Consider the following 57,671-nt stretch of genomic DNA (forward strand, 5'->3'; position numbering starts at 1 on the left):
TTCCAGCAGTTGATCGCAGCCCTTATATTGCAGTCGGGATTAATAGATCATTAGATTGTCCTTAACACTTGGTTTGAAAACTTGCCTTTCCTTCCAAAACGGCATTCAAGAACTTCTTCGATTTTTTCAATCTCTTCTGGATCTCTTCAATTTCTTTGATTTTTTGTTCAATCATTGCCGTCTTAGCCTCGTATGATAAGTTAAGTTCTTGATCTACCAACAAACTTAATTCTTCTATAGAAAAGTCTACGGATAAAAGTGCCTTCACATCATCTAGAAACTCCACAATCTCTTCAGAATAAACACGGTAATTATTTGCATCTCTTTTAACATAGCTGTCCGGAATCAGATTCTTACGTTCATAGAATCTTAATGTTGATATGGGCAGACCCGTTAATTTTGAAACATCGTTTATTTTCATAATAGGACCTCTTTTATTTCTTGCTATGAACCTAGGTTCATAGTTCATAATACGAAATATGATAACGAATGACATCTACAAAGTCAAAAAATCTATGTTATCAAAAGGAGAGGTTCTATGTTTAACCATATTCAAAACAACGATTTCGCCAATATCGTTATGGGCCGACGTTCTGTCCGTAATTATGATGAGAGCATTAAAATATCGAAAGAAGAGATAAGCGATATGATTTCGGAAGCCAGTTTGGCTCCATCCTCTGCAAATATGCAGCCTTGGCGTGTAATTGTGGTCGATACTCCAGAAGGAAAAGAAAAGCTACGACCTCTTGTGAGGTTCAATACGTTACAGAATGATACTTCATCAGCCATGTTATTAATTTTTGGCGATACCCAAAGCTATTTATATACTGAAGAAATTTACAATACAGCTGTGGAACAAGGAAAAATGCCAGCTGAAGTACGTGATCGTCAACTCGAAACCATTCTATCCTACTTTCCGACTCTATCCAAAGAAATGAAAGTTGAAATTGCAAAAGTCGATAGCAGCCTCTTTGCCATGCAGTTCATGTTAGTAGCTCGTGCACATGGGTATGATACGAATCCAATGGCAGGCTTTGAAGCTGATCAGTTAGCAAAAGCATTCGATTTAGATGAAGAACGCTATGCTCCAGTCATGATCATCTCTTTAGGAAAAGCCAAAGAAAACGGGCATGAGTCCGTTCGATTAAGCTCTGACAAGATTACATTTTGGAGGTAACCATTATCCGTAATCGATTCACCATCAATCAATAAGAAAAAAGCAGCCGATCATTGTGATCGGCTGCTTTGGCTTCACATAACTAATATTTCATTCCATGAATTATATTTTATTTGTATAAATAACTTTGTCCACATCGTGTCTAACGGTTTTATGACCTTGTTTAATTCCTTTCCCAATGGCTATAAGCATCACATCTTCATACCTGTCAGAAATCTGTAAGGCCGACTTTAATTGTTCGGAATCATACCCGGACATGGTAATCGTATGAAGACCCGCCTCGTTCGCCAGTAAGACTAACGACATGGACGCCAGGCTTGCGTCTCTTACTAATTCGAGCTTTAAATCTTCTTTTGATTAATTTAAATAATATTGGATAGCCGCGTTGGCTAAATAGTCTCTTAATGATGCGTCAAAATAACCCTTTTGGAATCCATCTTCATGGATATTTATAATGTTTTCTTTTTCAAATGCTTGATAATCGCCCAGTACAACGATTAGTACGGATGCTTCTACTACCTGTTGCTGATGAAAGGCAATGGGGAGTAACAAGTTTTTTAACTTCGGGTCGTCTATAACCAGGTACCGTGTCGCTTGAATATTGTTTCCGTTGGGCGATTGGCTGGCTCCTTCAATCAAAGCAGCCAACGTTTCCGATTCCACTGTATAATGGGGATCATAATGTCTGACAGAACGTCTTTGTTCCAATATCTCTCTCACACTCATTGTGCTCACTCACTCCAAATGTTTTATTTGCTTCACATTCCGATTATAATGGACCGTACAGTGGCAGAAAATAACGCACAATAAAGTGGGTTAGCCACCTTTATGTGCCTATTTAGGGGGAATCCATCATGAACGGTCTCAATACGGGAATCAATATTTTTATGAATACGGTAGGAGGAAAGTGGAAATGTTTAATTCTCTTTTTTCTGAGTCAAAAACCAAGGAGAACCAAGGATTTCTATCTGCTCATGCCAACTATAACGCAGAAAGTTTTAACCGAGCAATTAAAGCAGCTGGAACGAGATGAGCTTGTCCGAAGAGAAGTATTTAAAGAAGTGCCGCCTAAGGTAGAATACAGTTTAACTGAGCTGGGCCAATCCTTCGTGCCCGTATTAAATACAATGTGTGAATGGGGCAACACCTATGCAACCGTACAAAACCTCGAAACAGAAGAACAAATCTGCTGCCAGCATAAATAGGCGGTCGTGCATATAAAGAGGCGTCGAAAAAAACGAGCAGACGAATGATCGTCTGCTCGTTTTCTATATTAAACTCCTTCATCCGTCTCATTCTCCGGCGTCTGCTCGGGCTCTTCCGAAAGCGCGCTTTCGTCGGACAGCTCATACGAGACGCCATCCACAACAACCTTTTCGACTAGGGACACGTCAAGCGGCTTATCCAGCTTCACGGTAACCTGACTTGAGTAAGTCTGGTTTTCCTGAGCGTCACCAACGCTTTCCGATGACTGCACAGCTTCACCTTCAGCAGGATCAGACGAGTCTTTCCCTTCTGCTGTCCCAGTATTCGGGTCCGTTTGATTTTCCGTTGATTCAATCTCTGTTCCTGATGGATCGGCTTTTGCTTCGCCTGTAGTTTCATCCGCGCATACCCGCGTTAATTCAGGGCTGGCAGCTTCAAACAACATGCTTGCATCCTTGCCTACAATCTGTAGCTCGTCCACATTGAAATCCCGGCAAGCTGCCGGCTGTTTAAAATGGAAACTCAGCTCGGTCTTGCCCTCCTGCTCGCCTTCCTCCACCACCGTCGCCGTCAATAACGGCTTTTCAGGGACGGTATCGGAAGAAGTCGGAGGTGCGGTAACCGGAGGGGTAGTGAGCGGATTCGGATCGGCACTGCCATCCGCAGGTCCCTTGCCGTTTTGGATCATCATGAAGACAGCGCCAGCAATAACGATCACCGCAAGCAAAGACGACGTGATTTTTACGAACCGCGAATGCTGTCGAATCCATCGCACCAACGGCGAAGCTAATTCAGCCCTAACCTTCGTATACACCGGTTTAAGGATTGGAGCGGGAGAATTGAAATACGTTTTCGCATATTCCTTATTCTTGAAGGCTTCACGGTCATAGGTTTTGAAATAATCGACGATGGCGGTGGCATAAGCCGGAACAAGTCCCCGCGGTCTAACGAATACAGGTTGCTCGGCAGACCACATAATATACTGGTATACCACTTCTGCACTGTTGCCGTATCTGTGCAAATAATCAAGCAGGCCCCGATAGTCTACGGCACTGGAACGAATCTCCGTGCAAAAGGCTAGGGTAATGCTATCAAATCGGGATGGCACCACATGGTTCTGCAGCCATTTCCGCATGATTTGCTGGGTTCGTTCCCGCTCCTCGGCTGACAGATCCTCCAGCACCTCCACTCTTGCTTCTTCTCGGCTGGACCATTGGTGAAGGGCCAGCATGACCGCGGCTTTGGACCGAATCCGGGAATCAAACCGCTCTACCCAGCCCTTGAACTCCTTCGGCATTTGCAGAAAGCCGATATCCAGCAGCTGTTTCTGGCTTAATTGCTCGGGCTCCACCTCACGCAAGAGGAAAAGGTTTGCCGCATATATCAACCGGTCTGCAAATGATGTTCCGCCTTGGTAACGACCGATTCCCTTCTGAGGATGGTGCTCCAGCGAATCCAATTGGTCCAGTACGGCGTTGACCGCTCTCACCGGATCCGAATCCTGCTTAAGCTTATCGACAAGCTGGGCTTCGGCTAACCTGATGTAATTCTCCTGTTCCAGCAGGAGTGGGTGGTTCCGAACCCACAAGCCGATCAGGTCTACCAAGTCTGTAGGCGACGCCGCTTGCTGCATGCGTTTTTTCATGTACGGATCAAACATCAACGCCGGCAGTCCCGGACTGGTCAGCACCCTGGCGTAGAAGGCTCGGCTTAAGGCCGGGCTGCCCTCCAGCAGGTCGTAAATCGCCTCGGTCACATCCTGACGCCGCTTCGATAAGGCGTTATTTAATGAGCGGATAAAATATTCCACAATCAGATCATGATGCTGCCGGGGATTGATGCCGTGATAATCCCTAACAAAACCGGCAATGGCTGCATCCGGAACATGTCCGCCTTTGACAAGTTCGAATTCCTGGGCAAACAGGGTGTGGAACAGCTGATCCAGCCGTCCCTTAGAAGCAAGGGCACCTGCCGGCTTCAAATAAAGCAGCATTGCACGCAGAACGGCATGTTTATGCTCATGGTACAAGCCCTCTTGGCCTTCTTCAATCTGGAACAGCACACATAAATCATCGTAGCTGTCCAGCAAGATCCCCAGACCCGGCTCCATATCGGCAAGCATCTGCTCGGCGAAGGCAAAAAAGCGCTCGGAGCGATCCGGGTCCAATAGCGTTTCCCATGCAAAATCAAGATAAGGCTGCTCGGACCATTTCAGATCGGCATTGATGACCCTGCCGGCAGCGAGCTCAAACAAATAATCCTTCTCGATGCTGCGGTCGCTTAGACGCAGGCTGCCCTTCTCCACGAACATAAGGTGAAGTCCCTTCTTGCTCTGCGGCTCCTTCGCATAGGTTACGAATCCAAGCACCTGGCGCAGCGCATAGGGCAATCGGCCAAACAACACAAAGAGCAGCTGCTCCGCCTTCGCGGACAACTGTTCCACCGGCACATCCAGAACGATATATACCTTTTTCTTCCCGGCAGCCGCGGATATGCATGCATAGAGCAGCTGCTTGAATACCTTCTCGTCGATCCCAAGCTCCTGCAATAAGGCTGGCGCCCTCTTATAGGAAATGGCGGCTTGAGATTCGGCCTGAACCGGAATGGCGGGAAGCTGCGGCAGATCAACGCCTTCTTCAATATCGTAGTGATCGGCAAAGGAAGCCTGTAGCCAGGACTGGTAAGCCGAATGCTCATCTTCAAGGAAACCGTCAGGAATGACATAGTGATGCGTAAAAAAGGCACTGCGAAGTCCCGTAAAATCCGCAGGCTGAAACACGCTTCGCCCCAGCACCGTTTCTCCTGTTTCCGTATGGAACAGATGAAGGGCGGCCGGATAAGCCGCCGCTTCCCTCTCGCTTCGTGCCGTCAGCTCGGCAGGAGCCTCGTATTGGCAAAAGGGATGCAGCACCTTTTTGATAAAGGAGGCCTCCAAGCCGGACGAACGGGCCACCGTATCAAAGCCTTCGGCTGAACGGAATATGCCCCGCCGCTCCCGCGTGTACATTTGCTGCTGTATGGTTCGGGATGGGAAATCCGACACTAGTCTTCCCTCCCCTGAATATACTTCAGCTTGTACAGAAGCCAGATGAACGGTTCATCCACCCGAATCGGGCTAACGACGCTTTGCAGCTTCTGGTCGACAGGGTTGCTGCCGAGAGCCGACACGGCAAAGTATGCAGTATTCGAAAAGTATACATCCATCGTTCCCTTGAACGGACGGTCAACCTTCTCGATAAAACGGCGGATCTCGCCGTCAATATTTTCAAACTCGGTCAAATTCAAAAACTTGCGGTGTACCACATTGTTAAAAATGTTGCTGTTCAGCTTCACATATTCGCCATCCTCATCTTTAAGGGCATGAAGCATATCGCTCTTGGTCAAGACAACCGCTGTCGGAATATCCGTCTTGCCCTTGTCCTCATAAGCGATGAAATCGCCGAACATCGTCAGTACGACGTCACGCGGCTCATCATACTGGGATACCCATTCACCGGGCTGGTCACCGAATTTCAGACGGATTTTCTCTCGAATGGAGCGGATTTGGAGCGGATCCACCATAAACAGAATACCCGCGGAATTCTTGATATGCTGTCCGTGAAGGCCCAAATAATCCTCGTCCACCATGCCCTCGCCCGCCACGTCAAAAAATACGAGCGTTAACGGCGGCTTGGACTCGTCCTTGAACACGAATTGGAAAATGAAAGGCTCCTGCATCTTCTCCTTCTGCGTAGACGCCAGCAAATCTCCCCGTTCAAATAACGGCTCCTCATAGCCGGTACGGAACTTGCGGCTGATCTCGGCATTCAGCGGCATGCAGGCCGCATCGAAATGATCCGCCGTCGTATGCTGCAGCGTATGAATGAGCGAAGTCATATAGACCGACTTGCCCACTTGCGAAGCACCGATGATCGAGATAATGTTGCTTGGCACCTTCCCGGCGGTTACCGGAAGCTCATTGTGGCATTTCGGGCACAACCGTCTGCGCGTGACGACGCCGTAACGGTCATTCAATCCAACCAGTACGTGATCCGAATAAATGTGCTGCTCCTCCGGTATGTCGCTCGGACGGATAATCGCTTCGATATCATACACCGAATCCAGCCCAAAGCGTTCACGGTACCGATTCAGCTCATCATCTTCCCCAAGCGCATAGTCCTCGTCATCCTCTCGGTCGTGGGCAGCCCGGAAGACAACCTCCTTCGGAGCAAACTTACTGAAACAGTAAGGGCACACAATATCATAGAACAGCGGCCTAGGCTCCGGCTCCGGTTTTTTCTTGAATATATCAAAAATGCCCATCTTTCGTACCTCCCTCTGAACCCTATGAATTACACACTGACGCGTTCAACGTGGTTGCTGTGTGTTCGATTTCTCTATCTATAAACGAGCTCATACCGTTGTCCATACTTCTTGCCATCCGTAAAAAACAAGCGAATATAATCGTTCTTGCCCACCTCGATCGCAGGCAATTCGTTGCGCCCTGCCGCAAAATCCGTAACGAAAGGGTACAAGATGCCGTCTTCCTTGTTAACCGGATAAGCCCCCTGCTTCTTTACGTAACATAAAACGTCCTTGGGTACCGGCACTTCCGCCGTCACCTGAATTTCAATCGTCTTATAGGGCTGCAGCCAGCGGCTCTTTTCGCGGATGGAGTATGTCAGCATGGCTTTGCCGGTGCTGAACTGAATGCTGTTCGCTTCATCCGGCTGCCTGATTAAGGCCATCTCTCCGTCTTCGGAAGACATGGCATACACCGTGTACATAATCTGACCAATTCCGTCCACCCGATCCCGATACCCATTGTTCGCCTTGTACTCGTCTCGGGTATACAGACGCAGGCTGCCAGGCTCCAAAGCTCCAGCGGGCGGACCAAATCCATCATCCATCTCGCGGTGAATGTATACCGCCTGAAGATCTGGCGGCCAGTTCCAGCGGAGCGTACAGAAACCATCTTCCAACTGATAGCTTAATCCCTGAATGACCCATTCTCCGGGCTCCGCATTTTTAAAACGCATATCGAACGCCCCCTGCTTTAAAATCCTCGGCTTGTTGAATCATTCGGCCGTTGTCCTCGTCCCGTTCGGCCCGGCCGCTGCTCATTGCGAATGATCCTGCTGTTCTCCTTAACCGGGATCACCAACGTAAACAAGGCGATGACTCCTGCGAGAATGAAGCAGGCCAGCATACGAATGGAGGCATCCCCCACTTCTACCCCGGATAGGCCATATTCCAGAACAACGCCTGCGAGCACGCCGGATACCGCTCCGCCGATGCTGAAGCTGAGCGCGAGATGGCGGTTATCAAACACAATGCCGAGGGCAAGGCCCATGGCAGCGCCAATAAGCAGCATCGCAGCGATTCTTACAATCTGATAATAAACGCTATCTTCCATAACGCCCGTACGTTTCGTCAACAGGGAACGATCCCCGACATCGTCATAGATTTTCTGGAAAACAAAAGACAAATCTGCCGCGTTCTGCACGTCGTAATATTGCCCGCCCGTTTCGGCGGCAATCGTCTGAAGCAGTTGGGCACCGTCCGGGTTAACAAGGCTGAGGCCAATCGTATTCACCGCGATTTGCTGCTGCTTGTAGTCCGCAAGCACACGCGCATGATCCGTTTCGCTAAAGCCGTCCGACAGCATAATGACCATGGCGCTTCGAGCGGCATCATGGCTCTCTTGGATATGCGTCATGGTATCCTCCAGCGCGAGACTGATGTCCGTGCCACCGTCGGTCGTTGTCAAACCGTCGATTTCCGCGATGATCTCATCCTTGGCTTCTTGGTTCTTCACACGCGTAAACGGCTGCAGTAACGTTGTCGCATGATCAAACACCATCACGGATACACGGTTATCCTCGTCCATGCGGTTGATCAGATTTTTGGCCGCCGTATATCGGTCCTGATTCGGGTCCGTATCTTTCATGCTGCCTGAATTATCAATGATCAGCACGATGTCCTTCACGGGCTTGGCGCTGCCCGGGTTCAACTGATACACCCACTCAAACAGCATACCTAGCAGGAACAGCGCCACCAAAGTGGATGGAATCAGCAGCTTCCATGATGTGCCTGTATATCGCTGTCTCCATGAGCTCCCATTCAAACGAGGGGAGATCAGTTCTGCGATTAAGCAGGCCAATCCGATGCACAAGGCCAAAATTCCGAAATAGATCCCTGTAACCACGATGACGGGAAGCCCTGTCCCCCACTGGCGAAGCAAAAATTCCCCAATGGCAAATCCGATTCCCCCACCGACTAGACTAAACAGCAGCAGGAGAGGGTTTATTTTTCGTTGCACAATACACGCCTACTCTCTGTATCAGAATCTAAGAACGCTAGCGCAGCTCTGGAAGTTGCGCCGGTTCCATTCCATGAAATTCATAACCGTTTGCCGTATAGGTCTCGTAGTAGGTTCTGCCATTCCGGTAGTACATCAGATCCTCCAAGTGGAAACCTCCCATCAGGTTCAGCTTCTCAACCCCGCTTGAGCGCTTCTCATGCACGATGCCAAGCTTGTACACCCGTAAAGCTTCATCGGCGTGAATCGCGTAACGGACGAATTCGCTGTCGGCATCGCCGAAGAAATATTTCTCCTCGTATCGATGCTCCTGCGTATAGTCAAGCAGTCTGACCAACGTAACGGAGTTCTCCTCCAGCATCCGGTATAGCACCTTAAACAGATCTTCCTTGGCAAGCACCTGCTTGTTATTGTAGTCGATGGTTACGTTCGCCCGCCGCAGCAGTTCTTCCTCGAAGGTCTGCACGAACGGCTCTGCCGTCAATAGATCCCTCAAACAGACCCGGATCATGTTCGACAGGATCGGTTCGATCCCTTCATGCGTAACGATGGAGAGATTGCCGACATACCGTTCCTCGAAGAATACGCCCTGGCCGCGCTTGCTCTCCAATTCCAGCATCAGCTCTTCCGTGACCAGGCCATAATACTCCATCAGGTTCTGGCCGATATAATCATCTGCGGTACGGATGCTCGACTTGGCCGCTTCCAGCAACTCCGCTTCGAGCTGGTCCAGCATGTTCGCCTGCTGCTTGTACTGACGGTGAATCCGTTCGAGCTCCGTCTCATACAATCTGTAAAGCTCTAGCTCCGTTTCCAGCTGCAAAAGCTCATATTTGCGTCGATAAACCTCGCCCACGAAATATCGAATGAAATGGCGCACATTCTGTTTATCCCGAAAAGGAAGCTTCTTGAATGGCTGACTTTCCACGCTTTCCTCATAATAGCGGTTGAGTCCGTCCTGCTCGCTCTTCAGGAGGCTGCCGAGATCCCGGATTCGGGAACGAACCGCTTCAAGCAGTATCCCCTCTCCCGCCTTGTCGCTCGTCCACTTCACGATTTGATAACAACCGATTTGCGGGTGATCCGCCAAGGTTCGACGAAGCGCACGATGAAGCTCCTCAGAAGTACTCATATCTCTAAGTCTCTTTTGGACCTCCAGCTCATAATTGCTGTGAAAAAATTGCCGGCAGCCATCCCCGAACAATGCCTCTTCTGCTTCACGAATGTTCATCCGCTTCAGCCCGGCATAACTGACGGGGTGTGACATCATACCCTTTAGCCCGTCCAGATGCTCCGGGTTTGGCAGCATCCGGTCCGCTCTTGCCGATACGGCCTCCGGATTTAGACCAAAGTAGGTCAGGCATTCATGAACCTCCGGTTCGGGCCCGCCCTTCATGCGAAGGAGAAGTCCGCGGCACAGATGATAGAGCACCGTTAGCGCAATCGGCTCGTTCGGCCTCTTTACTCGGGCAAAACCTGCGGAGACAAAGCCTTGGCGGCCGGATTCGGTCATGATATTGCTTTTGAACGACGTATTGTTGTATATGCCCCGGACTCCGTCATAGGTTTCATCCTTCTGCTTCCGGTTCTTAAGCAAACCCAGATGGCAGATGATATCGTAGATATCCTGCATCCCGGCGTAACCCGATATGCCGCGTTCATTCTTGTCGGATAGTACATAAACGAGATCAAACAACGGCGAGGCCGGGTGGGCGACCGGAATGGTCAGCCCATCCTCCGTGACCTGCAGCGGCGCGGAGAAGCTGTATTCCCGGCTCTGCATCAGCTCCAGCTCCCGCAGGAAGGCAACACCCACAGAGCTCGCATAACCATAGGAATCAATCTGATCCCTTTCATTAATGAGCGCATACATATCCATTTGCACCGACTTGAATGACTGCTGGAAGATGGATGCGGCCAGTAATGAAATTTCCGGTATAAACACATTGAACGGGTCATCGACCCGTGTAATGACAGACAGATGAATCCGGTCAAAGGATGAATAGCTGCGTCCATAATCTGAAATATGGTGGCTCAGCTTCCGAATCGCTTTATTCAACCCGGCCAGGTGATGCGGGTCCCGATAGAAGTCTTGGCACAGCTCCTTGCGTGCGGACTTGGATGAGCCGTCTGACGCTGGCAATTGCAGATGATACCGATGAAGGCGACCGGAGGATTCGGAGCCTTTCGGCTCCCGATTCCCGCTCCGGTCCGTTCCCACATGAAAATAAACGACGCTTGCGCTGTTATCCCATTTGCGGTCATGGATTTCCATGATCGGTTTGATGGCGGACGCTGTCTTGTCGCCAATGAACAAGTATACCTCCGGGTAGTGGATGCTGCTCTGATCATCCTCCATCAAGGTAAGCTGCTCTTCCGACTTGGCATAGCCGGCAGCATACTGGCGAAGAATCTCCCTCATCGTCTATTTCAACCTTCTTCGGATGTCGTTTAATTTCGAAGATACCTGTCTGTAGAACTGGTATCGCTCCTCACCGTCCGCAAGCTCCACCTTCTCGTATTCGAGCCGGTCGCGCGTTTCCAGGAACCGCTCGGCCAATTCCTCCAGCTTCGTGAGCAGCGGCGTAATGTCCTCGGAAGCGGTCAGCTCCTGATCGCGGCGGGAGGATTTGCGAAGCAGCGTGCTTCGGCTTTTCTCATCCAGCTGACGGAAGTGCTTGTAAACTTCATACTCCACGTCGTTCACGCTTTTCAGCAGGTTGGCAAACGGCTCCCAGGAATCTTCCTCCGGATCGCGATCATAAACGAAGAGCGCCCCCTTCTTGGTGATCGTCCCGGTGTACAACGCCTCGATGAATTGATCAAGCCATTTCTCTTCATTCTGATTGTCGCTGATCAAGAGCTCGAATTCCGTGATTTTGGCCGCGATGGCAGCATATTTCTTCAGCTCTTCCCGCATGATGCGGATCATTTCCGGCGAACGGATCAGATTCTCCTTGGCCATATCCTCGTTGATGCTGTTGAAAATATCCTTAGAGCCAACCCGTTCCAGCCCCTCGTTCAAGAGCCGCTTCAGCTCGGTCCATGCCCGCTTCACTTCCCCAAGATTAGGCTTGGGACTATCCAACTGCAAATCATAAGCGCGAAGCAGCTCGTTCAGATCAAATGGCTTCGTAAACACGACCGCATAGCGGCTGCTCGTATTCTGGTCAACGTCCTTCTGGATGATGACTTTAAACTCAAGCGCCTGGTTAAATTCAGCGCGTACCCGGGCGTTATAATCCTGAACCCGCGGGTTGACGTAGGTATCCCCCCAGGATTTCTCGGGAATCGGTGATGGCAGGTATGTCCAATTGTTGCGGTCCGTCTGAACCAAGTGACGCCCGACGCCTTCCTTGTCCATGATCGTGCGTTCGTAGCTTTCCTCATAAACCTTTAGCGGCGTATAGACGAACAGCGGCACGCCGTTCTTCGTATTCAACCAGAAAATCCGGTTCTTCACTTCGCTCTCCTTCACGGTGAAGTGAGACTTCCCGACCGAATTGTTCTGATAATTGCGAATCCCCTTCAGAATGCTTGGTGCCTGTACCGGCACGGACACGAAGCCCCAGGAAGGGAAGTACAGATTGCCTGCGCTGTTGCTCAGATGGAAGACCGGCACGGCTTCGTCATCCAGCTTGCTGGCGATGTTGCGCTCGACGAATTTTTCGATGGAATCCTCCTGCCCGAATTTCATGACGAGGAAATCCTCCATCGAGCGGGTGATGAGATCGCCGAATTTATCGGTAAGAAACTCCGAAATGGATCTGACGATATCGATCTCCTGCTCCCGCGTCCAACGATTGGCATGGCTCAGCAGCTCCTGCGCGAAATCGCGGATGAGATCGTCCACATCCTTCTGATCCATGATTTTGTTGATCACGTCGGAAATGTCGGGCACGCTGACCAGGTTCCAGTAATACGTTTTATTCCCTTTATGGTCCTGCTGCTCTTCCCCGTTGACGAGAATGTCGCCGTTCTTGGCGAAAATCGAATTCAATGCATTCAGAATTTCCGTATACACGCTGTAAATCCGGTTATTCTCCTGATTCAGCAGATCGTATAAATCCTCATAGAATTCAATCATCTGCTCGGTGCGTTCCACATCGGCTTCCAGCCAATATTCGTTGATTTTGGCTTCAATATAGATATTCTTCTTCTTATCCTTGGAGACAAAAGCGCTCTTCGCATCGCCCAGGCGTTCGATGGCCTGTTCCCTGGCCGACTCGATGTCACGGGGAATGCGGGTCAGATTCTCGCGCAGCGCCTCGATGTAGGACAGCAGCATCTTCAGCAGGCTGAAGCCCTTCTCCGTATAGATCAACCGGGACACATAGAACGGTCCTTGCTGCGGATGCAGGAACATGCGGCGGATTTGATCGCTGAACTGAGCCACGATCTCGCCCGGCAGCTGCCTCTTCGCTTTGATATACTCCTCGCGGGCTCTCGCCAGGAAATTCTGCTCCAGCTCCGTGTCCATATTGATGACCTGGTTCTTCACCACGTTCGCGTAGCTGAGCCGTTCGCTATTCTGGTACCCGGGGAGCGGCTCCGGCACGCGGGACTCGAAGTTCTTCGTCATCGAGTCCAGGTCGATGCCCAGCTTGCTTGCGAATTTCTCGACGTCCTCCTGGCTTGGCGCCTTCTCGAACATGGTTTGCATTTTGCCGAAAACGCGGTACGCGAGATAAGTGGTCATCTCTTCTATCGGTAGAACAGCCGAAGATGCGCCGATAATGTTGTAGTCGTAATTGGCAGGGTACGCCTTGTTCATCTGCGCGATATTGGTGCGGATGTTGCTAATATAGTCATGGATCGCAAACTCTTCGCCGGACTGTTTTTCCTCGCTGGCCATGAAGTTCGTGATGTTCTCAGCGGTAACGTTCATGCAATAATCATAGGCGTTCTCCAGCAGCTTGCCTTCCGTATTCGTAGCGGAAATCAGATGGCACAGATTAAACGGAGGCAGTGGAGAGTTCACGTTCAGAATATTGCCATACTGCTGCTTGAAACGCTCGCCTCTGGCATCCACGTTCATCCAGTAATCGAGCTCTTTGAGTGCGGCGTAACCGTTCTTCTTGATGTATTCGCGCGTATGCTCGCTCAAGCTTTTGTTCGCCAGATTAATATCCGGCGTAAACAGATAGCCAAGGGTGTTCACGCGGTCAATGCCGGCAGAGCCGTGGTCGCGTTCGATAATGCCGCGGACGATATAGGCGATGTCCAAGAAGCAGCCGCTGCCCGTACCGCCGGACAGCCCCGTCAGCAGGAAAACCATCAGCTTTTTGTTCGTGCCAACCGACAGCGTCTTGATCTTCTTGTCGATCGCCTGCACCACTTGCGTAATCTTCGTGAACAGGAGCAAACGGCCCGCTTGGCGTACGCCTGCTGCCCCGTTCATGCCATCGGTAATGCTCAGTTCTGGCGACAGCCAATCTGTAATGTACGGCTCCAGGATGCTGCGGTTTTGGAGGAGGCCTCCAATCTCGGCATTGGAGAGAAGAACAAATTCATTGATCGGATCAAGCCCGATGCCTTTATAACGTTTATTCTTATCCTGCTCGTTGGTCTCAAAAGCCAGAAACTCCACATTATCCGGCTTGTCCATTCTCTTCTTGGACAACGGATCCTCCGGCAGCTTGAACCGGCGGTTAATCTGATATTTCAAGCGCAGCAGCGCATCGATCCCCGTCCCTCCAAGTCCAATGATAAGGATCGGATTGTCGATGGTATCGACCCGTATTTTCTCGCTGACAATCCCGCCTCCAAGTGAAACGTCAAGCTGTTGTATATGTTCTCTTACTACCGGTTTCATAACTTCCCCTCCTGATAGGTCATGGCTTTAAGAGGTTGTTCAAAAACAACACGCACTTTAAGCCAAATATTCAAATAGTATCGTTTTGTCCGCCTGCTGCAGGGAAACTCTCAGCCGATCTCCGTTCTTAAGCTCCGTGCCATTCGATGCATCCAGCGCGCGGCCGGATTTCTCAACCACGGCTGAAGAATTGTTCTTAAGTATAATGCGGTCGTTCTTGCCCGGTATGAATAGGATCTTCTCGGTTTCCTTCAGCTCCGGTGCTAGCTGCAGAAGCTGATGCAGATTGAACTTCCCTTTGAACGAAGTCAGCTTCTTGTATTGCGGAAACGTCTTCTCGCCCGTGTTCTCGTCTCTGATCTCGATCACGATCTGGCCGACAAAGCCTTTGTTCGCTTTCTTAATCGCGCCGAGTATGAAATATGCAGCCGCTCCAACCATGAGCAGCGCCGCGATGCCAATGATTACGGGCCATAATGGAAAAGGTTTCGCATCCTCGCCCGCAGTCATCTCCTTCCCGCCGCTTCCGGAGCCCGCGGCTGCCGCTTTTGCGGTAATCTTCACAGGCACGCTTTCGCGGTAGAAGCTCTGCTCCTCCGCCCGTACCTTCAGCTCGTAGTCGTGCTTTTGCGGAATCTTGTAACTCCCTTCAAAGCTGCCGCCTTTATTCTCAAGCTCGACCTCTGACTCGTCCCCGGTGTCCAGATCCTTAACCAACAGCTTGGCCGTCATATTGCCATACTGCTCCTGATCCTGCAGCTTCTGTCCATTGCTGACGAGATATGCCTTAATATCGATCGTATCTCCTGCCTTTACCTTTGAAGGTGGCGGAGGATCCATGGTCAGCTCCAGGTCGTAGTTGAATACGAGGTTAATGTCGATTTTGTCTTTCGATACGCCTTTCACCTGCAGCTTCCAATCGCCTTGCTGCGGCTTCAGCAGCTTGAGCAGCGAGTAGGAATTGGAAGTAGATCGCAGGACATTGCCCGAAGGAATAGTCTGCTCAGCGCCGGCAGGATCGACCAGCTTCACGTCAACCGGGCTTGAGGACATAATGGAAATGTTCGCCTCCAGCACGTTCGCATTCGGCACACGAACCGTAACTTCCTGATAGCTTCCGTTGCCGGTAATGGATTGTACCGGAACGATTTTAAGCTGCTGGTGGCTGGCAAAAATCTCGCTTAATATTTGCGGAAGGTCATCCGCCGAACTGGTAGTAAAGGACTTGCCCCCCGTTTGGTTTGCCAATTCATCCAACGTTTCTTTATTCAGCTTCCCGTCGGCATTCAGCCCGATCGTATAAATCGGGATGCCGCTCCCCTTGGCCTCCTTGACGGCTTGCTCTAACTGATCTGACGCTTCTTGGCTCGTCTTGCCTGTGTTTGGATCCAGATCATTGTTACCGTCGGCCAAAACAACGATCATCGGCGCATGCGCCGGGTCCATTCCCTGCTTCAGCACTTTCACGGCTTCATCAAGGCCTACGGACATATCCGTGTACGGACCGCGATCCAGCTGATCGATAAACTCCTTCAGCGCGGTCTTGTCCGCCTCCGACTGAATTTCAAGCAGCGCTTTCTCCCGCTGAATTCGGTCAGTATAGGATACGACGCCGACCTTGTCGCCGGTGGTGGCCAGCATGTCGATAAACATCTTCATCGCTTCGCTGCTGATCCTCTCCGGATCACTGTTTTTCATGGAGTTGCTGGCATCCATCACCAGTACGGCATCAATCTTGGAGCCTTGCGAAGCAGCCATTGCCTGAGGCATGGTTCCTCCGCTCCAGGTCAGGGTCAGCAGCACCGCTGCCATCAAAGAGAGAAGCCATTTATTTTTACGTAACATCGAATTACTCCTTCATCCATTTAGTCTAGCATCAGGTGGATGCCTCGGTTCGTTTGTCAGACCGTTAGTCTAACTGTAGGCAATAAGTCTTAAAATTACATGAAAGAAAGCTTAAAAACATACTGGGAACATCCATTTCTCTGGTGTATTTATATAGAAAATACCATGCTAATCACTAAAATATACCAGCACTATGTCCATATGATATAATTATACCTGCCAAAGTTCAACATAATCAGTCGTACCACCCGGACTTAGGACACAAGCCTCACCCGCCATTTTCGAACAAATACGATGCCGAAAGGAATAGATATATGATTACATACGGATGTCTCGGGATTTTGTTTCTTTTTGTCATCATCAAGATCACGGCCTACTTCAAGCGTAAGAAGAACGCCCCGACACCGGAGCAGCTGCATCAGACTCTGCTTGAAGTTGCCAACTCACAGAGGGAACAGCATGGATAAGAAAAAACCCGTACAACTTCGCCCCTATAGTAAAACGAGATATGTCTACCAAAAGTTAAGGGTTTGCAAACATTGCCACCATTTCACGATTCTTTGGGAAGACAGCTGCGCTCACTGTAAACGCAACGCCCTTGTTCCCGTTATGGAACTTGCAGAGAAAATGGCCAAGCGTTCCATGCAGAGTGACCGACTTCTCTTCTATATAATAGGGCTCTCTGCCGTGCTTCTTAGTCAGACCTTTTTGCAGATCGTGATCTCCTTTGCTTGTATGGTGGTCCTGCTTGTATGGTTATGGCTGATCCAGCGGCGAGTGCTGCATTCCGAGACCCTGCACGCTCTGGACAAGCTTATAAGAAGTCAGCGAAAACAGATTCTTGAAGGCCTTGACCTGAACAAAGCGACGGCTTCTGCCGCCATCAAGGAAGATGCCCAGCTAGGGTATGAAATCGTCAGGGAAATTGCCTTTTTGGTCCGAAATGACCGCATCCGTCTGCAGCAGATCGTTCTCCTTCAAAGCTTCAGCCTGCGCAAGGATATGGAGCTTGAGCTTGAGCCGCTGCTGCTGGATGAGTTTGATCCGGACTTAGCCGCCTATATTGGTGAAATCGCCAAAATTAAACGCGAGTTGATTAACAGCAAAGCCATCCAATACCTGCTCGACCATGAATCCAACATTTTGCGGATGGAGCAAGGCAGGCAGATTATGATCGACGCCGCCGGGGCAGCGGTACGGAAGAAAAAATACATCGATACCTTCCCTGATTTCATTAGCCGCTATGCGGATGGATTGCCGAGATATCGCTTCCTCCGCTTGTATCAGATCGTACGCCGCAATCCCGGCTTGTCGTGGAACGGCCTGCGGGACCGGGTGTCGGCCATTTATAATGAACACTACCGCTCGGACCCTGATTTTCAAAAATGGGATTAGAGGGGCTATACCGTTATGACGATGAAAAACACGCTAACCCTGCGTAATTTGTATCTTTTTTTATGTATAGTCCTTCTGCTGCTGATCGGATATAAGGGAATTCATATCTATCAGAAAATCGAATCGATGGCGCAAGCAGAGCTATTGTATGCTCAGAAGAAGCTCGTTCAGGCAGAAGAATGGTATCAAAAAGCGCGAAATAACCGCTCCCTTCTATATAAAGAAGAGCTGCTTGCCTCAAGACTGCAAGAGCTTGAACCCATTACTTCCATGAAGCAGAGCCTTTCCTCGCTTGATCATCGATTGAGCCGGGTCGGGGAAGCAGGCGATTTTTCCGGCTTTATGAACGTGTATGCCGAATTGCTTGACGCGGAGCTGAAACTTGCCGGGCAACAAGGGGCTTATGCTTCCTACTACGATGAAATTGCTGCGTTCTACGGAATCCCCGACGATGTGAAACGGATATTCCTGCAGTTCATTGGTTTGTTTACCCGTCAGGCCGATGAACTGGTTGAAGAGCAAAAGTATGACGACAACAGCTTCAAATGGAATTTGCTCCGTATTCCCGATTCATTCTACGGCGGGGAGAAGCAGAAGAATGACAAGCTGCTCCGTCTGTTCCAGCGTTATGACGAAATGGTTCTAACCCGTCTAGCAGGAGCCGGACAGTATACCGACATGCTAAGTTGGTCGCAATCCATGGGTTCCGAATATGCCAACCGGACGATATCGGCTGCCTGGTTGAATAGCAAGACCGATGAACTTGTGTATACCATGCTGCAAAAGGATGTCCAGCGAGAGCGGCCCTCCGATTTTGCTTTGCACGCCATGGGGTACAGTGATTACCTGGAACGAAACGAGCGGAAGAACGCGGAAATCATGGCGTATATTCAGAATCAGATGAATCGGTGGATTGCAGCTGCCGATGGGATGGTACAAGATCAGAACTACGAGGAAGCGATAGCTCTTTATGATGCGTTGTCGGGATACCAGGATATGAGCGGTAAACAACAAGCTGCCGAATTGGCCTGGACGATCCACGATCCGATTCGTTTGTTTCAAGCGGCGGGTCTCAAAGGAAGCTTCAGCTACGTAAGCGGAGGCGGGAATCGCTTTGGAGGATTGGCCTATGCCATTGGAGTCGATGAGGGGAATATCATCTATTTAGCTGTCTTGAATGCCGATGGAACGGTGCAATTATTCCAAAACCATGATTACCCGTCCGATATCGCCATCCAACAGGTTTCAGTTGAGGAATCGCTTAGCACCGCTAAGAATCCGGTCATCCTTGTGGAGGGCGATGTAGGAACCGGACTGGTATTGTATTCAGGGTATGAAGCCAGAGATGCCAATCTGACGCTGCTGTTCCAGTTCACGGCCGAAGGCTACCAGGCCCAGCCGGATAAGTCTTTGCTGGTCACCAATCTGGAAGGAGCAAGCCCCGACGAGATCGCCATCTTCGAGCGTCAGGGAGACCAATACGGATTCACAGGATATCAAGTTCATTATACCGACATCGATATCGCTAATATCGAGAAGTATCCGAATGAGAAGGTTCGCTTCTCTGTCCATATCCTGGAGAGTGGCTATGGTGAAGTCGTTGCAGAACGCGATGGATACCATATCGTCTTAAGGGGAGACTTGGAATTTCCTGCCGGGAGCGCGACGCTAATCGGTACGTTCAATGGCGAGTATCAGCAGCTGGAGATCCCGGGAAGCCAGAGTTCCACTATTCCGGACCCTGCTGATCAGGAGACCGAGCAGGTTGATGGACACAATGGAGACGTTATAGATGAAACCGAGAATCCAAGTGACGCCGTCACTACAGAGGAAATCAATCCAGATGATGTTCAACAAGAACATAACGGAAGTAGTGACAGCACCGTATCCGGTCAGATCACGCAGGTACCTGTCATTCAGGTGGAATCGATTGAGTAAGTATAGCAAAGAGGCTGTGTCCCTTAATCTTCAGGGGCGCAGCCTCTTTGCTATACTTATAGATATCAATCGTTATAGGATAATCCTTCCTTAAATTTTGAATGAATCCAAATGCGAGAAACCCTGTGCCTTTGAACAAGTACAGGGTTTCTGATTATCGGACGGCGTAACTCTATAGTTCAATTTTAATTACATACATGTTACTCAGGTCTCGTGTCTGTCAGTAGTTCTGCCCATTCAAGAAGTTGATCCAGCTTATTTTGGGTACCCTGTTGCGCAGCCATCAGGGTGTATCTCAGACCTTCCTCATCCCAGCTGATGACTTCGATTTCTTTTAAATAGTCCCCCTTGTGACCTCTGACCATCACCGGTTCTCCAAACTCTTCTTCCTGATCCTCGTTCTCGGGAGATTTGAACACGGACAGACTTAAAGCCGTCTTCCCTTCCTCCAGGTAATTTATCATCACTTCGGTTCGATCCAACTCTCCGCTACCTTCAAACATTTCCACAGATATTTGATTGAAACTTTCGGCAGGGAACTGCAAGAACGAGTGGCCTAGAGCTGCCTCTGCCTCTTCAAGCGTCACGGATTTCGGACCGAAGTCCTCCATTGAGATCATTTCAACATTCTCCGGGAGCTCCAGTTTAAATGTATCAGTAGTAATTTCCGGAGATTCATCCAACAGCTTATATGCGAACTCAGATGTGATATCTCCTGTTGTGACTTTGGATTTAACAACCATCCAGTTTTTGGCATTGACCCAGTACTCCTGAGAACCAATCAACGTGCTTTTACCCTCTTCAAGCGGAGTCGCCTTGATATGATATACGTCATTCCCAAGCCATTTCTCTTTCGCCACTGTTTCAATGGAATGGGTACTCCGCATGCGTTCAAGCTGGCTCAGCATTTTCTCTTTTGGAGAGCTTTTAAGGGGTCCAACCACCTCGGCATCCATAATATAAGCTGTATTTCTGGCTTTCTCATAGACAATGATCTGTTTACCATCATTCACGGACACGCTTTGATCGTTTCCCTGTGTAGCGATCTCGTTACGCATATTGCCGTTCTCTGCGTTATACCATTCTTTAATCGACATAGATTCCGTTCTCTTATCTCCTTCGATAAGGTTCATCTCAGCTTCGGCATAGTAAGAGAAGGGCTTGTTATTCTCTTCAATGGCTTTTTCCACCATTTCTTCACCCGTATAAGCCAATGCTTCTCCTGTCTGACAGCCTGTCATCAGTGCACCTGACAGTAGAGATGTCCCTAGAAGGAAAATCAATTGTTTTCTTTTTAATATGTTTCTAACCCTTTTCTTTGTCTGTATCATATCTCAACTCTCCTTATCTGAAATAGGCAATCCGCATATGACGAGCGTTCCGTACGGCGCCTCTGATAAAAGCATAATCGTTCCTTGGTGTTGTTCAATCGCCATTTTAGCAATGGTTAAACCAAGCCCGAAGCTGCCTGAACCCGCTTGATTTCTAGAAGTTTCCCCTTGATAGAAAGGTTCGTACAGCATCGCCTGAATTTCCATGGGGATGTGCTCTCCATCGTTCTGAATCAACAACAGAATTTTCGCTTTTTCTTGATTGAAGTGCTGATGCACAACAGATTTAAACGGTGGGAATACCCACTCCGGAATCTCAAAACAAGTGGATACTGCGCCAAGGTAAAGCTTTCCTCCCTCTGGCGTATACCGGATAGCATTGGAGATCAGGTTATCCATCATCCGCATCATCAGTTGAGGATTTAATTCCAATTCGCCGCTAACTGTAAGAGTTGATTCCAAATGTATGTTTTTAACCGATGCGAGAGGTTCATACCCCTCCAGCAGCATTTCCATGAATTCCGCACTGTCCACCTTAACGTGCATTTCCTTTGTTATTTTGGATTCCAAGGAAGCATATAAATTCAAATCATCCAGCATATGCCTCATCCTGTCGGCCTGTCCGATCATGAGTGCAAGGTATTCCTGACTTTCCTCTCTTGTTAACTTTAAATTACCGAGCTCTTCAGCATAGGCCCGAATGGAAGTGAGCGGTGTTTTTAAATCATGGGACAGAGCAGCTGTCATGAAAGCTTTCTCTTCCTGCTGCTTTGATAGCTTTTCACGCGAAGCTTCGATTGTCTTTCTCATTTCCACAAAGTGATTCATAAGCTCTTCCATCTCACCACCGCCTCGGTATACAGACTCAGGCACCGGTTCCCCTAAGGCAAAAGCTCCCATTTGTTTTGTCAGCATACGCATCGGTAAGATCAACTTACGCCGGGTGAGCAACAGAACGATGATAAACAAAGCCGTTATAAACAGGCACAGTAAACCAGCTACCCATAGACTCCGATGTCTTACTCCTTCTTTCCACTCATTCCTGGCCAGCGTGATCCGGTATATTCCTGCGATTTCACCATCTACGAACACGGGTTTTTTCATCACATAACTTCGCGGATTGATTTGCGTCTGGTACAATTTTGCGTACAGACTCTCAGTGGTTTGAACAAATTCCGTATACTGACTGTCAATCATCGATGAGTAAATAAGCACGCCGTTTGGGCTAAATAATTCAATCTTTAAAGCATCACTCGTCAATGCGTTCAATTCGCGCTCGTCCCGGGTAGAATTGAAATGATAGAGTTCAGGTTTTTGCAAATATGTCTCTGCTGCAGATATCTCCTTCGAGGCTGACATATAATCGGCGAACGAGCGTTGCTCATCCAGTTTCCCAATAAGCTGGTACAGCATGATTCCGGCTGCGAGAGGGAGCAGCATGAGCACTAGAAAAGCAATAAGCAACCATGTCCTAAGCTTCATTATAAGAACTCACCGATAAAACGATAACCGCTGCCCCACACCGTTTGAATATATCGGGGTGTTCGAATATTTTCTTTAAGCTTCGCCCGCAGGCTCTTAATATGCACAGTGACCGTATTCCCGCCGTCCACCACTTTTTGCTGCCAAACATGTTCATATAGCTCGCTTTTACTAAAATGACGCCCTGGATGGGTGGAAAGCAACAGCAGCAGTGACCACTCCTTACTTGTAAGTGCCAGCAATTCATTTCCATACATAGCCTGTTTCAAAACCGGATCAACGGTAAGTCCACCCCGATAGCATAACAGGTGAGATTTCCCTTCCTCGCTCCCTTGGTATTTCCGGAATTTCTTCAGGTGGGCCTCCACCCTTAAAGTAAGCTCAGTCAGGCTAAAGGGCTTGGTGATATAATCATCCGCTCCGAGTCCAAATGCTTGGATTTTGCTCTCGTCTTCACTCCTCGCACTCATGATCAGCAAGGGAACTTCGCTTTTCAACCGAATGTTTTTGCTCAGTGTAAAGCCGTCCATTTCCGGCAGCATCAGATCTACCAAGACGAGATCATATTCTCCATTGCAGAAATCCCCCCAGCATTCCAGCCCTGTTGTTGCCCACGTTACCGCATAATTCTCACGGCGCAAATGATCTCTCACGACCCTACCAATTCCGGAATCATCCTCAACGATTAACAGATTGCCCTTATGTTCTTGATATTCATGGCTGTTCTTCTGCTCCATGCTTTATCCTCCCCTTGCTATCCATTCTAGTTCGATTTACTGATGGGTTTGAAAAGTTAATAAATTCTTTATAAATCGAATCATTGATTTATAAATAACTTGATCAAATCAAAAAACCGCCTTTTCGCGGCTTTGGAAGACAGTATTGTTATTTAAGTATACTGGGCCAACCTGCAGTTTCGCCAGCGAAGCTGCAGGTTGGAGTTAGAAAGGAACAAAATCTACTATACATCCTTGATATCACTATATTCGTATCGGATGGCCCATTTTGTAGGAATTTCAACGAATACATAGATTTACAAGGCAATGTTTTCCGGTATCTTCCCTTCTCCATTTTGGTTTCCATAAGACGCCTATAGCGAGCCGTCCGGTAAATCCCTAAAAACGACTAATGGCTTCGCTCTCTAAAATAAAGGGCGAAGCCATTAGTTATTAATGTTTTGATGTAATTCTAGGTGATCCTAATTTCATTTTAAAACAAAGTAGCCGTTTGACATTTATATCTTCTGATACCAGGACAGAGGATCCGTAATTTAGATGGAATCGGCCCATTATGGAGTTCACGCGGACACAGGATCTGCTATTGGACCATAATCACGGGTTAATCCACCAAATAACTCGTAATAGCGGATCTCTTGTCCGCATGTTGCTGCGAAATGGTAAGAACAAGGAAATATAGCGGAACCAGTGTCCTCAAATATCTTATCTCGATAGACAATAACAATGCCGGGGCGATATCAAACTTAGGGATTCTGTACACTCCCCCTCTATAAGAAAAGCCGAGCAAATGTCAGGAAATAACCTGCATCTGCTCGACTCTGATATGACTTTCCATTGCTCAATACAACTTTAATTTGCTATAACTTTATTTGCATTCTACAAGGGTCGTCGTTGTTATTTGGTATTAAAGTTGTGTTCTGAAGTTATTGATTTTTCTGAGTTTATCATAATTCAGTTATAATACTGATATATAGTTGTGTGCTAGAATTCTGAGGATTCTGACTTAGACTACTGGTAGTTTTAAGCTTATCTCATATTTTTTCAACTGAATACTCTTTAAGTTCTATCGATTTCTTACTATCAAAAAAAACACTGATGGAAACTGAGTATTTATGATTAGGGTCTCCCCCAATGATGAATAATATTGGTTCTGGGCAATTCATCGATTGATTAGCGGATATTGCATTCATCTGTTTCGAATCAATTGAACTCCTTTGGCTTGTAGCAAAAGGATGAAAGTGCCATTCTCCTAAATAAAAAGCCTTCTCTTTTTTCCAAAGTTTATTTAACCATTCCTTAAGGCCTTTTACACCTCTGTAGAATCTAGTTCTACTATGTTTTGAGTCAGTAGGAGCAGCACTGCTTCCCAGAATAACGGCCTTCTTATATGTGTCGTCATAATAACCTGCTAAAATGCCGCCTGTTTCCAAATTACCATAAGAAGTACATTGTGCTAACATAAACGCTAAAATATCTTCGCTAAATTCAACTTCCAAGCCACTTTCATGATCTCTGTATCTATAAACAAGCATTATTGAAACACCTCTCGTTGTTTCAGTATTACCCCTGCTGATACCCCGTTTAATTGCTGTTGTTCATATACAGCAAATATATTAGATCCCAACGGGTCTAGCCACCATGTTTCCATTTCTTTTATTGCTAATCCTGCCATTATCCAAATATCATCAAGTCTAGCCGGAAATAACGGATGATAACAGCCAATTCCATCTCTTGGAAGGACTGTTTTCTTATTTTCTTCTCGTTCTAATTCGATCCATGGTTTAAGAAAATCATAAAATACCTGACGGGGAAAGGGATGCTTGTTTGATTGTAAGATAAACATTCTTTTGGCTCCGAAGCCAAGCGATATAGACACAAATCTTTTAGGAAGTGTCCAGTCGAAAGAATATAAATGGTCAATGACTGCATCGCTACCCGTAGTATCAATAATGACGTCATGTTCTTCTAAAATCTCGACCTCATCTTCACTCAGATTTGGGAAAGATTTATTTATATGTGATGACCAAATGTGTAAATTGTTCTGATTTATTCGTCTAGATAAAGATTCTGCTTTTTCTCTGGATATTTTATCCACACCGAGAATATGTCGTGAAAGATTCCCTATTTTTAAAATATCATCGTCACAAACAGTGATTTTTGATATGCCTGTGCGTGATAGTAATTCACCGATAGCTGAACCAAGCGTTCCAGCACCTATCAAAAATGCACTATCCTGATGGATTTTTTTATCTAAACTCCCGCGGCTAAGAATCGCTTCCTTGCTCCAGTTCTCAGTACGGATATAATTTAATTCTTTTTCTGGTTTTAGCTCATTCAATCGATCTCGATGAAAATAATAGTCACGTGCTTTTCTAAATCCTTTAATCCTTTTGACTTTCCTAGTCAACTTCGCAATTTCAATACTGATCCAATGAACCACCTGATCTTCTTCCCCAACGATTTGAGGAATTTGAAAGCCAATCATAATAAAATTACGATTATACTCACGGAATGTATGCATTAAATCATATATCTCATTCCAGATATCAAAATGGTGTTCTTTACACACCATTTCTAAATCGCTGACTGTCTTGGGGTATGACCAAGGTTGTTGTATAGGTTTAAAGGGTAGCAATACCCATACTCCATATTGTATCTTAGTTTGGGTATTAAGCTCTACAACTTTTCCCCAATCATAGGTTTGCAATACTTCTGACTCTCTATCAAAGAAGCGTGATATATAAATAGTATCCGAATTCTCCTTAACCTCCCTTAGAGATACCAAACCAGACCGAGTATAGATTTCACTCCACTTTATAAGATCCTTTCGCTCTTCCGCAAAAACAATGGATAACTCTGATTTGAAATGTGTATGAGGTAATTCGAAATAATCTCCAGGTACAGCCAAAGAATCGTTAGAGGCAGCGATCAGCCATAATTTCAATCTCTGTACATGCCAAGAGATTCGCTTGTCAGAATCTAAAAGTTCATCACTGTCCGATAACAATTCCAGTTGACCGCTATCCCAATCGGTACAAATCTTTCCTAATCTCCAAGGAACATAGTCAACATTTATATTTTCAGTCATGTGTTGATACGTAAGAGTGATACTTCTAATTTTATCGGGAAATATGCTAATAGATCCTCTTGGATAAAGAGGATCTATTAGCATATACCACTGGGTAGTTTGAGGTACAGAAGAGAGTTGGTTTAATTCAGGCACATTTAAACTAAAATGCAGGACCCAACTATCTAACTTTTCAAACCAATAAAGCTCTTCTAATTGTTCGTATCCCTTAACAATATCAAGTTGAATACAACCAGAGTATATATTTTCAGATACTGCGATATTTATCATCCAAAACGTCCACCCATAACATTTTGAGTTGTTGGATTTTCTCTCTTTGAAAATCCAACAGAGCTGTTCTCACTCTTGCTGGTTGCCTCAGAGGTTGGGAACTTAGAACCAAAAAGCTTATTCCATTCCTCTGCGCTTTCTTTTACAGTAGTAGCATCTGTAGCCCTTCTAGCAATTACAGCTGCTTCTTTAATTAGCTGGTAAAACTCTTCATATTCTTCATTTGTCACTCTGCCCATTACATCGTGATCTGGTACACCATGATCCGGCATAACTGGCTTCGTAGGATGGTTATTTACAATCTCTTCCAAAACTTCGGTCACCCCTTGACCAACACTTTGGATATCATCCGGGCAGCATAAGCCTATCAAGTGCTCAAAAGGATAGCCCTTTGGATATTTAGGCACATCATTTGATCTTCTCCACCATTTCAGAGCCTTAACGACGTTAACATAGTGGCGATTACAAGATTTATTTTTTTCTTGAGTCCATTTAATTTGAGCTAGAGGATCAGTTTGTTTCCATTCTTTTGCCTCTCTATCGGGAATCCACAGGGGAACCGATTTCCACTCAGGTTCATTCGCATTAGAATACGTTCTTAAAACAGAGCTCGTATCCAATGTTTCTTCAAGAACTTCCCAAGACTTCTTCAATGACCATGTTTCAATATCCTCCAAAGCCCGCATGTCGGTTACACTATTAGATTCCAAAATTCCCTCTTCACTTTCCGAGGGGGCGGCCGTGATAACAACATCTAAATCTACATAGCTTAATGAAATTCCGATTGAACGTCCCTGAATCTCGTATTTACCTGCATAGTGTTTATCCATGAATGGAACAAATACTTGAAGTGCATCTTCTGGATTGCTATATTCCTCCATACTCAATTTAGTCACTACAATTACATCGACATCCGATCGACTGTCTCCTTTTGGACGAACAGCGGTAGACCTTCGATAACTCCCCTGAAGAAATGTACTTACAATAATTTTAGATAGATCCTCGTCTTCTTCTAATCTATTTCTCAAAGTAGTATGTCCTTTGATAAGATCATTCACTTGATTCTCTGTTAGACGAATTTCTTTAAGGAATCTTGCAAAATAGGTGGGAATATTCATAATGAGACCTCCAAATTATTAAAGTGGGAGTATAAATGAAGGAGAATATGATCCATCTCCAGAGAAATTATGCTCATATAGTATAATTTCTGGTATATTTGATGCTTGTTGACCAAGAAAGAAAACAAAGCCACCAGGCGCTGCAATAAAAAGGTGAACTTTTCCTTTTCTTTGACTTGGATTGCGTCTATCTAGTGCCTTAATGATTTGCTCAGCTAGTAGCCAAGCATGCGTGCCATCTTTTATTGCCTTAAATCCCTCTGACGGCAGGCAAAAATGATAGAAAGCTTGTACTTTTAGCTTGTTATTTTCTATGTGCCATTCTACGTGAGGTTTAACATTTCGAGTTACACTAATAGCAACTACTGTATCACCTTGATCTAATTGGTCAGATGAAAACTCTTCTATGAATGTCGTGTAATTCTGGTCTTCTTCAAAATGTACATCAGGAATCCAAGCCATCAATCCATCTCCTCGCTGTACAGGAAATGCTTTTACTCCTGATTTTGGATTCAGTATCATTCCTGAAACAAATGTTATAGAAAGGTGTGTATTAAATTGGATCAAGTAGGCATTGCCTAGAGAAAAGACATCCTGTATAAATCCCTTTAATTTTGGTGCAACGTCACCGTTCCAACTTTGATCTGTTTTAATTAGGCGTTGATCAAAGTGGTCACTAAGACACAGAAGATGGTTAGTCTCTTCTTCTAATGTTTCAGTATAGGGAAGAAAGCTCCGGATTCCTACAGGGATTTCATCCTTTAGAATTAAAGGTTGACCCGAGTATAGTCGCTCTTTTCGACATAACTTCAGAAGATTAACTTTATTAAAGCTTTTACTTCCTTTACTTGCACAATTCACAATTAGATCATTATAAGGGTTGACGAGAACCTTTGAATCAATCGGTTTAAGCCCAGCAAGCATTAGTTTTGGATTAAGCTGTTCTTTAATCAAAAGTGAAATACCTGGCTTGCTATGATGAATCCGAATACTTCTTAGGATTTGCCGTAGTTCAGCCTCATAATGTAGTTCAAGTTGTTTCATCATCGATTTTCGAGCGAGTGCGATTTTTGTTCTCTGTCTTCCGTCAAAAAAAGAATCTAAGTTCAACTTGTTGTGATGATTATCCAATAAATTTTCTAAAAGGTCGCCTTTTTGAATATTCCATGGAGTTATCAAATGGAATCGGGCATTTGTATATCCTTGCTTTATGGCATCCCTTACTCGGTGTAAAAAAGAGTGCGTTGAAGCATTAATAAATGAAGGATCAATGAGGTCTAGCAATTCAATCTGATGCGTATTTTTAACATGATATTTAACCTGGTAGAAATCCATAGTGATTTCATCATCAATACCATAGTCCCCTGTAACAGGTTCTATATATTCAACAACAACATCATCCAAAGATTTAACTCGATCATCTTCGTAAGATACCTCTTTGATATTCGAATCTTTATGTAGCAATTCAGAAGCAAACAACCAAAAGTATAAATTCTGATAAGTCAAACCAGCGTTTATTGCATCAATCGCTTTGCCCATTTACCACAGTCCTATTATCAAATTAAAGAACTTACGTTCCCCTATTGTATTATCCCACACACATTCTTCTTATTCAATTATGAATGATATAACTCTTAAATATTATTTGAATCATATTCTCCCTCCCTCAATGAAACCCTTCCTTTCCTTTTTTATGTGCTGATTAAATGTTTCCACTATTATCAGTACACACGTTTCTACTATATTATCACTCTCCCTTCCATTTTATATAACGATTTTGAACGAATCACGACCGTACCAGCCGAAGCAAAAAAACATCTGTACTCAGTAATCAGAGGGAATGAAAAGGCCCATTTTGACAAGCTTTCTGATACTCATTTGTTGTCCTGATCTCTACCATGCCTCCAATATTTTGACAATATTCCCCAAACGTCTTATTCTGGGAAGTGAGAAGCCATATGATTGGGGAGTTATTGTTGGAAAAGTCGAATAAATTAGCAAGCACTATCTCTGCTGCAGTCATAATATTATTTGTATCAGCATTAGCAAGCATTATCGCTGCAGTAGTCATACTCTTATTTGTATGATACACCATTTCTATAAGTTTGGTTCCTTCGCTAAGGATCCCATCGTAGTCCTGACGTAGACGATCCAACGCGTCTAAATATACAGACCCTCTTCACGGATCATCATACCATGCCTGATAGCGCAGTCGATCAAAATCCTTGCCGCTTTGCTTAGTATTGAAATCTCAAAAGATGTCGGTTGATTAAGCTGCCCCTCCGGATATTAATGGACCGCTTAGAGATCCATACCAAAATAGTTAATATACTTCAATCGTTGGTCCGTAACCATGACAAAAACATTGATAACTCTTTAAAAAAGGAGAACTTTATGTATATCGAACAGATAAAGATTAAGGGGTTTAAGAAATTCAAAAATTTTGATATTGAATTCAAAGAAGGGATTAATGTACTGATCGGTGAGAATGAGGCTGGTAAAAGCACCATTTTAGAAGCTATCGATGTTGCACTGAATCAAAAAATATTCAATACTACCAATAACTTCGAAAAGTATTTTAATAATGATGTTGTGAATCAATATAAAAATTCCCCTTCCATCGATGCTCTTCCTAAAATTGAAATTGAGTTATTTATTAGTGGTGAAAATGCTTTGAATTCTGAGTACTTTAATGGACTCCATTCTTCATCGTCTCCTATACCCAAGAGCGGCATTAATTTCATGTACAAATTTGATGAAAATTATCGCGAACTTTTAGAGACAATGTACGATGGGAGTTATGATGGAAAATTCATACCAACAGATTACTACATAGCGGAATGGATCACTTTTGCCGGAAGAAAATATATTTATAGTAAGTCACCAATTAAAAACGTATTAATTGATAATTCTATTCGAAAAAACAATCTCTTTGATTCCTACTCAAAAAGAATTTTTAATAATAACTTTGAAATATCGGATAGGCAAAATCTTTCTTATCAATTAAGGAAAAACATCCAGAACTTTGCTGACGAGAATACCGAACGTTTAACTATAAAAGAATATAATTTGGGAATTGACGAAAATAAAACAATTTTAGAGAATTTACTGGATTTAAAAAGTAACGGGATCTCCATTCAAAATAAAGGAAAAGGAAAAGAAAATTTAATTAAAACGGAAATTGCCTTAGAGGTCGAGAGTGATCTAATTCTATTAGAAGAACCAGAAAATCATTTGAGTTATGTCAGTACTCGAAAACTAATAAAAGATATCCAAAATATGTGTGATGGTGCTCAGTTGATAATTACTACACATAATCCACTCATAGTCAGTAGATTGAATTTGCAAAATACAATATGGATTAGCAATGAAAACTACCATTCTCTAAGTAAAGTGCCTGATGAAACTGCAGATTATTTTATGAAAACAGATAATATGCAGTTATTGAATTTTATATTAGCTCAGAAGATAATTCTTGTAGAGGGAAATAGTGAATACATATTGTTGCCACAACTTGTAAAGAATTCTTTGGCTTATACTTTAGAAGAAAAATACATTGAAATCCTATCGGGCGGGGGAATTACCTATAAACACTATATCGAACTTTCAAAAGTAATTAATAACTCTTTATTAGTTATTACTGATAATGATGGAGACCAAGAAACTATTGAATCTATTCATGAATTAAATAAAAACCATACCAATATTTATGTTAAATGTTCCGATTTAGTTAGTGAGTTTACTTTTGAGGTTTGCCTCTTTAATAAAAACGCTGCTAATCTTAAAACTATTTCAAATACTAAGCCTGGTACAAAAGCAGAATATCGCGAAATACCCATGGATAAAAACCTTGCATATATGCTAAAAAATAAAACAGAAGCAGCTTTACGGATATCTGAAGAGAATACTTTTAAAAATATTATTGTTTTACCCGAGTACATTCAGGAGGGGATAGAATGGCTCGTTCAACGATAATGCTTGCTGTAGCTGGTTCGGGGAAAACACGCTATATAGCTAATCATTTAAACCCGACTTCTAAAAATCTGGTCATTACGTATACTAGACAGAATGTATCTAATCTAAAAAAAGAGATCCATAATATTCATGGAGAGATACCAAAAAACACACAGGTATTAACATTTGCTAGTTTTGTTTATCGATGGCTGCTGAAACCCTTTGAACCCATCTTAATCATTGGAGGCAGTAAAGGTCTTATAACGACTGGAGTGGAAATTAACAAAGAGCCCGAACCACAGAGAATAAACGGAGAACCAAATTATAAGTATTATAAACAAAATGACTATAGGCACTATATCTATAATCGAAAATATTATTCATCTAGAATGTCTGGTTTAGTATTAGCACAATCAAAAGAAGTCAAAAAAATCATATTAGGACGTATGCTCAAATTTTGCGACCAGCTTTATATTGATGAACTCCAGGATTTCATGGGGAAGGACTTTGATTTATTGTCCCTGATTATTAAAGAAAAAAATATAAACGTATTTGCTGTAGGGGACTTTCATCAACATTCGGTTAGCAAATCAAACTTTTCAACGAATAAACCTTTTTCGAAGAAAGGCAAAACATTTATCTCAAGGGATGAATATAAAGCACTTTTTAAAGGTGCTGTAGACATAGATGAAAGTACTTTAATAAACAGTAGACGAGTTCCGGAGGAAATATGCAGTTTCATTAGAAATAAGTTGGAAATTATTTTACATTCATCAAGCACAATCAAAGGGCGCTACGAGTTGTTGGAAGATGATTCTAGAATTTCAGAGGTAATGGAAGATACTAGTATTATAAAATTATTCTATAATGATAGCCGTAAATATAATTGCTTGCCCACTATAAATTGGGGTTATTCTAAAGGCGACACCTACGAGAAAGCTTGTATTATTCTTACTAAAACTTTTGCGGCACTGTTTAAGGAAGATTTCTCAAGCACTCATTTATCACCTACTCAAATAAACCCACTCTATGTAGCAATGACTAGGGTTACAAACGAGCTTTATTTCGTTAAAGAGAACGACTTTAAAAGACATAAGAAAAAATATATGCGGCTATGAATGAGGCTGCGCAACTGCGCAGCCTCATAACTTTAACTTCTATGACTCAGGCGGATCTTCCAACGAACAATTTGTGATACTTTAGAGGTTGTATTTCTCTTCATACAACTGTAAGTTTGTTTTTTAGGTTACCCTCTTTTCACTCACCAGAAAATCATTTCATCAGGTTCAGAATTTTCAATAGAGCGAGTTTCCTTTCTCCACTCATCAGAAAATAAAATATATTCATCAGGTTCTGTTTGCTCAATTGTTGCAGTTTGTTTTCTGTAATCATCGTTTTGACATAAGAGAATTTCATCAGGTTCTGATTGCTCAATCGTTTCTGTAATAATACGCTCTGAACTTGAACTAGACCTAATTACATAATTTGCTATGTAAGGTTTCTTCATATCCTTCACCTCCTTTCTACTATAATTTGTAAATGTCCTGAGGCGGACATGTCATTGGGTTTATCCTGTATTTGTATAATTTCTGCCTTATTTATGTTATATGAAGTAATTATTTGAACAATCCGGTTATAATTATCTGATTCCGCATCACCAGTTCTGATAAGTGTTATCCTTGTTACTTTATTTAAAACCAGATCTTCTCCAAATTTTTTTATAACATCAAATTGATCGGTGAAAAGCATTTTTGAGGACTGGGATAAATCTAAATGAAAGACTTTACTTATTGGGCTTACCGGCGGTTTTATTTTCTCTTCGGCTTGTACTGAGCCAAAGATAATGTCAAAAACAAGTAAAAAACTGCTTATCAATAAGATACTTTTCATATACCCGTCTATGTTTTTAATGAAGGATACTTCCTCAACACTTTCATTGTCGCGCAGTTGATATTCAATGTATAGTGCTGTAAGCAGGTCAATGTTTGGTTTGCTTGAATTCTTTATCATTGAATACTTAAATTGAGCATACGGCTTCACTTGAACGAACCTAAAAAACAATTTAACAAAATTAATGAGGTTATAAGCTAAGTAACCAGCCAGGTAGATATATGCAATAACTAACCACATAGGCTTATCAAAAACTTCGCCAATTCGAAGAGCACCAGGAATATAAAGTGGAATTAGAAATGCAATGATTGCTAAGTAGGCAAGAAATTTATTGGTGGTCTTTGTGCTCTTCTCTTTAATTTGATCCAATTTGTATAACAAAGTTTCTTTATATACACTAAGTTCTTCTGAGTCCTTAGTTCGAAGAAAAGCAATATGTTTGGTCTTTAAATCATTAATTTTTTCAGTATTATATTCTCGCTTATATTGCGAAACTCGAAGTGAATACATAAACCGAAATCCTTTTGGAAATTTGGCTTTCTCATTATGATCTCCATACCAGAAGCCTATTGAGAGAAAATAATAAATGACGTCACCAAACTTTATGGTTAAAAATGAAAATCGGAGTTCTCTTGACTCTTCTTCTAACGTCCCAAAATTGTCATCATCTGAGATAACAAAGAAGGGGAAGACCCAGGCCATAAAATTCATTAATTTATAGAATTTTAAAAAGCTAATCTTCAAGTTAAGTGCACGTCCTTTATTAATTGATTGATAATAGATTGAGAGATGGGGATACCAACCTTTTCCTCTAACCATAGCCATTGGCCGTTTGGGTTTACTTCAAGAAAATAATATTCATCTCCCATTTTTATAAAATCAAAGGCACCAAATGTTATTTTTAATTCATCCATAAGTCTGTAGCACAATTCTATTATATGAATTGGTATCTCTACTGTTTGATAAAAGTTCTCTGCGTTCTTTCTTCTCCAATCGATTGTATTGCTGGAGTCAATTCGAACAGCATATACCGTTCTTCCAACAATTGTAACGCGATACTCACCTTCCGACTTCTCTACGTAAGTCTGGAAATAAGAAGGTGCATGAGAAAGCCCGCTCACAGCATGTTCTCTATTCACCACATTAGTCTGGATTATTTCCCATCCTCCAGGTACTTTAACTCGACCAGTTGATAAAGGTTTTACAATGGATGTTTTCTCTTGACAAAATTGATAAGCAGATACCTCATCGTTTGTAATTAAGCTTTGAGGGATTTGAAACCCCAATGAAGAAGCAATGTTAAGTTGTACAATTTTGTTTTCTGCCTTACGCAGAATGGAGGGTTTTGTTATACACGGCTTATCAAATGTCTCAACAATACCTTCAATAAAATTCATAATATCTCTTTGCATCATTGGAATATAATGACTCTCATAAGATGAAAGATCAGGGAGTGAAATTTTACGATAATAAACGGCATCAATACAGGAACTGGATATACTCCAAATGTTGCCTTTTGCAAGTATGACCCCTTCATTGGTAACCTGAATTTGATAGTCATCAAGTTGGTCAACATTTATTCTAAACCAATAAATGTAATCGCTGTATGTAGAAATAAGATAGTCAACTGTTACGTCTTTTGATTGAGTTACAACTAGGATTTTAAACAACATCCCCATCCTTCCTTGTGATCAATCTGCTATGCATTTAACATAAGGTTCATGCCCCAATTCACGCAACTCACTTCTCAGTCTACTGCCTATTGTACTAGCTGTCCAGGTAACAAGTACTAGGGATTGACTGCCATGCCATTACACATTATAGAAAAGCAAAATTGTTATCCACCATCTCACCTTTCCGTACATTGAACTAAATGCTTTCAAACAATCTTATGTAATTCCTCTTCCACTAACTCCCCTTGGATGGCTTTAAGAGCAAGACTCAGTATTGTTTTTTAGTTTGCTTGGATGGGTCTAATTTTGTATCCGTATCTGCTGCTGAAGCTAATAGTTTATTTATTGGCCTATAAGTGTCCAATTTTTTTAATAAAACAGTTGGTTACTCTCAACTTCCCGGTCCCAAGCCTAACCACCGAATATTCAAATTAGCTTTGCCGCTATCGAATTTCCAGTCTAAAAAGAAGCGTTAATACCACCGATAATAAATAATATGGGAGGGTGATAAATATAGTACTTTTAGTCGCAATATGTCTATTTCTGGTGCTAATAATTATAAGCATCTATGTTGAAAGGAAAAAATATATAAAATTGAAAAATCAGATCGAAAAACCAATTGTAAAAATATTCCATACCCAATATCTTATACATGAAGAAGAGACGATGAAACTTATTAAAGCTTATTCTCATCTCCTCAGCGAGTCGGACCATATTTTTAAGAGAGCACTTCTAGAGTTGAAAATTCAAAAAAAGAAACTATCCTCAGATAGCCCTTTCGAAGATATACTAAAAATGGTTTCTACTATCGTACCTCTCATGGCTATAATAGCCACTCTGTTCATTGCCACTTTTAAAGAAGTAGATATCCTGCTGACTTTTAGTAAGGCAGCTCTAGATTCTGTTACGATAATATTTTTAGCAATTATATTCACTGTGTTTTGCATGCGCATATTTAGTGTTTCTTTATCAAAATCAAACATGCTAATAGACACTCACTTATTAATTGCTGAAGATATTTACGAAGAACTATCACAAAGTCAACGAAAAACTTCAGATTCTGATGAAATAATTAAGCGGTAAGGCCAATAATAATATTAGTTTCCTTTTCGTGAAGCAAATGATCGAACTCGGTTAGAGTTAATGTTCCAAGATGAAAGTACTTTTACGCTTTCTATTCCAGGTTTTAATACAGTGCATATTATATCGCCTGTTCTGATTGCATTGTAAGCTTCCTATTATTATGTAAGTTCTCAGAAACCTACAAAGCGACCCTAGCTGGCTCATAAGTCATCAAAAGTGTATCGGCTACCACCAATAGCTTAAGCTCCTATTAGAATCCAAATCCTCCCACTTCGGGTACCAGCTAGAAGTGGGAGATTATTCAACTACGTTATGAAGCAATAATTAAAACAAGGCATTAGTAAAAAAATCATCGTTCCATGGAGGTCTAGTCTAACAAAAGTAATTATTTGTAATAGTGATTAATATCAGAAAATCAAGTCATACACTTGAGTACATATAGAGAGAAATAGAAGGTTGTGTAAAATAGCACATTTTATAAAATCTTTATCCTACTTTAAAGATGCACAGCAATCATCAAATAAGCAAATTAATTCAACCAGTCTTCTGTAAGATCTAATTTTCTATTACAGATATCGCAATGAACTTGAACAACAACTCCTAGACTTGTTGGTGTAAAAATATAAGAAAACTTCCCACCTGTTACATCTAGTGACTCACAAGAATCCCAATTCTTTATCTTCTTTTTCATTTCAGCTGTGATTTCAAATATCATTCGTATTCTCCTTTGTTTAAAGATAATAGCCCATATTGTAATTCATCCATTTTAAAGTACCTTGCCCGAACCCTTCAAAAACAGTTTCGACAGGTGAAACACACTTCTTCTCGCTTCGATTCAAAGTGAAACCGGGTTCAATAATCCCAAGCTCCACGTTATAGTTGTTAAAACTTCGGCTCTTGTCTCAAAAGAAATTTTTTCGATTAGGAACTGCATGGAAGTTATGCCGCATTTGACTATGAATCCTGCATCATGCAGCCATTCGACTTTAGACTGGATTTTCATTTTTTCTAACCCCATTCAGATAATTCTACATACCATTCTTCTGGTTTTCCAGGCGGGTATCCCCGTTTCAGATAATCGCGGCCACCGTCTACAGAAATGTTACGACAACGGCATGTTTGTACATCATATCTGTGACAAGATTCAATCACATCATTACAGGATAAACATCGGACTGCATTTTTGATGATTTTAGCCATAGGATTACCTCCTTTCTCTACTACAACTCCTTACTTCGTAAATATTCCTGAATAGAGAGTTGTACCTGTTGAGAGCAATTTTTATATCTGCATGAACTAAGTATCATAGGCAACGTAGTATTTCCATAATGCTTCTTGTGCAAAGCAACCGTATGAGGAATCATTCTGAGCTGATAATGTTCGGTTGATTCCAAATACTGATCTAACATATTAGTAGATCGCGGTAACTTCTCACTGTAACGTATGATTCGAGCCTTATCTTTAGTAGATAATAAGTTCAGAATCGTATACCGTTTTATTTGCTTGTTAGGAGGGTTCTTATATAATTGCTGACAAACTTCTTTAATCACTAACATTAATTTTGTATCTTCTTCTTCCCAAAGAGGGCTTTTAAATGGGTGATCTGTCAGAGGCAAAATGTTCTCTAACCCGTTACCCTCTTCCTTCATAAGTTTAGATAGGATTTTACTCCCCATGATTTTCCGTAGATCGGATCTGCTGAGCCCTGGGAATCGTTCTAATAATTCCATCAGCTTCGCCCTTGGTTCTACCTCTACTTCGGACGTCACAGCAGCTTCTTTCATAGCTGGAAGGATTTCTTTCTCATACTTCTCTCTTTCATTTATATAGCGGGTCACGACGCTCTTGCTTGTATGGAGTAATATACTGGTTTCATTGATACTCTGCGTCTGATCATAGGTGAGATAGAGCTTATGAATCCAATTCAAACTTCCTTTAGTGAGAGGATGTTCTTGGTTAACTTTCTTCCCCATATAAAGAAGCAGGTATTTTTTTATGGTGCTTCGATTAGCTCCTAGGGAGGCAGCTATGTTATTCATGCTCTTCCCTTTATTATATTCAATGACAAGTTGTTCGTGCCATAACGGCCCATATTCAACCACCTTTACAGTAGCGAAATCAAATTCTAATTGTCCGTCTACGCAGCTGGACCGATATTCCATTTTACAGTGTTTACATAGAAATCTGCCCCTGATTCTTTTAGTAGAATAACAATAATGCTGCTTATTGGAGGTAATCACATATTGGGCATACTTCGCACAAACCTTATTTATACATGGCCAAGGCCCGTTACCAAATGGAATGGGCGTTTTTTTATGTGCACTTTCATACTTATGGAGTTGTCCATAACCTCCAATTAACCAGTCCAACACCAACATATGAACAATTGGATTTCGGATGGCATTCTTTTCGCTGAAAATTTGTAGTGCACTTCGTTTTTCTAGTAAGTCTGGTATTAACCCTAGTTCTTCTAGTGTTCGAGGTGAATATCTTTGGAGGAATTTTTCATGGAATTTTTGATTCATGTACCTACCATCTGGATGCTGATAACCCATTTCTCTTGCTAACAAGTTGTAAATGTAAAACAGGTCACCAATCTTAATTTCACCATTTAGTATTTGATAGACATCTTTAGAAATCCGAAGTTTTAACTGCATAATTTCATCTTGGTGTAACGTGTCTATTGTGCCACTTAGTTCGTGCCCATTCGGGCAGTGGGTAGATCCTAGAAATATTGTGCCATATAGCTGCCCCAATGACACTTCACACTCCGGACACTGACTAATTAAAACACATCGATGCTTATGACATACGTCTATACTACCAATTTGATGAGAACGATGAATGTATACTTCCCCAAAACGCTCCTCATCTTCTGTAATACATTGAGTACAGTAGCGAACATCTTTCGAAATAATAGGAGGAATTAAAACAGTTGCATATTTTTCACCTTGTCGATAAACGATCATCCTTGACCGTAATTCGTCACGATTGACGTCAGACAAAAAGGCAGCGAAAAAGGGGTAAAATGTATGTTGGAGGAGAAGTGTATCACTATCGGGGAATAAAGATGGCACTTTTCTCTGAAGCACCTCCAAATTATGAGGCAGGAAGGGCACCCTTCTAGAATTTATTCCCATTAATTCCTGAATCCCTTCTATATAGGAGCACCCTTTACGGAGAACATATCGGTAAATTAAACTTCTTAATTCCTCATCTGGGTAAGGAGATGGAAACATTTGAATTCGGCTCAAAAGTATCACCTACTCTGCTCGTTTTTCAATCGGTTCTGCCTTCAACTCCATTGTAGTAACTGATCACACTATTAATTACGTTGTCTAACTGGACAGCAGCGTCTTTACGCAAACCCGCATTTCGGATTAATTTCCATTTGACTACGCTTTGTTCTTCTTCAAATAATTTTTGCGCAGCCACTTCAATTCGTCTGATTTGGAACTGATGGATAGTCTCTACTTCCCTGTCGATCAAAGCTTTACATCTGGGTAAAGCTACGAGCTTCTTTTCTAATAATGAAAGCTTCCCAATCCTTCTTCCAATTTCTGAGATGGTGACTCGAATCGGTTTACCCGAGGTTGATCTAATTTCTCTAACTGCCTGAGAAATAATCGGTAGAAGCTCTCGATCCCTTTTCTCCCAATCGACTCGAATTTGAAGTATGTCCTCTTTAGCCGTGCTATAACAAGTGGCATTTGTTTGGTTCGACAAGTCTTCGGAAAGCAGATCTAGGTCGATTGTTCTTACATTTTCACCAAATGATTCATACTTATCCATGGATCTAGGCTGCTCCTTCATTTTTAAATAAAGGGTAGAGCGATGAACCCCTAAACACTCGGCTTTCTGCCTAAGTGAAAGATTTGAGTTAACTCGGAGTTCGTCAAATTTTTGTTCCCAAACGATGCCGAACTGCTTGATTCTACCGATTTTCACTCGATCGCACTCACTTGTGTCCGGCCCTCTTCTGGAGTACACAAAACCGCAATTACACTTGAACGTACCCACAGGTCGCCCTGTATCCGAACATCTCGTGACTATACAACTCGGAATAGTGTTTTCTTTAAAATGATCTGCCACTTTATTCAAGCACGGCCATGGACCTGTACCAAAGGGATGATAGGTCTCCTTCTGCATTTCGCAGATCGAATCTATAGTTTCAGCAAGAAATTGCATCACTAGCAAATGCCGCAGGCTATGGATATAATCATGGCCGCGCAGTAATTTATGCAACCAGGTATCCTCCGAATGTTTATTGATTTCGGAGTGACACATGTGGAGTAGGTCCTTTCCCAGTGTTTGATATAGGTTTGAACGAAGATTTTGAAAACGTATATTTCCATTCGGGGTGATGAAGCCGCGCTTCGATAACTTTGCCCTATACATGGGGATATTGTTCAGGTATTCGTCGTCATACGGCATATTAAGTAGCGCATGTGATTGTTTTGCAAGGAAAATCAAATGTTTTTTTTGAACGTTACACGAATGAGGCGCAGCCATTTTTTTACGAATGAGATCACGTTTCAGACTTACATATTCGTGCCTGTTTCGTCTTAAAGTGTAAGGAATCACTGAGTCTTCTAATATGCATTCATGTTTATAACAAACAAGAACGCCTGGTAATTGATGTGACCGATGCCAATATGGAAGCCCGTACGTTATCTCATCCTCTATGATGCATTGAGGGCACACTCTAAGAAAAGGAGGATTTTTCACCGTCGAAGCTAGTAAACCTAACCGAGCATTCACGGCTCTGCCTAGTTCCCCCGTCATGGCTGATTTTACGAAATGAGTTCGGTCTTCGGGAAGAAAAGCAGCAAAATACGGTAACAGGGTGTGAGACTGGATGATCTCTGAAGGGCTCATATTATGCCTCATAAGATGGCTAATTTGATCTATGTGTGCTGGCAAACCTGTAGCAGCACAGAAGACAGAACCATTATATAACTCAGTCATAGTCGCTTTGCTGCTATGATTCCCCGCATATAAATGGTATCTCGCTAGGGCGCTATACAGTAATTCATCTGGAAATAAGGAAGGGAAGAAACCAGTCAGTATAACCACGTCCTATCTTGGTTTATACTTCTAGTTTTCCCCTTTTCATAGAAACTAAACTTTTGCACTCTCGATTACGAGACATCTTCATCTGGGAACAACACATCTTGAGATCCGGTATATCCAGCCTCGGTCAAGGATTTGTATAACTCTTCTGGCGTTGTCTTTCCCTTTTTGGGTACATGGTTTCGAATATCGTTCGGGTCAGCTTCGTCAAAGCCGCTTAAGATATGCTTAGCCACCTCCATCCGTAAAGCAGTAACATCTGCGTGCGGCTCATGATTTTTTATATAATGCAGAGCAATTTCCTCTGCTTGTTCAATTGTGGTACCTAAACTTACAGCCAGTTTGACCAGTTCCATGTATGTTTTACGGTCGTGGTCTATTTTTTCTGTCGGCATTTCTTTCTCTCGAAGATTACCGTGAATACTTACCTTTTCTTCTGATTGAGCGAGATAGTGAGAGAAGTCATTCCATTTCGGATACAAATCATCTATATCATATAAGGCTGATTTATTTTGAGTTTTTAATGCCTTGATCATCGGCTGAACCAATTGAAGGTGTTCGGAAACAACTTTCTTAAGCCTGGCAACTGTAATGCGTTCCTTTCCCCCCTCCGTTTCTCCAAGAGCGATAGCATCCCACTGGGCAAGCATATAGAGTTTTACCGCTATATCAATAATGCCTTGGGTTAACTCATAAATTGTTTTTTTCATCGGTTCCGTTAATTTTGTTGGGGTGGCCGTCCATTGGTATCTCCACAAACTGGATATGAAATAATCCCAGTCTTCACTATCCGACATGCGGTCAATAATCATATCTCCTTGTCCGCATCCCCTTCTTGCCTGACTAAATGATCCGCCGAACAACCGAAGTGCTTTGTAGGTACCAACGAGAACCACCGGAACACCTATCGTATTGATAAGTTGCGTAAAGAAATTCAGCATTTTCTCAGAACCGCCGCTCTTTGCTAGACTTAAGTTCTGAATCTCATCAATCACTAACGTCCCCAAGCAATGAAGGGAAGCGATGTGGGCCATTTGTGGGATTAATGTGTCCGTGGTCGAGCCATTCGTAACAATTTTTTTGAAATAAGAGGTACCCAGTACCGCATCAACGGCTTGAAAAAAGTTGATACAAAGTCCTTTGATCGAGCCATCATAGGGACAGTTTAATTTAAGCCACACCAACTGATCCAAAACGAGTGGTTGATTATGATAAGCCGTATGCTGAATTACTTGAGGATACAGGAGCAAATTAAGATCCACCGCCGTTGACTTCCCTTGGCCGCTAACACCAATGATATTAAATCCAGCTGCAGTTGATCGTATGCCTGCTGCGTTCTCGCCTTTCTCATTCACTCCTGCTTTCAGAATCTTATCGAATCCGACATGAAATTGTCTTGCATACTCCCTTTGCAGAGGATTACGTGCTACATAGCCATGCCGAATCATCCGTGAAAATCGCTGTTCTATGGACAAATGGATAGGGAGAATTTCCACATAATCACTTAGCTGTTGCACACAATGCAGCCTGAGCCTTCTACTGAGATCCCGCTGTGAGTGATCGTAATCAGGATAGTGGGGTATCGCATCCAGTAATTCATCTTCGTCCAAAATTCTAGGAAGTGATTCGATCATGGGATTTCCAATGTAACCCTTGATTACCTGATCGGAATGATACTGAGCCTCTATAACAACACCTTTCAAAATCGGATTGCGTGTGTACTGCTCAATGGTTTTAACCATTTAACCCCTCCTCTCTTTACTTTTATTCCATGAGAATAATTTCATTCGGTTTTACTGGATTAAGAGAAATCTATAGTCCATTAGTTATGTTTGTCTCAAGCTCTACAGCTAGATACAAATGCGGGTGATCAAAAACTTCCTGACTTTGATGCGTTAATTTTTATATCTTGTGAGGAACATTCCCATACCTTTCTCATTGTTTAGTATGGAGCTATTATTCGTTATCATTTTCATTTTTTCGCCTCTTCAATTTCTCGATTAGAGTTAAGCCTCGTACCTCTGTAAACATTTCGTCCTCTATTAATTCGTCGTTTATATTTATTTTTGGCACTTCATCAGAAACACCTAAACGATAAGCTTCCTTGGTTTGTATCTTCTTTCGGTCTGTCGCCCTATTTTCTTGAATATTCGATTTAAACTCTGCATTGCTGATACTTGCTTCACTTCGTGCTTGTTCCGTTAACGAGATTTCCTCCTGCTTGATTTGCTCAAATCTTTCATTCATCTTAAATTTGGCGTGATTTTGAGTGTCTTTATGATAAACGAGCGCAAGTTTCTCCTCCTGTTGTATCATCTTTATCTCCTCCAGACTCAGGTCCTTGAATCGATCCGATTTCTCCTGTAAACGGCAGGTGAAATAATGGAGACCATCTGGAGATTTCACATAAATCGAATTCATGCATCTTCTGTCATACGCTATCGTGACTGAACGGGAATCACCCTTTACAAACCACCCGACCTCCGTCAACTCGTCACATTTGTAATGAATTCCCTCAAAGGCTATACCTAGCCTTGTAGCTGTTACCTCTTTACAAGGAAGCAAATTTAATCGAATAATGTCTCTGGGAAATGCCTTAAGATGGCCTGACCGATTCTGTATCCCCCAATTCCATAAGTGAATCGGAACTGGCAGAATGGAATCAGGAATCATGCTGGTCTCAAGCGGATAATGCCTAATCGCTTTACTATTATTGTGATACATGATCAGTTCAATCATCAATTTAATAAAGCCCCGTAACGACAGCTTAGCATCGAGAATATAGTCTTTTCCGCCACGTTCCTTAAAGTCAGGCTTCACTGCTCCAGGAATCCATTGTTTAATCGTGGTATTCACCGTTTTAAAATTAGACTCTACTATTCCTTTCCAATCCGCCCGATACGGTGGTTCATTTTTGATTGTGACTCCAAGGCTTTCTGAAAGAGAATCTGCTTTTTTGCTTTCCATTTCACCTCGATCCCCCACAATGACTTCAGGCATATACTGACATGGCCACTGCTCATCGTTAATGTGGATATCGTATTCCGCACAAAAATCTACCTTATTCGTGGTCGCATTCTCGATAGCCATCATGGCACCCTGCCAAGATGGGCCTTCTAGTCCCACGTAGAATCCAACAATCATCCTGCTGAATACGTCTATAACAAGATAGATAACAGGTCTTCCGATAACCTTGGTTCGATTAGCATGGCTGACGAGATAGATGTCTCCTATCGTTGCATCAATCTCGAAAATACTGCCTGGTCCAACCGCTCTTCGTGTAGCATTACCAAGAACAGGTCTGAATTTTAATTGGTATTTCCGAACTCCCTCACGTGCCATTACAACCTTACGGTAGTCTTCCGTTTGTCTGTAAAAATACCGTAATTGATCAATCGTAGGGACTTTGTGACTGGGCAATGGAATCTCGTTTAGTTCTCCATTCACCATAACTTTTTCAAGAAAGTACGTGTGCCACATACGCTCGTGAACAAATTCCATACTATTTGCATCCGTTGTTTTATACCATTGGGCAAGGGCTGCTCCCAAGATCTTTCTCATTTCTTTTGTGATGATAACGCCTTGATATTCTGGAGATTCCGGATGCATTTGCGCGAGCAGACTTCGCTTACCGACCTTTTTTGTGAAAGTCTTCTTCTCCCCCTTCTTATTTGGCCGGCCACAATTAAAATAGTGCGCTACTAGTGCGTTTTTCATCTTTCCACCGGTCCAATAATATCGTATATACCGGTAAATTAAGGTCTTGCTTTTGCCTGTTTGTTGAGATCGTTCCCTTATCAGTTCCCCCCGGTGTGTCCGGTTATAGATAGCAGGTTCGTTATCCACCAAGTCTTTGATTAATTCCCACCTTTCTTCAATGCTAGAACTGTGTTCTTTTACATACTTCGAATGGGGATCCATAAGGTTTGCGAAGGGATCCACCTCAGCAATGGTATATAAACCTTTACTTAGAGCCTTTTCAATTTCGGTAAACTCCCTCTTTACCGGAATGGGTCTATCTTCAAAGATAGATATGGTATACAAAAACCGTCTATCCGGGGTGATATATAAAATTCGTTCTTGAGCCCTCTCACTTTGCAGGATGACATTCACTTGTATCTCCATTTGTCTCCTCCCACTATGCCCGCTTGATATCAATCGGATCCATCGCTGGTTGAATGATTCGATTCATATTTACAAGCCACCGTTTATTTGCAATAAGATGGCGGACAATAAACAAACTTGTACCTATAGGAAATCCAAATCTCAGATCACACTCTGCAGCGTATTTGGAACAAGACATACTCCTGCTCTGCAGCAAATTAAACAATTCGGGCTCAACGGAGTCGATGATGGATTCATTCAAATGACTCATCCCCTCCAACCCTCGTGCGGAGTGAACCCAGGACACATTTTTAACTAGATTGTATGAGATATCTTTATCTGTAATGAGTCTCCATTGAACCCCTTCATCTGCAAAAAAACGTCTTTCAATTTCAAATTTCTCTATGGTTCTAGGGGTTAGATTATCTCGCGGTTTGACCGTATGTGCCCAATATTCCAAACCGTGTTCGGTTTGAACCGTAAGCATAAAATCCGTGGTTATCACAATGGGTTCTTTTGTTTTCGGATCACAGGGATACCTAATTTTTAAAGTATCCGCAATAAACATCGTCTTTTCTTGGGGTAAAAGCGGAAATTGCTCCCGAATATCCACAATACGGGGGGACCACTCACACATATAAAAATAGGCTGTTTCAAGATGCTCCGATAACAAGTGATGGATTCTTCCCGTTTTCCAACCCTTTATGCGACTTACAACCCCTATGGATGGAACATCGTGAATCGTCAGCCAAGGTTTATACGTCGCTCCTTGCCCTTGTCCTCTTTTTTCCTTTATTCGTCTTGCAATGACGCTTCGTGTAGTGCTACGTTTTCGTTTCGCCATAATTGAGTTAACCTCCTTTATGATTAAGAAATGGAAAGGCAGCCTGCATGAGGTATGGTTGCATGAAGAGGTAGGTTGAACGAGTTGAATATTATTGTGGGGGATAGGATTTTTGATTCCTATTTGTAACAAAAAAGCGCACAACTTGAGATCTCGTTGTGCGCTCCTGCTGAATATTGCATCCATTATACCATATATTGTTTTTTTCATGACTTTACATCAGAATTACTTTAGTGCTAACCTGGCACTTAGTAGATTTGCACGCTATACATTCATATTCTGCTGGTTATACTAAAGGTTCATCAGATATTCGTGATAGTATTGATTTCGAAGTTCTTCTTTACGGGTCTGCATTAAGGTATATCTTAGATTCACATCAACAACCTTTCGATATGTATCCACGTCCGATTTTTTCAAGATCCCCCTACCTGTATAAAGCATTACTTTCTTCATGTCGACCCGACCAAATGTCATAAGGGCTTCGGTCCCTATATGTTGAAATACATCGACACCCAAAACCTCCCGTTTTGAAGGAACACATGCTACGGATCCGCACGAAAGTTTGAATCTCTGTAATGGCTTGATATCAATGACTAGGAGTCTTTTTAAATGCATCCATTCATTAGATAAAACCTCATATTTATCTTTTTCATGCGTCCAGGCCTTTACTTGATCATTAACGTCCATATTCCCTACCCATTCCCTATAACCATGTAACCTCGTAGGATCGATTCTCACGGTTTTATTTGGTGAAAAACGAATCGTGGGGCGTTTGGGAATCGTCCATGATTTCATGCTTTCTTGAAGATCTACTGGCAACGATTCCAAATCTATTTTTGTTACAACGGGAAGTACCCCAAGCTGTAGTAAGTGGTCTTTGAGCGCTTCGATATCATCCTCAAAAACACGGATGCCCTGAAAAAAGCCAACAACGCCTAGTTCTGTCCACTCTAGGCGTTTCTCTCCTGTGCTTGTTTGATATTCACGGATGTTTTCGCGTAAACAAGAAAGCTTCTTCTCACTCTCTATCATCCTGTGGTAATGACCCTTCGAAATGAAACTTTGAAAACGATCTACGTATTTCAAACGCAAGCCTCCTTAGTTTCTAGACGTTAACCGTTTCTTATCTTTCCGTGCTTCCTTCAGTTGTTGTATCTTTGTTTGATAACTTTCGATCTCCGGCATAACAATCCGTCTTGTCAGCATCAGGCAAGGTATATATTGTTCCTGACTAGGCAGCAGGATCATCAAACGTTCTTCCTCGTTCATGTACGCTGAAAGTGTCCAGTGGCTGGTTTTCGCAGCTTGTTCAAACCACTTCTCTTTGATCGCTAGTGAACATGTGTAATATTTTCCGTTAAACAGAACTCCATTTACAGTTACCTCGGCAAAACCTTCCAAACCCCTCACCTCTTGATTTTTCATATATTCACCTTTTTTTCCCATTTCATCGAAAGCTAAACTTGTACTTTTTGAAAAGTTGAAATCCAAAAAGTTTAGGGTTTTTAAGTTTGAATTTTTTCATCCGGGAAATAACTGATAGAAGAGGTGATAGAATCGTGGAAGAAGACATTGTAGAACAGGAACTCCCAGATCTGGGCTATGCGGAAGGCTTTGATTACTTATATCAACTACTGAGCCATTTAACGAGCTCCAAACAATGGTTCGGGCATAAGGTCTCCCTCATGGTTCGTTTATCACGAGAAACACAGCAAAGTCACGTTTCTCGGGCAGATATTGAGGCGATGTTCCCCCAATATACTGCAAAAGAACTTGATACCATTCTGAATAGCCTTATTGAGGGAACATGGTTAGTTCGACAAGAAGGTACACTCCAATATTCACTATCCAAAAGTGGTTTGTTGTTTCTACGTTTCCTCCCATTTCTTTATCGGGGCGATGAAATGGATGAAATGTCCTTCCAGCTTGCAGTAACCGAAATTTTAAAGGTTGCTGATCTGATGGGCTTAAGTTTATCGTCCATGGAGCTGTTGCGGGATCAAATCTTGTACTCGGTAAGACGTCACATTTCGGAACTCGCCAATGCGTTAGTATCCAGAAATGATGAGCGAATACGAAAACTTATCCACAAAATCAGTGAATTTGTCGGAAATATTGATGAATTAATTAAACGCATGTCGGACATCACGAATTACAAGATTTCAAAGGGATTAGAACTTACAGAAGCAGATAAGCACGGCATCGAAATACTCCTCACCTTCCATCAACGAGTCATGAGTTTATATGATGAGCGTAAACAATACTATCTTGATCATCAAGTACTGGGCTCTGCACCATTCACCAAAAGTGATATTGACCGTTTATTGTCAGGCTCTTCTTTCTATCAAATGACCGCGTGGATTGATAAAGGGGTTTTTACACCCTCTGGCTCTTCTTGGTTCGACGAAAACAATTTAATTGAATCCTTGCAATTATTTCTACAGCAAAGAAAACATAGCCGTGGAAGAAGAATAAGCCGAAAAGTAAGTGGAGGGGAAGAAATGCTGGAGAACATGTTTATCGAATCTCCTTATTCCGAAAAATTGACCACCGCATTAATTGAGGAATTTAAAGTCAAGGAGTCCCTGACTTTGGAACAATTTCTTCAGCCTTTATCGGAAAAGGTTGAAGGTTTCATGTATCTGGCTGCACTCTGCGCAATGGAAAATCAGAAGTTTCTTTGGAGAGATTCCCCATTTATAGGGTACACGTTAGATACGAAAATGCATAGTCTGACCCTTCAAGAACACCTTTTTCATCAGCTTTCAGATGCTCTCATTGAAAGGATGGGTACACATGTTTAACTTAAACCAATGGATGGATTATAGCCCGGAAGAAGTTTGTGCGATGCTAACCATCAAAGCATGTCCTAAGCATCTAATTCCTCGACTCGAGTTTGATGATACTTTTCGTACAGATGTAACGAATCGACTTCGAGAGGTTGGATACGAGTTTGTCGATGATCCGATTTCCCAGCATTTTGATGCACGTTTATCTCAGGATATTCGTCACCTCGAGCCTTTTACCGAGGGTCCATTTCCACCTAATGAGGGGCAGTCGGTTGTTGGAAAGGCATTACTTGTGATTCTTTGGTGCAATCTCATTTTGCCCAAATATGATCATTCGCTAAAAAAACAAATGGATGAGGATCCCCATGTAACCGAAGAACAACTATTTGAAAATTTTAAATCACAGCTTGGCTCCATGCAGAACTTGAGGAAAAATTTAACCGTGCTGAAGCAACAAGGTTTTATACTAGGGGTTCGCGGTACAACCTCTATGATCGCGGGCCCCCGCTTATCCACAGCTGTGGATAATTCAAAACTTTATGAACAGGTCCGAAAGCATGTCATTGATCTTCTTATCAATGAAACTGATGCATTGAAAGAAGAAACGTCACTTGCGTTTACGGAAATAACGAAAGAAGGTGGGGATACATATGAAGAGAATTATGGATAAAAAGTATTTGCCGATTCGTTTTCTGAATCTGGAAATGGAAGGCTTTTCCTACTTCCCGCGTCAAGAAATCCCATTAGACGCACAAATCATTGGGTTAATTGGTAATAATGGTGCCGGCAAAACGACCATCCTGAATATGATCCGAGTACTCATTGGGTCAAGAAAATTCGATAATAACCAATCTCTTCAAACATTCTTTGAACGGGATGATGTCGATGAAATCTATATTGTCGGACGTTTCGTGAATACCATTCATCCCACTTACGGAAAACGTCCATTTGAAGCTATTGGTAAAAGGCAAGACACCGTTTCTATTGTTTGTAGAATCAAACGCGATCCATGCAAACGTGAATACTGCGTTTTTGATGGCTATTTTGATTTAGATCTTGATTTAAAGGCCTACATCCGCTGGTTGAATATGGAGCAATATGCTCGGCAAATGCAAGAGATCGGTCTAACCAGATCCCTCATCAATGCTTGTAGTTTAGACCAAGGTAAAACGGAAGATATTATGGATCTCAATGAAGAAAAATTGGCTGACTATATTTTGCAGATTTGTGGAGAACAAGAGAGATTGGACCGCTTTAACCAGATTAAAGCGGATATTAAAACGTTAAAAGAACAGTATTTTCATATTAATCTACAGAAACAACAGCAAGAACTTACATTGAGGGAAATTGAAAACAACATCAGCCTCTGCAAGCGGATACTCGAACTCGAGCATGAGATAAAAGCTCTTCAATTGGAACTTCCGCTTTCAGAATATGCACACTTAATGAATGTATATGAGGAGTTCAACCAAGAAATAGTAGATCTTTTACAAAAAGAACATGAATTAATTTCAAAAATAGAGACAAATGCTCAATTGCTTGCCGATCATACGCAGCAATTATCCAAAACCAAGATAAACATCATAGAATTAAATGGATCCATGAGAGAGCTTTCGGAAAAACGAACATCGACAGCGGTTGAAATATCCAATCATGAACGTAATGCTGCAGAACTAAGCACGTTCATCGAGACGTATCATCCCCTTCCTGTTCAAGACATAGCTCAACTATCTGAGGGAAAACATCAATTGAATCAAAGCTATAAAGACCAATTAACCATAACAACAAATTTGAAGAATCAGCTACATCAGCTTGAACATAAAATTGCTCGCATGGAAACATCAAAGAAAAGTGAATTTCCTGCCGGCGTTATACAATTAAAAAAATGGCTGGAATCTAAAGCCATTGATCATTTATTAATTGCCGATTGTATCGACATCCCCGATCCGTCTTGGCAAGAAGCTATAGAAGCTATGTTAGGAACGGAACGATTTACGATCGTTGTAAGTCCTGAAGACATGGTCCAAGTCATGAAAGAAGCACAAGCAATTAAGTATCCTTTCTGGGTATCACCCTATAAACCTGCGTATTTACAGCTTAAAAAACAAGCCGTTCTGAACAAAATCCTTCTTAAAGACGAACGAATAGCTGGTTATTTACAGCGATTTGAAAATGTAATGATTGCCCATAATCTTGAAGAAGCATGGGCCTGGGTTCGTAAAGGTAATAGTGCTTTATTAAATTCACCGTCTCCCTATTATGTTGTTGAACGTGGCGGACGTTCTATTGGTGCAAAAGGTCTTTATTGTGGTCAGTCTGCTTTTCAAGCCCAGCTTAAGGCAGACAAGAAACATGCACTCGAACAAAAATCCCTACTAATTCAATCAGAAGAGCAAGAAGTTCTCTTATTGGAACAGCTGAACGCAATAATAGAAGAAATTAAGACCCAGGAGCAAATTCTTCTATTACCTAGTAAAAAAGATACTCTCGCTCACACCTACATGATCCTTCAGCAACTTCAACATGAGATGGATACCCTGACGAAATCGAGAGATGAATGTACGAATTCTCTATTAGAACTTGTCACCCTTCAAAATCAACTTAGTAATCAAGCTGGCGTACTAACTGAAAAATTGAACGGTTATCGTGGTGAATTATCTATCGTTGAAGTGAGCATTCGGGATAAGAAATCGCAGAAAATCAACATCGAAGCCCAAGCCGATGAAATTCGGAGTCAATTTACCGAAGAACAACGAGTGGCATTAGCTGTTGCCGATAAATTGGCCACACTAGAGAAACCGGAGCAATACCGAAAGAGTATAGAAATGAAGGAATCCGCTGTCGAGATATTGCGGAATAATATATCAGGAGGAGCCGTCCGACCGGGAGAAGAAATAGCTACAGTCAAATTAGAGCAGTCGTATGAAAAACACCGCATGCTTCTGGATCAACATCAAGAGGAGATTCAAAAAATTCAAGATGATTTGGACAAACTTGAAAAGAAGCGTGTTGAAGCTAAAAACGAGTACCGAATTATGGTTGATGAGGTATTTCAAAAAGTACGGAAATCACTCGAGGAAATGGCAGCGCGGGGTAATTTCGAAGCCTCATTAAGAGCTGTTTATTTGGAGGATGAGCGTTGGAAGGTTGATTATCGTCTAGGCTTTAATGGGAAACCGGCAAAAAGTTACCGGGATAAAAGTGCACTTAGCGGTGGACAAAAAGTCATTGCTTCATTACTTCTAACCTTCGCTGCGATTAAAGCAGATGGCGTACTCAGCTTTATGTTATTGGATGAACCGTTTGCCCATTTGGATGAAGAGCGTATTGCCTTAGCCGGCCAGTTTCTAAGTAATTCCGAGGCTCAAATCATTATAGGGATGCCCTATTCTGAAAACATCAAATTGATGATGCCATGGATGAATATGTTACTTAATTTCCGACCTAAAAAGAGGAATGAAACAGTAGCGCCTCCGATTACTTACGGAAAAATTCGTCCGTAGATTTAATTACATAAGGGGAAACCAATGATGACCTGTGGCACAACCAAACATTCTTTCAAAACAATTACGATGTGGACTCCAGTTGAATTCGAAAACGAAAACTATACAAGTAGGAAAATAAAAGTCTCTACCTGCAGACATTGTGGCTTTACTCGTCAAACTCCCATATCTGAACGGATCAGATATGGAGCCGGTGAACCCCCTTATGATCTAGATAATGTTCTAGAGGGAGAGATGCTAGAGTTGACTCGCTCCCTCCTCTTAGATCTAATCAAATCAAAGACTCGCAAGCGATGGGAAAATTGGAAAGCACACTGGTTAACTCATGTTGAATATCAACTATTTGACGAATCCGTAATGAGATTATTTAACTGGGGCTTGCTAGTCATGCACGAGAAAAAGCTCCACAATCGTATCCAGACCTGGGATCCCAAGTTCGTATCTGCTAATCTTGGAATGTTTGAATCTGATATTGCTCGCCTCATGGAAATGAATTTCGACACGAATACAGCCGAACTCGATTCACTCACGATGGCGTTCCAGGACCTTAAGCCATTGACCGAAAACGAACATCTCATAAAAAAGGTCATTCAATTCGTAAAAATAAAGAGAGATTCATCTACCATACACATGATACGACTGCTATTTGCTCTTTTTGACCACAATCAGAAGCAAAAAACCATGAGTTGGAAAATGTTCTCGCAACAGTATTTTTATTCGACAAAAGCCCTTTCAGAAGGGGATAAGCATCGCTTACGAAAATTACTTGGAAAAAAACTATCCGACTTTGGTATTCACTCCAATAAGTCACGAATTTGGATAACCGGTCCTTTTTCATGGGAACTAAATGGCTATACGAACTATGGGCTTGCATTTCATGGAAGTTTATCTTTAACTCGGAGTATGATTCATAAAATGCGGATAATATCCTGGGACTCCCCCCATCTTCTCATTATTGAAAACAAAGATTTGTTCGATTCACTAGTTGATAGTCAGTGGTTAGACCCATGTAAATGGTCTCTCCTTTACAGTAAAGGCTTTATATCTTCTGAAGAAATTGAGCTTATTTCCTATGCCTCAACATTTAATCTAGTGTCTATTACCATATGGCCAGACTTTGACCCTTTTGGGTTGTCCATTGCCATTAATATAAAGGAAAAATTAATGGGGAAAGCCTTGAATATCCCCGTTAAGATATTTGGATTCACCAAAGAATGGGGCGAAAGGTTTCCTGGCACCAGCCCCTTAACTAAAAGTGATTTGAATGAAATTTATCGGTTGATGACTTATCCTATTCCCCATGCATGTATAGAGGCTCTACATTTGATGAAAAGTACAAATCGGAAAGGTGAGCAAGAGTTATGTTTTGATTTCTTTACAGAATCTGATTTTGAGCGCCATTTATCTCAAGATGTTGTACAACTGATCTAAACCAGTGTTCGATTCTAATGTGCCTATGATAAAACAATGACCGCTATAGGTCAGTTAATTGCCACAACGAAAAAGATGTTTCCTCTTAAGGACATGTGAGGGCCAAGTGCCGTTTATTAAGGCGATAAGTTATAGTCGAAACTTGGCGTCATTGATACTAGAATTTTTTTATTGAAGGGGATATCACATTATGAGCACAAACAGTCAGTTACTCCTTTTATCGAGCTTTTGTAAATATTTCACTGGCCCATCAAACACTAAAATATTCAAAAACATTATATAAACTTCCTTTTGTGGGATCCTCTAACCATTCTTCATGCTTATGTTTGATTCTATCAGTCATAAATGGAGATTCCTTCAATAAACTCCAACTTTCTTTATATAATTCAATTAAGTATTTTAATTGTTGTGATGGGTTTTCAAAATTTTCTGCTGATTTTCTGTACAAATCAATAATTGTTACACTATATCGTTGAGCTGTTGCAAACCCAAGATCATGCCAGCCCAAATTATTGTAGAATTCAAGTCTATCTCGAAGAGCTAAGAGAATATCGAATCTTTTCATACTGAATTTATTGTTCATAATACTAGTTGGTGTTTTTCTGTAAAAGTACAACCTATCGTTAATAACGGCCATGGATTTGGCATTGTATAAGATCCTATGAATTGCAGCTTCATCTTCATGAATTAATCCTACTGGAAATGTAACATCATTAAAAAGTGAACGTTCAAAAATCTTTGCCCACGCCATTGGCCGGGTTTTTCCCTTACCAATAAGACCCCAATGCATTGCTTTTCCTTCATAAACGATTAATTCCGGTGGCGCGGTACTATATGAAAATAAATTATTTTTATCTTCAAAACGTAAATAGTAACATTGGACAAGGTTGAATTTGTTTTCTTTACAGTTATTATAAAGTACTTCTACTAGATTTTCTGCAACAATATCGTCCGAATCAACGAAAATTATATACTTACCAGAAGCCATTTTTAATCCATAATTCCGTGTATCAGATAGTCCGCTATTCAATTTATGATAAACACGAACTCGAGTATCTAGTTTTTTTATTGAATCACAAATTGCTCCACTTCCATCTGTTGATCCATCATTAACCAAGATAACCTCTATATTTTCATAGCTTTGTTTCAATATTGAATCTACACAATCCTGGAGCCAGTTCAACGTGTTATATACTGGAATAATTATACTGATTTTATGATTCATATAACCCTCACTTTCTTACCCTCCCGCGCTACTATAGCGTTTTAAACCAAAAACAAAAAAACGTGATGCGATAAATAGTAGTAACAATGCTATCACAGGGGTGATATAAGCATATGCAGCTAAAGAACCCCCGAGTATAAATTCAACTGGAAAATAACTTGTAAATGCATATGGAATAATCCACGTTAATAATATTTGTAAGGCATAGGGATAGATTGCCAGGGGGTATTTTAAAAACTGATTTAAACTCTCAATAAGAACCATTGAACTCATAACATCTATAAACCAAAAACTGAAAGTAGCCATTAAAATTGTTATTGAAAAATATATGCTTGTTGCACATATGATGAGAACAAGTATCCAGAGAAATGTCATAGGTGTAAAAACCAGATTTAACTCTATGCCAGAATAAACACAAACAATTATTCCATAAATACTTAAGATAAAACCATGTAGATTTGTACCATCCACTGTAATCGCATATAAGGGATTTATTGGTCGCAACAATAGTCTGTCAAGATTACCCATACGCACATACTTATTGGGTAAAGTCCATATATTACGGAGAAAAAATTCATCCAGACCTGCTGGGATAAGTGCAAACCCATAGAGCATTAGGGACTGATGATAAGTCCATCCATTTAGCGCGGGGGTATTGGTATAAATAATTGATAAAAAAAGGATTCCGACCGTCTGTCTCGCTATATGTGCTGATACTCCCATCAAAAAATCCAACTTATATGACATACTCTCACGTAGATTTTTAATCAAAAAGTAGCGGTAGAGTATGATATGCTTTTTAACCCCCATTAATTTGTAACCCCCTAATTGCTAACTTATAAAGACTTTCAGAGATTAACCATAATACAACACTCCAAAAAGTTTGTATTAAAAGCTGTACAAGTGTGTCGTTAAAATCGTATCGTCCCATATAAATCAAAGTTGGGGTATAGATGATATTTTTGAATGGAAGCCAATTGCTTAACGTCATAGCCCAAGCAGGAAACAAAGAAAGTGGGACGATTGCTCCTGAGAAAAAGTCGAACAAAGATTTTTTTAAGAAGTGTAGACCCCAAAAGTTCATAGTCCAGAAAGATATATATCCAGTGATTAAGCTCAGTGAAAAAAGAATCAAAAAACTCAATACTACGCTCATAATAAAAGCTATAACATATCCAATTCCGGCTGGAGGAATTATAGTAGGAAATAAAAACGTTATAATCAGCATGACGATTGATGCCTGCACGATACTGACTAAACTTCCCCCGATATTCTCCATCAAGCGAGCAATACTGAAACGAACGGGTTTAATCAAGTCGAAAGCTAAATTTCCATTTTTGACACGATCAAAGATAATACGTTCTGGGGAGTTCCTATATGCATAAATAGAATTTAATATTTGTGAAATGAAAAGATACGTAATCATTTCTGATTCTGTAAATCCTGAAATTGACGGTTTCCCAACATACACTGCTCTCCAAATAAAATAGAGAACAGCTAGCTGAATAGTTGTTCCGAGGATATATATGGTAAAGGAGAATCGATATTGAACACCATTTCTAAAAGTTATAGTTGTAAACGCAAAATATTTTCGTAAAAAGTTCATAGAGTGTATGCCTTCTCTATAATATCTTCTACAGTTGTATCGATAAGTTGCATATCAAGTATCTTATACTTAGAATCAATAAATGCAAAAACTTCGGCTGGTGATATATTTACTGGGATTTGGACAGAAATCATTTCATCTCTAATCATCATAGTATATTCTGCTGCAAATCGTTCAATATCTATGCTACTTACTGGTTCAGCCAGTTTAAAATTCACTGTTCGATTACCAGCATATCTTTGACGTAAACTGCTTATTGTATCATCTAAGATCATTTTGCCATGATTTATAATCATAACTCGGCTTGAAAGTTCTTCAATGTCCTGCATGTCGTGTGTAGTCAGTATGATTGTAGTATTATAAAGCGAATTTAACATTTTAATAAATTCCCGCATTTTTCTTTTAGCTGTAATATCCAACCCGATTGTCGGCTCATCTAAAAATACTACTTTTGGGCTATGCAGGAACGCTGCTGCAAGATCGGCTCTCATACGTTGTCCTAGTGATAGTTGGCGTACTGGGCGATTAATAAATTCGTCTAATGATAAAAGGTCAATGAATTCTTTAAGTTTGTTCTGATATGTTCTATCGTCTATTTCATAGATGCGTTGAAGTAGGTTTAATGATTCAATAACTGGTAAGTCCCACCACAACTGGGTTCGCTGGCCGAATACAGCACCTATGTTCATAGCATTCTTTAACCTTTGCTTGTGTGGAGATATTGAACAAACTTCTACTTCACCTGAAGTTGGGGTTAAAATACCCGTTAATATTTTTATTGTCGTAGACTTTC

Annotated in this window: 43 protein-coding genes and 1 pseudogene (1 of these 44 cut by a window edge); 12 read left to right on the top strand and 32 right to left on the bottom strand. The window is 42.3% G+C overall.

Annotation, left to right across the window (positions count from 1 at the left end; genetic code table 11):
• Positions 1 to 61 precede the first annotated feature (61 nt).
• Positions 62 to 421 (bottom strand): MerR family transcriptional regulator, encoded by a 360-nt coding sequence (locus tag MKY82_RS29865; protein WP_194544957.1) that lies wholly within the window; start codon positions 419 to 421, stop codon positions 62 to 64.
• Positions 422 to 538: 117 nt separating this feature from the next.
• On the opposite strand from MKY82_RS29865, the gene MKY82_RS29870 reads away from it, so the two are divergent.
• Positions 539 to 1,177: a nitroreductase family protein gene (locus MKY82_RS29870; protein ID WP_194544676.1), complete on the top strand. Its 639-nt coding sequence runs from the start codon at positions 539 to 541 to the stop codon at positions 1,175 to 1,177.
• Positions 1,178 to 1,279: 102 nt separating this feature from the next.
• On the opposite strand, the pseudogene MKY82_RS29875 reads toward MKY82_RS29870, so the two are convergent.
• Positions 1,280 to 1,903, bottom strand: a pseudogene (locus MKY82_RS29875) (nitroreductase family protein).
• Between the two features lie 128 nt (positions 1,904 to 2,031).
• On the opposite strand from MKY82_RS29875, the gene MKY82_RS29880 reads away from it, so the two are divergent.
• The gene (locus MKY82_RS29880; RefSeq protein ID WP_071220915.1) at positions 2,032 to 2,382 is read left to right on the top strand and encodes a winged helix-turn-helix transcriptional regulator; all 351 of its coding nucleotides are present in this window, start codon (positions 2,032 to 2,034) and stop codon (positions 2,380 to 2,382) included.
• A gap of 68 nt (positions 2,383 to 2,450) precedes the next feature.
• Here the strand turns inward: MKY82_RS29880 and MKY82_RS29885 are convergent, their stop codons facing one another.
• The 7 genes from MKY82_RS29885 to MKY82_RS29915 form a co-directional block, all read right to left on the bottom strand.
• On the bottom strand, positions 2,451 to 5,426 hold the full coding sequence (locus MKY82_RS29885; protein ID WP_339294953.1) for a hypothetical protein: 2,976 nt from the start codon (positions 5,424 to 5,426) through the stop codon (positions 2,451 to 2,453).
• Positions 5,426 to 6,685, bottom strand: a complete 1,260-nt coding sequence (locus tag MKY82_RS29890; protein ID WP_100541387.1) for a hypothetical protein — start codon at positions 6,683 to 6,685, stop codon at positions 5,426 to 5,428. Before MKY82_RS29890 ends, MKY82_RS29885 begins: the two co-directional genes overlap by 1 nt.
• Before the next feature lie 74 nt (positions 6,686 to 6,759).
• Positions 6,760 to 7,401 (bottom strand): beta-mannanase, encoded by a 642-nt coding sequence (locus tag MKY82_RS29895; RefSeq protein ID WP_339220052.1) that lies wholly within the window; start codon positions 7,399 to 7,401, stop codon positions 6,760 to 6,762.
• Positions 7,402 to 7,418: 17 nt separating this feature from the next.
• The gene (locus tag MKY82_RS29900) at positions 7,419 to 8,684 is read right to left on the bottom strand and encodes a vWA domain-containing protein (RefSeq protein WP_339220054.1); all 1,266 of its coding nucleotides are present in this window, start codon (positions 8,682 to 8,684) and stop codon (positions 7,419 to 7,421) included.
• Positions 8,685 to 8,721: 37 nt separating this feature from the next.
• The gene (locus MKY82_RS29905) at positions 8,722 to 11,106 is read right to left on the bottom strand and encodes a transcription initiation factor TFIID (RefSeq protein WP_220683827.1); all 2,385 of its coding nucleotides are present in this window, start codon (positions 11,104 to 11,106) and stop codon (positions 8,722 to 8,724) included.
• 3 nt (positions 11,107 to 11,109) lie between these two features.
• Entirely contained in the window at positions 11,110 to 14,499 is a 3,390-nt protein-coding gene (locus MKY82_RS29910; protein WP_339294954.1) for a tubulin-like doman-containing protein, read from the bottom strand.
• Between the two features lie 57 nt (positions 14,500 to 14,556).
• Positions 14,557 to 16,344 (bottom strand): vWA domain-containing protein, encoded by a 1,788-nt coding sequence (locus MKY82_RS29915; protein WP_220683825.1) that lies wholly within the window; start codon positions 16,342 to 16,344, stop codon positions 14,557 to 14,559.
• Positions 16,345 to 16,658: 314 nt separating this feature from the next.
• Between MKY82_RS29915 and MKY82_RS29920 the strand changes: the two genes are divergently transcribed.
• The 3 genes from MKY82_RS29920 to MKY82_RS29930 are packed head-to-tail and all read left to right on the top strand — an operon-like array spanning position 16,659 to position 19,677.
• Positions 16,659 to 16,811 (top strand): hypothetical protein, encoded by a 153-nt coding sequence (locus tag MKY82_RS29920; RefSeq protein WP_164817485.1) that lies wholly within the window; start codon positions 16,659 to 16,661, stop codon positions 16,809 to 16,811.
• A complete protein-coding gene (locus tag MKY82_RS29925; protein ID WP_220683824.1) occupies positions 16,804 to 17,739 on the top strand; it encodes a hypothetical protein in 936 nt (311 codons plus the stop codon). The genes MKY82_RS29920 and MKY82_RS29925 overlap by 8 nt, the downstream gene beginning before the upstream one ends.
• Before the next feature lie 15 nt (positions 17,740 to 17,754).
• Positions 17,755 to 19,677: a hypothetical protein gene (locus tag MKY82_RS29930; protein ID WP_220683823.1), complete on the top strand. Its 1,923-nt coding sequence runs from the start codon at positions 17,755 to 17,757 to the stop codon at positions 19,675 to 19,677.
• 200 nt (positions 19,678 to 19,877) lie between these two features.
• Here MKY82_RS29930 and MKY82_RS29935 read toward each other — a convergent pair whose 3' ends face one another.
• The 7 genes from MKY82_RS29935 to MKY82_RS29965 form a co-directional block, all read right to left on the bottom strand.
• A complete protein-coding gene (locus MKY82_RS29935; protein ID WP_220683822.1) occupies positions 19,878 to 21,008 on the bottom strand; it encodes an outer membrane lipoprotein carrier protein LolA in 1,131 nt (376 codons plus the stop codon).
• A 3-nt stretch (positions 21,009 to 21,011) separates the two neighbouring features.
• The gene (locus MKY82_RS29940; protein ID WP_194544686.1) at positions 21,012 to 22,490 is read right to left on the bottom strand and encodes a HAMP domain-containing sensor histidine kinase; all 1,479 of its coding nucleotides are present in this window, start codon (positions 22,488 to 22,490) and stop codon (positions 21,012 to 21,014) included.
• On the bottom strand, positions 22,490 to 23,227 hold the full coding sequence (locus MKY82_RS29945) for a response regulator transcription factor (RefSeq protein ID WP_220683821.1): 738 nt from the start codon (positions 23,225 to 23,227) through the stop codon (positions 22,490 to 22,492). Before MKY82_RS29945 ends, MKY82_RS29940 begins: the two co-directional genes overlap by 1 nt.
• 1,031 nt (positions 23,228 to 24,258) lie before the next feature.
• A complete protein-coding gene (locus tag MKY82_RS29950) occupies positions 24,259 to 24,759 on the bottom strand; it encodes a Mov34/MPN/PAD-1 family protein (protein ID WP_071220927.1) in 501 nt (166 codons plus the stop codon).
• Entirely contained in the window at positions 24,759 to 26,585 is a 1,827-nt protein-coding gene (locus MKY82_RS29955; RefSeq protein WP_071220928.1) for a ThiF family adenylyltransferase, read from the bottom strand. The genes MKY82_RS29950 and MKY82_RS29955 overlap by 1 nt, the downstream gene beginning before the upstream one ends.
• Positions 26,582 to 27,703 (bottom strand): nucleotidyltransferase, encoded by a 1,122-nt coding sequence (locus tag MKY82_RS29960; protein ID WP_071220929.1) that lies wholly within the window; start codon positions 27,701 to 27,703, stop codon positions 26,582 to 26,584. Before MKY82_RS29960 ends, MKY82_RS29955 begins: the two co-directional genes overlap by 4 nt.
• Before the next feature lie 18 nt (positions 27,704 to 27,721).
• A complete protein-coding gene (locus MKY82_RS29965; protein WP_063477417.1) occupies positions 27,722 to 29,242 on the bottom strand; it encodes an SAVED domain-containing protein in 1,521 nt (506 codons plus the stop codon).
• 855 nt (positions 29,243 to 30,097) lie between these two features.
• Here MKY82_RS29965 and MKY82_RS29970 point away from each other — a divergent pair.
• A complete protein-coding gene (locus MKY82_RS29970) occupies positions 30,098 to 31,678 on the top strand; it encodes an AAA family ATPase (RefSeq protein ID WP_063477419.1) in 1,581 nt (526 codons plus the stop codon).
• Positions 31,660 to 32,775 carry an AAA family ATPase gene (locus MKY82_RS29975; RefSeq protein ID WP_063477420.1) on the top strand — a complete coding sequence of 372 codons (1,116 nt, stop codon included), beginning with the start codon at positions 31,660 to 31,662 and terminating at the stop codon, positions 32,773 to 32,775. Before MKY82_RS29970 ends, MKY82_RS29975 begins: the two co-directional genes overlap by 19 nt.
• 143 nt (positions 32,776 to 32,918) lie before the next feature.
• Here the strand turns inward: MKY82_RS29975 and MKY82_RS29980 are convergent, their stop codons facing one another.
• Genes MKY82_RS29980 through MKY82_RS29990 form a run of 3 tightly spaced genes read right to left on the bottom strand, consistent with a single transcriptional unit; the run spans position 32,919 to position 35,220 of the window.
• Complete coding sequence (locus MKY82_RS29980) at positions 32,919 to 33,164, bottom strand: hypothetical protein (RefSeq protein ID WP_063477421.1); 246 nt, start codon at positions 33,162 to 33,164, stop codon at positions 32,919 to 32,921.
• 5 nt (positions 33,165 to 33,169) lie between these two features.
• Complete coding sequence (locus MKY82_RS29985) at positions 33,170 to 34,291, bottom strand: hypothetical protein (RefSeq protein WP_063477422.1); 1,122 nt, start codon at positions 34,289 to 34,291, stop codon at positions 33,170 to 33,172.
• On the bottom strand, positions 34,288 to 35,220 hold the full coding sequence (locus MKY82_RS29990) for a hypothetical protein (protein WP_082834224.1): 933 nt from the start codon (positions 35,218 to 35,220) through the stop codon (positions 34,288 to 34,290). The genes MKY82_RS29985 and MKY82_RS29990 overlap by 4 nt, the downstream gene beginning before the upstream one ends.
• Positions 35,221 to 35,886: 666 nt before the next feature.
• On the opposite strand from MKY82_RS29990, the gene MKY82_RS29995 reads away from it, so the two are divergent.
• Positions 35,887 to 36,303 carry a hypothetical protein gene (locus MKY82_RS29995; RefSeq protein ID WP_143767934.1) on the top strand — a complete coding sequence of 139 codons (417 nt, stop codon included), beginning with the start codon at positions 35,887 to 35,889 and terminating at the stop codon, positions 36,301 to 36,303.
• A 529-nt stretch (positions 36,304 to 36,832) separates the two neighbouring features.
• Here the strand turns inward: MKY82_RS29995 and MKY82_RS30000 are convergent.
• The 9 genes from MKY82_RS30000 to MKY82_RS30040 all read right to left on the bottom strand — a co-directional run bounded on the left by MKY82_RS30000 (position 36,833) and on the right by MKY82_RS30040 (position 47,749).
• The gene (locus MKY82_RS30000; RefSeq protein ID WP_063477424.1) at positions 36,833 to 37,018 is read right to left on the bottom strand and encodes a hypothetical protein; all 186 of its coding nucleotides are present in this window, start codon (positions 37,016 to 37,018) and stop codon (positions 36,833 to 36,835) included.
• Between the two features lie 293 nt (positions 37,019 to 37,311).
• Positions 37,312 to 37,503: a hypothetical protein gene (locus MKY82_RS30005; RefSeq protein ID WP_074961871.1), complete on the bottom strand. Its 192-nt coding sequence runs from the start codon at positions 37,501 to 37,503 to the stop codon at positions 37,312 to 37,314.
• 20 nt (positions 37,504 to 37,523) lie between these two features.
• Positions 37,524 to 39,557 carry a TnsD family Tn7-like transposition protein gene (locus MKY82_RS30010; protein ID WP_339220072.1) on the bottom strand — a complete coding sequence of 678 codons (2,034 nt, stop codon included), beginning with the start codon at positions 39,555 to 39,557 and terminating at the stop codon, positions 37,524 to 37,526.
• 25 nt (positions 39,558 to 39,582) lie between these two features.
• Positions 39,583 to 41,271: a TnsD family Tn7-like transposition protein gene (locus MKY82_RS30015; RefSeq protein ID WP_306085057.1), complete on the bottom strand. Its 1,689-nt coding sequence runs from the start codon at positions 41,269 to 41,271 to the stop codon at positions 39,583 to 39,585.
• 173 nt (positions 41,272 to 41,444) lie between these two features.
• Positions 41,445 to 43,118, bottom strand: coding sequence for an ATP-binding protein (locus tag MKY82_RS30020; RefSeq protein WP_071220930.1), 1,674 nt, complete (start codon positions 43,116 to 43,118; stop codon positions 41,445 to 41,447).
• A gap of 214 nt (positions 43,119 to 43,332) precedes the next feature.
• Positions 43,333 to 45,501: a Mu transposase C-terminal domain-containing protein gene (locus MKY82_RS30025; RefSeq protein ID WP_339220073.1), complete on the bottom strand. Its 2,169-nt coding sequence runs from the start codon at positions 45,499 to 45,501 to the stop codon at positions 43,333 to 43,335.
• Positions 45,502 to 45,514: 13 nt separating this feature from the next.
• On the bottom strand, positions 45,515 to 46,324 hold the full coding sequence (locus tag MKY82_RS30030; protein ID WP_063477430.1) for a heteromeric transposase endonuclease subunit TnsA: 810 nt from the start codon (positions 46,322 to 46,324) through the stop codon (positions 45,515 to 45,517).
• A 291-nt stretch (positions 46,325 to 46,615) separates the two neighbouring features.
• Complete coding sequence (locus MKY82_RS30035; protein ID WP_063477431.1) at positions 46,616 to 47,410, bottom strand: hypothetical protein; 795 nt, start codon at positions 47,408 to 47,410, stop codon at positions 46,616 to 46,618.
• A 12-nt stretch (positions 47,411 to 47,422) separates the two neighbouring features.
• A complete protein-coding gene (locus MKY82_RS30040; RefSeq protein ID WP_063477432.1) occupies positions 47,423 to 47,749 on the bottom strand; it encodes a hypothetical protein in 327 nt (108 codons plus the stop codon).
• 134 nt (positions 47,750 to 47,883) lie between these two features.
• On the opposite strand from MKY82_RS30040, the gene MKY82_RS30045 reads away from it, so the two are divergent.
• The 4 genes from MKY82_RS30045 to MKY82_RS30060 are packed head-to-tail and all read left to right on the top strand — an operon-like array spanning position 47,884 to position 54,047.
• Entirely contained in the window at positions 47,884 to 49,128 is a 1,245-nt protein-coding gene (locus tag MKY82_RS30045) for a hypothetical protein (protein WP_063477433.1), read from the top strand.
• Positions 49,121 to 49,783, top strand: coding sequence for a hypothetical protein (locus MKY82_RS30050; protein WP_063477434.1), 663 nt, complete (start codon positions 49,121 to 49,123; stop codon positions 49,781 to 49,783). Before MKY82_RS30045 ends, MKY82_RS30050 begins: the two co-directional genes overlap by 8 nt.
• On the top strand, positions 49,764 to 52,616 hold the full coding sequence (locus tag MKY82_RS30055) for an AAA family ATPase (protein WP_063477435.1): 2,853 nt from the start codon (positions 49,764 to 49,766) through the stop codon (positions 52,614 to 52,616). Before MKY82_RS30050 ends, MKY82_RS30055 begins: the two co-directional genes overlap by 20 nt.
• Positions 52,617 to 52,640: 24 nt before the next feature.
• A complete protein-coding gene (locus tag MKY82_RS30060; protein WP_143767935.1) occupies positions 52,641 to 54,047 on the top strand; it encodes a hypothetical protein in 1,407 nt (468 codons plus the stop codon).
• Positions 54,048 to 54,297: 250 nt separating this feature from the next.
• On the opposite strand, the gene MKY82_RS30065 is transcribed toward MKY82_RS30060, so the two are convergent.
• The 4 genes in view from MKY82_RS30065 to MKY82_RS30080 are tightly spaced (at most 15 nt apart) and all read right to left on the bottom strand, a layout consistent with a single transcriptional unit that may run on beyond the window.
• A complete protein-coding gene (locus MKY82_RS30065; protein WP_071220932.1) occupies positions 54,298 to 55,272 on the bottom strand; it encodes a glycosyltransferase family 2 protein in 975 nt (324 codons plus the stop codon).
• A gap of 15 nt (positions 55,273 to 55,287) precedes the next feature.
• Positions 55,288 to 56,082, bottom strand: a complete 795-nt coding sequence (locus MKY82_RS30070) for an ABC-2 family transporter protein (RefSeq protein ID WP_071220933.1) — start codon at positions 56,080 to 56,082, stop codon at positions 55,288 to 55,290.
• Positions 56,072 to 56,878 carry an ABC-2 family transporter protein gene (locus MKY82_RS30075; protein ID WP_071220934.1) on the bottom strand — a complete coding sequence of 269 codons (807 nt, stop codon included), beginning with the start codon at positions 56,876 to 56,878 and terminating at the stop codon, positions 56,072 to 56,074. Before MKY82_RS30075 ends, MKY82_RS30070 begins: the two co-directional genes overlap by 11 nt.
• On the bottom strand, positions 56,875 to 57,671 hold the 3' portion of the coding sequence (locus MKY82_RS30080; protein WP_071220935.1) for an ATP-binding cassette domain-containing protein. The gene runs 187 nt beyond the window's last position; 797 of the gene's 984 nt are visible here — the last part of the coding sequence; the start codon falls outside the window, past its right edge; it ends in the stop codon at positions 56,875 to 56,877. The genes MKY82_RS30075 and MKY82_RS30080 overlap by 4 nt, the downstream gene beginning before the upstream one ends.

This window comes from Paenibacillus sp. FSL W7-1279, assembly GCF_037969845.1.
In the GTDB taxonomy this organism is placed as follows: Bacteria; Bacillota; Bacilli; order Paenibacillales; family Paenibacillaceae; genus Paenibacillus_AQ.

Coding starts and splice junctions, on each gene's coding strand:
- MKY82_RS30020 (WP_071220930.1), bottom strand. CDS start 43,118: ATGGTTAAAACCATTGAGCAGTACACACGCAATCCGATTTTGAAAGGT.
- MKY82_RS30065 (WP_071220932.1), bottom strand. CDS start 55,272: ATGAATCATAAAATCAGTATAATTATTCCAGTATATAACACGTTGAAC.
- MKY82_RS29895 (WP_339220052.1), bottom strand. CDS start 7,401: ATGCGTTTTAAAAATGCGGAGCCCGGAGAATGGGTCATTCAGGGATTA.
- MKY82_RS29950 (WP_071220927.1), bottom strand. CDS start 24,759: ATGCTTGTTTATAGATACAGAGATCATGAAAGTGGCTTGGAAGTTGAA.
- MKY82_RS29935 (WP_220683822.1), bottom strand. CDS start 21,008: ATGATACAGACAAAGAAAAGGGTTAGAAACATATTAAAAAGAAAACAA.
- MKY82_RS30015 (WP_306085057.1), bottom strand. CDS start 41,271: ATGACTGAGTTATATAATGGTTCTGTCTTCTGTGCTGCTACAGGTTTG.
- MKY82_RS29980 (WP_063477421.1), bottom strand. CDS start 33,164: ATGAAGAAACCTTACATAGCAAATTATGTAATTAGGTCTAGTTCAAGT.
- MKY82_RS30000 (WP_063477424.1), bottom strand. CDS start 37,018: ATGATATTTGAAATCACAGCTGAAATGAAAAAGAAGATAAAGAATTGG.
- MKY82_RS29870 (WP_194544676.1), top strand. CDS start 539: ATGTTTAACCATATTCAAAACAACGATTTCGCCAATATCGTTATGGGC.
- MKY82_RS30005 (WP_074961871.1), bottom strand. CDS start 37,503: ATGGCTAAAATCATCAAAAATGCAGTCCGATGTTTATCCTGTAATGAT.
- MKY82_RS29930 (WP_220683823.1), top strand. CDS start 17,755: ATGACGATGAAAAACACGCTAACCCTGCGTAATTTGTATCTTTTTTTA.
- MKY82_RS30070 (WP_071220933.1), bottom strand. CDS start 56,082: ATGGGGGTTAAAAAGCATATCATACTCTACCGCTACTTTTTGATTAAA.
- MKY82_RS29995 (WP_143767934.1), top strand. CDS start 35,887: ATGAAACTTATTAAAGCTTATTCTCATCTCCTCAGCGAGTCGGACCAT.
- MKY82_RS30050 (WP_063477434.1), top strand. CDS start 49,121: ATGTTTAACTTAAACCAATGGATGGATTATAGCCCGGAAGAAGTTTGT.
- MKY82_RS29925 (WP_220683824.1), top strand. CDS start 16,804: ATGGATAAGAAAAAACCCGTACAACTTCGCCCCTATAGTAAAACGAGA.
- MKY82_RS29890 (WP_100541387.1), bottom strand. CDS start 6,685: ATGGGCATTTTTGATATATTCAAGAAAAAACCGGAGCCGGAGCCTAGG.
- MKY82_RS29880 (WP_071220915.1), top strand. CDS start 2,032: ATGAACGGTCTCAATACGGGAATCAATATTTTTATGAATACGGTAGGA.
- MKY82_RS29940 (WP_194544686.1), bottom strand. CDS start 22,490: ATGAAGCTTAGGACATGGTTGCTTATTGCTTTTCTAGTGCTCATGCTG.
- MKY82_RS29915 (WP_220683825.1), bottom strand. CDS start 16,344: ATGTTACGTAAAAATAAATGGCTTCTCTCTTTGATGGCAGCGGTGCTG.
- MKY82_RS30075 (WP_071220934.1), bottom strand. CDS start 56,878: ATGAACTTTTTACGAAAATATTTTGCGTTTACAACTATAACTTTTAGA.
- MKY82_RS29970 (WP_063477419.1), top strand. CDS start 30,098: ATGTATATCGAACAGATAAAGATTAAGGGGTTTAAGAAATTCAAAAAT.
- MKY82_RS30030 (WP_063477430.1), bottom strand. CDS start 46,324: ATGGCGAAACGAAAACGTAGCACTACACGAAGCGTCATTGCAAGACGA.
- MKY82_RS29920 (WP_164817485.1), top strand. CDS start 16,659: ATGATTACATACGGATGTCTCGGGATTTTGTTTCTTTTTGTCATCATC.
- MKY82_RS29910 (WP_339294954.1), bottom strand. CDS start 14,499: ATGAAACCGGTAGTAAGAGAACATATACAACAGCTTGACGTTTCACTT.
- MKY82_RS29905 (WP_220683827.1), bottom strand. CDS start 11,106: ATGAGGGAGATTCTTCGCCAGTATGCTGCCGGCTATGCCAAGTCGGAA.
- MKY82_RS29990 (WP_082834224.1), bottom strand. CDS start 35,220: ATGTTGTTTAAAATCCTAGTTGTAACTCAATCAAAAGACGTAACAGTT.
- MKY82_RS29975 (WP_063477420.1), top strand. CDS start 31,660: ATGGCTCGTTCAACGATAATGCTTGCTGTAGCTGGTTCGGGGAAAACA.
- MKY82_RS30025 (WP_339220073.1), bottom strand. CDS start 45,501: ATGGAGATACAAGTGAATGTCATCCTGCAAAGTGAGAGGGCTCAAGAA.
- MKY82_RS29965 (WP_063477417.1), bottom strand. CDS start 29,242: ATGGGCAAAGCGATTGATGCAATAAACGCTGGTTTGACTTATCAGAAT.
- MKY82_RS30040 (WP_063477432.1), bottom strand. CDS start 47,749: ATGAAAAATCAAGAGGTGAGGGGTTTGGAAGGTTTTGCCGAGGTAACT.
- MKY82_RS29865 (WP_194544957.1), bottom strand. CDS start 421: ATGAAAATAAACGATGTTTCAAAATTAACGGGTCTGCCCATATCAACA.
- MKY82_RS30060 (WP_143767935.1), top strand. CDS start 52,641: ATGATGACCTGTGGCACAACCAAACATTCTTTCAAAACAATTACGATG.
- MKY82_RS29945 (WP_220683821.1), bottom strand. CDS start 23,227: ATGGAGCAGAAGAACAGCCATGAATATCAAGAACATAAGGGCAATCTG.
- MKY82_RS29960 (WP_071220929.1), bottom strand. CDS start 27,703: ATGAATATTCCCACCTATTTTGCAAGATTCCTTAAAGAAATTCGTCTA.
- MKY82_RS29955 (WP_071220928.1), bottom strand. CDS start 26,585: ATGATAAATATCGCAGTATCTGAAAATATATACTCTGGTTGTATTCAA.
- MKY82_RS30055 (WP_063477435.1), top strand. CDS start 49,764: ATGAAGAGAATTATGGATAAAAAGTATTTGCCGATTCGTTTTCTGAAT.